54 protein-coding genes (1 of these 54 only partly in view) are annotated in these 56,592 nt (G+C 72.2%); 35 read left to right on the top strand and 19 right to left on the bottom strand.

Annotated features, from left to right (window positions below):
• On the top strand, positions 1-768 hold the end of the coding sequence (locus tag AB0K10_RS23070; RefSeq protein ID WP_363686575.1) for a hypothetical protein. 1,173 nt of this gene lie to the left of the window's left edge; the window shows 768 of its 1,941 coding nt (coding positions 1,174-1,941); its start codon lies off the left edge, out of view; the stop codon is at positions 766-768.
• A gap of 18 nt (positions 769-786) precedes the next feature.
• Here the strand turns inward: AB0K10_RS23070 and AB0K10_RS23065 are convergent, their stop codons facing one another.
• The 3 genes from AB0K10_RS23065 to AB0K10_RS23055 form a co-directional block, all read right to left on the bottom strand.
• The gene (locus AB0K10_RS23065; protein ID WP_363686573.1) at positions 787-1,974 is read right to left on the bottom strand and encodes an NADH-quinone oxidoreductase subunit D; all 1,188 of its coding nucleotides are present in this window, start codon (positions 1,972-1,974) and stop codon (positions 787-789) included.
• The gene (locus AB0K10_RS23060) at positions 1,971-3,317 is read right to left on the bottom strand and encodes an SAM-dependent methyltransferase (protein ID WP_363686572.1); all 1,347 of its coding nucleotides are present in this window, start codon (positions 3,315-3,317) and stop codon (positions 1,971-1,973) included. The genes AB0K10_RS23065 and AB0K10_RS23060 overlap by 4 nt, the downstream gene beginning before the upstream one ends.
• A 62-nt stretch (positions 3,318-3,379) precedes the next feature.
• The gene (locus AB0K10_RS23055; RefSeq protein ID WP_363686570.1) at positions 3,380-4,291 is read right to left on the bottom strand and encodes an SDR family oxidoreductase; all 912 of its coding nucleotides are present in this window, start codon (positions 4,289-4,291) and stop codon (positions 3,380-3,382) included.
• A gap of 120 nt (positions 4,292-4,411) precedes the next feature.
• Here AB0K10_RS23055 and AB0K10_RS23050 point away from each other — a divergent pair, with 120 nt between their 5' ends.
• The 8 genes from AB0K10_RS23050 (at position 4,412) to AB0K10_RS23015 (ending at position 11,837) form a co-directional block, all read left to right on the top strand.
• Complete coding sequence (locus AB0K10_RS23050; protein WP_363686568.1) at positions 4,412-4,978, top strand: TetR family transcriptional regulator; 567 nt, start codon at positions 4,412-4,414, stop codon at positions 4,976-4,978.
• Between the two features lie 106 nt (positions 4,979-5,084).
• Positions 5,085-6,056, top strand: coding sequence for a Rossmann-like and DUF2520 domain-containing protein (locus AB0K10_RS23045; protein WP_363686566.1), 972 nt, complete (start codon positions 5,085-5,087; stop codon positions 6,054-6,056).
• The gene (gene panC, locus AB0K10_RS23040; protein ID WP_363686564.1) at positions 6,053-6,901 is read left to right on the top strand and encodes a pantoate--beta-alanine ligase; all 849 of its coding nucleotides are present in this window, start codon (positions 6,053-6,055) and stop codon (positions 6,899-6,901) included. The genes AB0K10_RS23045 and panC overlap by 4 nt, the downstream gene beginning before the upstream one ends.
• A gap of 39 nt (positions 6,902-6,940) precedes the next feature.
• Entirely contained in the window at positions 6,941-7,369 is a 429-nt protein-coding gene (gene panD / locus AB0K10_RS23035) for an aspartate 1-decarboxylase (RefSeq protein WP_363686562.1), read from the top strand.
• A gap of 96 nt (positions 7,370-7,465) precedes the next feature.
• On the top strand, positions 7,466-8,362 hold the full coding sequence (locus tag AB0K10_RS23030; RefSeq protein WP_363686560.1) for a septum formation family protein: 897 nt from the start codon (positions 7,466-7,468) through the stop codon (positions 8,360-8,362).
• A 108-nt stretch (positions 8,363-8,470) separates the two neighbouring features.
• Complete coding sequence (locus AB0K10_RS23025) at positions 8,471-10,168, top strand: L-aspartate oxidase (protein WP_363686558.1); 1,698 nt, start codon at positions 8,471-8,473, stop codon at positions 10,166-10,168.
• Positions 10,165-11,061, top strand: coding sequence for a carboxylating nicotinate-nucleotide diphosphorylase (gene nadC, locus AB0K10_RS23020; RefSeq protein ID WP_363686556.1), 897 nt, complete (start codon positions 10,165-10,167; stop codon positions 11,059-11,061). The genes AB0K10_RS23025 and nadC overlap by 4 nt, the downstream gene beginning before the upstream one ends.
• A gap of 17 nt (positions 11,062-11,078) precedes the next feature.
• On the top strand, positions 11,079-11,837 hold the full coding sequence (locus tag AB0K10_RS23015) for a type III pantothenate kinase (protein ID WP_363686554.1): 759 nt from the start codon (positions 11,079-11,081) through the stop codon (positions 11,835-11,837).
• A 10-nt stretch (positions 11,838-11,847) separates the two neighbouring features.
• Here the strand turns inward: AB0K10_RS23015 and AB0K10_RS23010 are convergent, their stop codons facing one another.
• Positions 11,848-12,588, bottom strand: a complete 741-nt coding sequence (locus tag AB0K10_RS23010) for a class I SAM-dependent methyltransferase (RefSeq protein ID WP_363686552.1) — start codon at positions 12,586-12,588, stop codon at positions 11,848-11,850.
• An 89-nt stretch (positions 12,589-12,677) separates the two neighbouring features.
• Here AB0K10_RS23010 and lysS point away from each other — a divergent pair, with 89 nt between their 5' ends.
• The 3 genes from lysS (at position 12,678) to AB0K10_RS22995 (ending at position 17,749) form a co-directional block, all read left to right on the top strand.
• Positions 12,678-14,186: a lysine--tRNA ligase gene (lysS, locus tag AB0K10_RS23005; RefSeq protein WP_363686550.1), complete on the top strand. Its 1,509-nt coding sequence runs from the start codon at positions 12,678-12,680 to the stop codon at positions 14,184-14,186.
• Between the two features lie 112 nt (positions 14,187-14,298).
• Positions 14,299-14,643 carry an Lsr2 family protein gene (locus tag AB0K10_RS23000; RefSeq protein ID WP_357498213.1) on the top strand — a complete coding sequence of 115 codons (345 nt, stop codon included), beginning with the start codon at positions 14,299-14,301 and terminating at the stop codon, positions 14,641-14,643.
• Positions 14,644-15,199: 556 nt separating this feature from the next.
• On the top strand, positions 15,200-17,749 hold the full coding sequence (locus AB0K10_RS22995; protein ID WP_363686548.1) for an ATP-dependent Clp protease ATP-binding subunit: 2,550 nt from the start codon (positions 15,200-15,202) through the stop codon (positions 17,747-17,749).
• A gap of 274 nt (positions 17,750-18,023) precedes the next feature.
• Here the strand turns inward: AB0K10_RS22995 and AB0K10_RS22990 are convergent, their stop codons facing one another.
• A complete protein-coding gene (locus AB0K10_RS22990; RefSeq protein ID WP_363686546.1) occupies positions 18,024-18,935 on the bottom strand; it encodes an A/G-specific adenine glycosylase in 912 nt (303 codons plus the stop codon).
• A gap of 96 nt (positions 18,936-19,031) precedes the next feature.
• Between AB0K10_RS22990 and AB0K10_RS22985 the strand changes: the two genes are divergently transcribed.
• From AB0K10_RS22985 to AB0K10_RS22975, 3 genes are all read left to right on the top strand, one after another.
• Positions 19,032-19,544, top strand: coding sequence for an ACT domain-containing protein (locus tag AB0K10_RS22985; RefSeq protein ID WP_363686544.1), 513 nt, complete (start codon positions 19,032-19,034; stop codon positions 19,542-19,544).
• On the top strand, positions 19,541-20,137 hold the full coding sequence (locus AB0K10_RS22980) for a peptide deformylase (protein ID WP_363686542.1): 597 nt from the start codon (positions 19,541-19,543) through the stop codon (positions 20,135-20,137). Before AB0K10_RS22985 ends, AB0K10_RS22980 begins: the two co-directional genes overlap by 4 nt.
• 118 nt (positions 20,138-20,255) lie before the next feature.
• Positions 20,256-21,014, top strand: coding sequence for a hypothetical protein (locus tag AB0K10_RS22975; protein ID WP_363686540.1), 759 nt, complete (start codon positions 20,256-20,258; stop codon positions 21,012-21,014).
• A 6-nt stretch (positions 21,015-21,020) separates the two neighbouring features.
• Here the strand turns inward: AB0K10_RS22975 and disA are convergent, their stop codons facing one another.
• The 4 genes from disA to AB0K10_RS22955 form a co-directional block, all read right to left on the bottom strand.
• Complete coding sequence (gene disA, locus AB0K10_RS22970) at positions 21,021-22,202, bottom strand: DNA integrity scanning diadenylate cyclase DisA (RefSeq protein WP_007466050.1); 1,182 nt, start codon at positions 22,200-22,202, stop codon at positions 21,021-21,023.
• Positions 22,203-22,333: 131 nt separating this feature from the next.
• Positions 22,334-23,791: a DNA repair protein RadA gene (gene radA / locus AB0K10_RS22965; protein ID WP_363686538.1), complete on the bottom strand. Its 1,458-nt coding sequence runs from the start codon at positions 23,789-23,791 to the stop codon at positions 22,334-22,336.
• An 84-nt stretch (positions 23,792-23,875) separates the two neighbouring features.
• On the bottom strand, positions 23,876-24,664 hold the full coding sequence (locus AB0K10_RS22960) for a hypothetical protein (RefSeq protein ID WP_363686536.1): 789 nt from the start codon (positions 24,662-24,664) through the stop codon (positions 23,876-23,878).
• A 139-nt stretch (positions 24,665-24,803) separates the two neighbouring features.
• Positions 24,804-25,691, bottom strand: coding sequence for a UbiA family prenyltransferase (locus tag AB0K10_RS22955; RefSeq protein WP_363686534.1), 888 nt, complete (start codon positions 25,689-25,691; stop codon positions 24,804-24,806).
• Between AB0K10_RS22955 and AB0K10_RS22950 the strand changes: the two genes are divergently transcribed.
• From AB0K10_RS22950 to AB0K10_RS22935, 4 genes are all read left to right on the top strand, one after another.
• Positions 25,690-26,463 carry a methyltransferase domain-containing protein gene (locus AB0K10_RS22950; protein WP_363686532.1) on the top strand — a complete coding sequence of 258 codons (774 nt, stop codon included), beginning with the start codon at positions 25,690-25,692 and terminating at the stop codon, positions 26,461-26,463. The two genes, AB0K10_RS22955 and AB0K10_RS22950, sit on opposite strands and share 2 nt — an antisense overlap.
• 42 nt (positions 26,464-26,505) lie before the next feature.
• Positions 26,506-27,672 (top strand): acyl-CoA dehydrogenase family protein, encoded by a 1,167-nt coding sequence (locus tag AB0K10_RS22945; RefSeq protein WP_363686530.1) that lies wholly within the window; start codon positions 26,506-26,508, stop codon positions 27,670-27,672.
• Positions 27,673-27,757: 85 nt separating this feature from the next.
• Complete coding sequence (locus AB0K10_RS22940; RefSeq protein WP_363686528.1) at positions 27,758-28,816, top strand: type III polyketide synthase; 1,059 nt, start codon at positions 27,758-27,760, stop codon at positions 28,814-28,816.
• Between the two features lie 24 nt (positions 28,817-28,840).
• Positions 28,841-29,455, top strand: coding sequence for a hypothetical protein (locus AB0K10_RS22935; RefSeq protein WP_363686526.1), 615 nt, complete (start codon positions 28,841-28,843; stop codon positions 29,453-29,455).
• 12 nt (positions 29,456-29,467) lie between these two features.
• Here AB0K10_RS22935 and AB0K10_RS22930 read toward each other — a convergent pair whose 3' ends face one another.
• Entirely contained in the window at positions 29,468-30,157 is a 690-nt protein-coding gene (locus AB0K10_RS22930) for a hypothetical protein (protein ID WP_363686524.1), read from the bottom strand.
• A gap of 328 nt (positions 30,158-30,485) precedes the next feature.
• Here AB0K10_RS22930 and AB0K10_RS22925 point away from each other — a divergent pair, with 328 nt between their 5' ends.
• Genes AB0K10_RS22925 through AB0K10_RS22910 form a run of 4 tightly spaced genes read left to right on the top strand, consistent with a single transcriptional unit; the run spans position 30,486 to position 33,261 of the window.
• Positions 30,486-30,971: a CarD family transcriptional regulator gene (locus tag AB0K10_RS22925; protein WP_007073334.1), complete on the top strand. Its 486-nt coding sequence runs from the start codon at positions 30,486-30,488 to the stop codon at positions 30,969-30,971.
• Between the two features lie 56 nt (positions 30,972-31,027).
• On the top strand, positions 31,028-31,723 hold the full coding sequence (ispD, locus tag AB0K10_RS22920) for a 2-C-methyl-D-erythritol 4-phosphate cytidylyltransferase (RefSeq protein WP_363686523.1): 696 nt from the start codon (positions 31,028-31,030) through the stop codon (positions 31,721-31,723).
• A 16-nt stretch (positions 31,724-31,739) separates the two neighbouring features.
• A complete protein-coding gene (ispF, locus tag AB0K10_RS22915; protein WP_363686521.1) occupies positions 31,740-32,222 on the top strand; it encodes a 2-C-methyl-D-erythritol 2,4-cyclodiphosphate synthase in 483 nt (160 codons plus the stop codon).
• Between the two features lie 10 nt (positions 32,223-32,232).
• Positions 32,233-33,261 (top strand): tetratricopeptide repeat protein, encoded by a 1,029-nt coding sequence (locus AB0K10_RS22910; RefSeq protein WP_363686519.1) that lies wholly within the window; start codon positions 32,233-32,235, stop codon positions 33,259-33,261.
• A gap of 158 nt (positions 33,262-33,419) precedes the next feature.
• On the opposite strand, the gene AB0K10_RS22905 is transcribed toward AB0K10_RS22910, so the two are convergent.
• Entirely contained in the window at positions 33,420-34,586 is a 1,167-nt protein-coding gene (locus AB0K10_RS22905) for a homogentisate 1,2-dioxygenase domain-containing protein (protein ID WP_363686517.1), read from the bottom strand.
• A gap of 94 nt (positions 34,587-34,680) precedes the next feature.
• Between AB0K10_RS22905 and AB0K10_RS22900 the strand changes: the two genes are divergently transcribed.
• The 6 genes from AB0K10_RS22900 (at position 34,681) to AB0K10_RS22875 (ending at position 39,588) form a co-directional block, all read left to right on the top strand.
• Entirely contained in the window at positions 34,681-35,550 is an 870-nt protein-coding gene (locus AB0K10_RS22900; protein ID WP_363686515.1) for a hypothetical protein, read from the top strand.
• Entirely contained in the window at positions 35,547-36,743 is a 1,197-nt protein-coding gene (gene fahA / locus AB0K10_RS22895) for a fumarylacetoacetase (RefSeq protein WP_363686513.1), read from the top strand. The genes AB0K10_RS22900 and fahA overlap by 4 nt, the downstream gene beginning before the upstream one ends.
• 204 nt (positions 36,744-36,947) lie before the next feature.
• Entirely contained in the window at positions 36,948-37,157 is a 210-nt protein-coding gene (locus tag AB0K10_RS22890; protein ID WP_007466013.1) for a DUF397 domain-containing protein, read from the top strand.
• Positions 37,158-37,297: 140 nt separating this feature from the next.
• A complete protein-coding gene (locus AB0K10_RS22885; protein ID WP_363686511.1) occupies positions 37,298-37,780 on the top strand; it encodes an SRPBCC family protein in 483 nt (160 codons plus the stop codon).
• 85 nt (positions 37,781-37,865) lie between these two features.
• The gene (locus AB0K10_RS22880; RefSeq protein WP_363686509.1) at positions 37,866-39,122 is read left to right on the top strand and encodes a PQQ-binding-like beta-propeller repeat protein; all 1,257 of its coding nucleotides are present in this window, start codon (positions 37,866-37,868) and stop codon (positions 39,120-39,122) included.
• A gap of 88 nt (positions 39,123-39,210) precedes the next feature.
• Positions 39,211-39,588: an LPXTG cell wall anchor domain-containing protein gene (locus tag AB0K10_RS22875; protein ID WP_363686507.1), complete on the top strand. Its 378-nt coding sequence runs from the start codon at positions 39,211-39,213 to the stop codon at positions 39,586-39,588.
• Positions 39,589-39,642: 54 nt separating this feature from the next.
• Here the strand turns inward: AB0K10_RS22875 and AB0K10_RS22870 are convergent, their stop codons facing one another.
• From AB0K10_RS22870 to hppD, 6 genes are all read right to left on the bottom strand, one after another.
• Positions 39,643-40,524, bottom strand: coding sequence for a hypothetical protein (locus AB0K10_RS22870; RefSeq protein WP_363686505.1), 882 nt, complete (start codon positions 40,522-40,524; stop codon positions 39,643-39,645).
• A gap of 160 nt (positions 40,525-40,684) precedes the next feature.
• The gene (locus AB0K10_RS22865) at positions 40,685-41,239 is read right to left on the bottom strand and encodes a hypothetical protein (RefSeq protein ID WP_363686503.1); all 555 of its coding nucleotides are present in this window, start codon (positions 41,237-41,239) and stop codon (positions 40,685-40,687) included.
• 133 nt (positions 41,240-41,372) lie between these two features.
• Positions 41,373-42,476, bottom strand: a complete 1,104-nt coding sequence (hisC, locus tag AB0K10_RS22860) for a histidinol-phosphate transaminase (protein WP_363686502.1) — start codon at positions 42,474-42,476, stop codon at positions 41,373-41,375.
• Positions 42,473-43,498 (bottom strand): RDD family protein, encoded by a 1,026-nt coding sequence (locus AB0K10_RS22855; RefSeq protein ID WP_363686500.1) that lies wholly within the window; start codon positions 43,496-43,498, stop codon positions 42,473-42,475. The genes hisC and AB0K10_RS22855 overlap by 4 nt, the downstream gene beginning before the upstream one ends.
• Complete coding sequence (locus AB0K10_RS22850) at positions 43,495-44,241, bottom strand: RDD family protein (RefSeq protein WP_363686498.1); 747 nt, start codon at positions 44,239-44,241, stop codon at positions 43,495-43,497. The genes AB0K10_RS22855 and AB0K10_RS22850 overlap by 4 nt, the downstream gene beginning before the upstream one ends.
• A gap of 11 nt (positions 44,242-44,252) precedes the next feature.
• Positions 44,253-45,458 (bottom strand): 4-hydroxyphenylpyruvate dioxygenase, encoded by a 1,206-nt coding sequence (gene hppD / locus AB0K10_RS22845; RefSeq protein WP_007465990.1) that lies wholly within the window; start codon positions 45,456-45,458, stop codon positions 44,253-44,255.
• Between the two features lie 130 nt (positions 45,459-45,588).
• Between hppD and AB0K10_RS22840 the strand changes: the two genes are divergently transcribed.
• The 5 genes from AB0K10_RS22840 (at position 45,589) to AB0K10_RS22820 (ending at position 54,087) form a co-directional block, all read left to right on the top strand.
• The gene (locus tag AB0K10_RS22840) at positions 45,589-46,095 is read left to right on the top strand and encodes an Lrp/AsnC family transcriptional regulator (RefSeq protein ID WP_363686496.1); all 507 of its coding nucleotides are present in this window, start codon (positions 45,589-45,591) and stop codon (positions 46,093-46,095) included.
• 49 nt (positions 46,096-46,144) lie between these two features.
• The gene (locus tag AB0K10_RS22835) at positions 46,145-47,629 is read left to right on the top strand and encodes a PQQ-binding-like beta-propeller repeat protein (RefSeq protein ID WP_363686494.1); all 1,485 of its coding nucleotides are present in this window, start codon (positions 46,145-46,147) and stop codon (positions 47,627-47,629) included.
• Between the two features lie 105 nt (positions 47,630-47,734).
• The gene (locus tag AB0K10_RS22830) at positions 47,735-49,402 is read left to right on the top strand and encodes a fumarate hydratase (RefSeq protein WP_363686492.1); all 1,668 of its coding nucleotides are present in this window, start codon (positions 47,735-47,737) and stop codon (positions 49,400-49,402) included.
• Positions 49,403-49,660: 258 nt separating this feature from the next.
• Complete coding sequence (locus AB0K10_RS22825) at positions 49,661-52,642, top strand: BTAD domain-containing putative transcriptional regulator (protein WP_363686490.1); 2,982 nt, start codon at positions 49,661-49,663, stop codon at positions 52,640-52,642.
• A gap of 35 nt (positions 52,643-52,677) precedes the next feature.
• Positions 52,678-54,087 (top strand): class II fumarate hydratase, encoded by a 1,410-nt coding sequence (locus tag AB0K10_RS22820; RefSeq protein ID WP_363686488.1) that lies wholly within the window; start codon positions 52,678-52,680, stop codon positions 54,085-54,087.
• Positions 54,088-54,105: 18 nt separating this feature from the next.
• Here the strand turns inward: AB0K10_RS22820 and eno are convergent, their stop codons facing one another.
• Complete coding sequence (gene eno / locus AB0K10_RS22815; protein ID WP_363686486.1) at positions 54,106-55,425, bottom strand: phosphopyruvate hydratase; 1,320 nt, start codon at positions 55,423-55,425, stop codon at positions 54,106-54,108.
• 177 nt (positions 55,426-55,602) lie between these two features.
• On the opposite strand from eno, the gene AB0K10_RS22810 reads away from it, so the two are divergent.
• A complete protein-coding gene (locus tag AB0K10_RS22810) occupies positions 55,603-56,025 on the top strand; it encodes a MarR family transcriptional regulator (protein ID WP_363686484.1) in 423 nt (140 codons plus the stop codon).
• A 31-nt stretch (positions 56,026-56,056) separates the two neighbouring features.
• Here AB0K10_RS22810 and AB0K10_RS22805 read toward each other — a convergent pair whose 3' ends face one another.
• Positions 56,057-56,344 (bottom strand): hypothetical protein, encoded by a 288-nt coding sequence (locus AB0K10_RS22805; protein WP_363686482.1) that lies wholly within the window; start codon positions 56,342-56,344, stop codon positions 56,057-56,059.
• Positions 56,345-56,592 lie beyond the last annotated feature (248 nt).

The following is a 56,592-nucleotide window of genomic DNA, read 5'->3' as shown; positions in this document are numbered from 1 at the left end:
CGGCCCGCCGACGACCGGTCCTGGGGCGCGCAGCCGGCTGCCCGAGGTGAGGCCGCCCAGAGGGGTGGACGGGACGGTTCGGACCGGAACAGGCCCGCCGAGCAGCCGGGCTGGACGCCTCCCCGCGACGAGCCGGAGTGGACCGGTCAGCGCGACGCGTACGCCCGGGCCGACGAGCCCGCCCGGCGCGGCCGACCGCAGCGCGACGACCGTGGCTGGTCGGAGCGGGCCGAGCCAGACCACGCCGGGGCGCCGCAACCCGGTCCGGCTCTGCGGGCGGACGACACCGGCGAGTACTGGTCGCAGCTACGGGCCGGCGACCGGTGGGCGGCCGTCCGGGACGACGAGAACGGCCGCGAGCTGCACGTCGGGGAGCGCCGGGCCGAGGTGCACGCCGACGCAACGGGCACCGAGTACCGGATGGCGGACCGCTGGGCGTCCGTCCGCCACGAGGACCCACGTCGGCACGAGGACCCACGTCGGCACGAGGACCCACGTCGGCACGAGGACCCACGTCGGCACGAGGACCCACGCCGGCCGGAGGACCGCGAGTCCTATCACCGGTCCGAGCCGGACGGACGGCCGGCGTTGCCGGTCGGCGGAGTGCCCGTGCCGGACCAGTGGCGCCCGCCGCGTCAGCGCGGCCACGAGCCGGAGCCCGCCCCCGAGCGGGCCGGCCGCCGCCGTGTCGAGGAACGGTACGGCTACCCGCCGCAGGACGACGCGCCGCGTGCCGGCGGCGCCCCGGTCACCGACCGCTGGCGCTGACCCGCACAACTGCCCCGGTCACTTGTCGATGTCGCCGACCACGAAGAACATCGAGCCGAGGATGGCGATCAGGTCCGGTACGAGGCAGCCGGGGAGCAGGGTGGCCAGGGCCTGCACGTTGGCGTACGAGGCCGTGCGCAGCTTCAACCGCCAGGGCGTCTTCTCGCCCCGCGACACCAGGTAGTAACCGTTGATGCCCAGCGGGTTCTCCGTCCAGGCGTACGTGTGCCCCTCCGGCGCCTTGAGCACCTTCGGCAGGCGGGTGTTGATCGGCCCGGTCAGCCGGTCCACCCGGTCCAGGCACTGCTCGGCGAGATCCAGCGAGACGTACACCTGGTCGAGCAGCACCTCGAAGCGGGCGTGGCAGTCCCCGGCGGTCTTCGTGACCACCGGCACGTCCAGCTCGTCGTACGCCAGGTAGGGGTCGTCGCGGCGGAGGTCCAGGTCGAGCCCGGAGGCCCGGGCCACCGGGCCGGACGCGCCGAACGCGGCGGCGTCGGCCGGGGACAGCACGCCCACGCCCACCGTGCGGGCCAGGAAGATCTCGTTGCGCCGGATCAGGTGGTCCAGGTCGGGTAGCCGCCGGCGTACCTCGCCGATCGCCGCCCGGGCCCGCCCGGTCCAGCCGTACGGCACCTCCTCCTTCAGCCCGCCCACCCGGTTGAACATGTAGTGGATCCGGCCACCGGAGACCTCCTCCATCACCGCCTGGATGGTTTCCCGTTCCCGGAAGGCGTAGAAGACCGGCGTGATCGCGCCGATCTCCAGCGGGTAGGAGCCGAGGAACATCAGGTGGTTGAGCACCCGGTTCAGCTCGGCGAGGGCCATCCGCAGCCAGGTGGCCCGCTCCGGCACCTCCATGCCCATCAGGCGTTCGACGGCGAGCACCACACCCAGCTCGTTCGAGAACGCCGACAGCCAGTCGTGCCTGTTGGCCAGCACGATGATCTGCCGGTAGTCGCGTACCTCGAAGAGCTTCTCCGCGCCCCGGTGCATGTAGCCGACGATCGGTTCGCAGGCGATGACCCGCTCGCCGTCGAGCACCAGCTTCAGGCGCAGCACGCCGTGCGTCGAGGGGTGCTGCGGGCCGATGTTCAGCACCATGTCGGTGCCGAGCTGCTGATCGCCGGTGCCGGCGACCAGACCGGCCCCGGTGCCGACGGTCAGTTCACGAAGGGCGCCGGCGTCGGTGGTCATGCCCGTCATCGTGCCACGGCCGGCGGGAACGGGATGCCGACCGGTTGGCGCAGCCACAGGTGTCCGCCGAGTCCGGCCGGGTCCGTCAGCTCGGCCACCGCCGACGCGGCGGCCAGCGCCCGCACGTAGCCGGCCGGGTCAACCCCGGCCAGGCTCAGCGGCGGTCGCCGTCCGTCGGCCCCGAGCGTCCGCAGCGCCTCGGCCTGCGAGATCAGGGAGTACGCACACCTGGCGACCGCCGCGCCGGCGGAGGCGACCGAGTCCATTGCGACGTGCGCTGTCACATCATTCGACCCGTCCGGCACCGGAGGCACCTGCCGTCCACCCCGATACCCGGTCAACGTCCCGTCCACCGGCCTGCTGTCCCGCAGGTGCCCGTAGTCGACTGCCACCGCGAGCCCTCGCTCGATCTTCCGCACCGCGTTGGCCCAGGCTTCGTCCCTGGTCCGTCCGATCTCGGCCCGTCTGTGGTTGCCGTGGGAGGTTTCCGGCTGGCCGCTGTGGGGGGTTTCGGGGCAGCCCGGCCGGCTCCGGGCGGTCAGGCTTGATCCCTGCGCCGGCCGGGCTGCCCCGAAACCCGACTCGCTTCCGCTTGTCGTGGCCGTCTCGGTCAACCCCGAGGTCGAGTCGTAGTCGCCGATGAGAGGGCTCGTGGTGCCCGAGTTCGGGTCACCGTCGGCGGTGGCAGGGCTCGTGGTGCTGGGCCACCAGGTGGTCAGCCAGTCGAGGTCGGCAGCGTCGACCGGCTCACCAACAGACTCGACGCCGCTCTCCATGTCGACCAACAGGTATCGCCAGCCGTCCTCGGTCTGCACCGCCACGTCCAGCGGGACGTTGTCCAGCCACTCGGTGGCCAGCAGCACCCCGTTGATCTCACCGGGAATCTCGGACGTCCAGGTGATCTCTTCGGGCAGGTTCGCGGGGCGGGGCGCGTACTCCACTGCTGTGAAGCGCACACGGTCCGCGAGGGACGGTCGGGCCGTGCCGGACGACGGCTCCTCGCCCAACGGACGGACGGAGGCCGTGGGAGTCGGGGTTTCCGGGGAGCCCGCCCGCGCAGGGATCAAGCCTGACCGCCCGGAGCGGGTGGGCTCCCCGGAAACCCCAGCCGCAAGCCCGACGAGAGCCCGCAGCAGCTCCCCCCGCCCCGCCCCCACGTCGACGACATCGAGGCGGGCAGGGTGGCCGAGGGCTGCGTCGACCTGCGTGAGGAGCCGTAGCAGCGCCGTGGCGAAGGCCGGGGAGGCGTGCACGCTGGTCCGGAAGTGGTCGGCCGGCCCGGCGCCGGTGACGAAGAAGCCGCCCGGCCCGTAAAGCGCGTGACCCATCGCGTCCCGCCACCGGATCGACATCAGTTCACTCCGCGTTGGTGCGTCACCGTGCCGACCCTACGGTCCGTGCTGCCGTTCGTGGGTCATGCCTGGAAGTAGTGCCCTTCGTTCAGGTCGGCGATCAGGTTGGGGTGGGCGGGGGTCCAGCCCAGCAGCTCGCGCGTGACGGCGGACGACGTCGGGTTGTCCAGTTGCGCGAACGTCCCGAGGAATCCGAAGTACCCGTTCGCCTCGTCGGGGCTGATGCTGCGTACCGGGATGTCGAGGTTGCGGCCGATGGTCTCGGCGATCTGCCGGAAGGGAACTCCTTCGTCGGCGGCGCCGTGCAGGCGCGTACCGGCCGGGGCCTTTTCGAGGGCCAGTCGGTAGAGCTCGGCCGCGTCGAGCGTGTGCACGGCCGGCCACCGGTTCGTCCCCTCGCCGACGTACGCGGCGTACCCGTGCTGCCGGGCGCTCGCGATGATGGTGGGGATGAAGCCGAAGCGGTCCAGCGAGCTGTGCACCGTGGGCGCGAGCCGGATGACGGAGGAGCGCACGCCGCGGGAGGCGAGCTCGGCCACGAAGTTCTCCGCGTCGATCCGGTAGCCGCCGCCGGGGAAGGTGTCGCCTTCGGTGCCGGGGCGGCCGACGATACCGCCCAGCACGAGCATTGCCGTCCCGCCCGTGCCGACCAGGGGCTTCCCGGAGTCGGCCAGGGCGTCGGCGAGTGCCGTGAGAGCCGCCAGGTCGGCCTGGGCGGCGCCGGCCAGGTCGCCGTTGACCATGAGGTCGTGGCGGAACGCCAGGTGGACCACCCCGTCGGAGGCGGCCGCCTCCTCCCGAAGGACGTCGAGGTCGGACAGGTCGCCGCGGCGTACCTCGGCACCGAGCTTCTCGATCGCGGCGGCGGACGTGTCGGAGCGGGCCAGACCGACGACGTCGTGTCCGGCGGAGAGCAGGTTCGGCACGACCGCGGAGCCGAGGTGGCCGGAGGCGCCGGTGACGAATACGCGCATTGCGGTTCCTTTGTGAGATGGGCATGTCGCCTTGTGACATCACCGTACCTCGCCATGTCGCGTTGTGACATGGCTCGGCCGGAAAGAATGTCGCAACGTGACATCGGATACCATCGCCGCATGGCCCGCTGGCAACCGGACGCGCGCGGCCGCCTTGCGGCGGCCGCCTTCGAGCTGTTCCGCGAGCGCGGCTTCGAACAGACCACCGTCACCGACATCGCGGCCCGTGCGGGCCTCGACAAGCGCACCTTCTACCGGCTCTTCGGCGACAAGCGCGAGGCGCTCTTCAGTGGCGGCGAGCAGCTGGAGGAGGTGCTGGTCGAGGCGGTGACCGAGACGGCCGCCGGGCCGTTCGAGGCGGTCGTCGCCGCCTTCCGCCGGGTGGCGGACGAGATCTTCACCGACCGCCTCGAGCTGGTCCGGATGCGTCAGTCGATCATTGCCAGCAGCGCCGAGTTGCAGGAGCGTGAGCTGCGCAAGATGAGCTCGTTGACGGCTGCGGTCGCCGCCGCCCTGCGTGCCAAGGGCCTCAGCGAGACGACCGCCGCCCTGGCGACCGAGTCCGGCGTCACGGTCTTCCGGGTCGCGTACGCCCGCTGGATCGCACCCGACAGCGATGCCTCGCTCGCCGACCTGATCACCGACGTGGCCACCGAACTACGCGCGATCACCTCGGCCCCGAACTGAGCCTTTCCGCGGTGGTGAACGTTTTCACACCTCCTGTTTCGGCCCCGTGACGCGGGCGCATACTTGCGATCGACCGGTACCCCTTCTCGAGGACTGGATCGTCGTCATGAGCGCACCGCTGCGCCCGCGCCCGGCCGCCCAGTGTGGGCCTGCCGCACCGCGGGACCACGCCGTCACCGGCGCCTCTCCTTCCCGTCTGCTCACCGTCGGCGTCGTCGGCGCTGGTCGGGTCGGTGCCGTCCTGGGCGCCGCGCTCACCGCCGCCGGGCATCGGGTGGTGGCCGTCGCGGGCGACTCCGGGGCCAGCCGCGCCCGTCTCGCCCTGCTGCTGCCCGAGGTGCCGCGCAGCACAGCCGCCTCCGTCGCACGCGTCGCCACCGACCTGCTGCTGATCGCGGTGCCGGACGACGCGCTGGCCGGAGTTGTCGCCGACCTCGCCGGGCAGGGAGCCCTGCACCCGGGTCAGGTCGTCGCGCACACCTCCGGCGCGCACGGTCTCGCCGTGCTGACGCCGGCCGCCGCGGTCGGCGCCCGGCCGCTGGCCCTGCACCCCGCCATGACCTTCACCGGTACGCCTGACGACCTGCCCCGGCTGGCCGGCATCTCGTACGGGGTGACCGCCCCGGCGGACCTGCGCCCGCTGGCCGCCCGGCTGGTCACCGACCTCGGTGGCGTGCCGGAGTGGGTGGCCGAGGCGGACCGCCCGCTCTACCACGCCGCGCTCGCGCACGGCGCGAACCACCTGGTGACCCTGGTGAACGAGGCAACCGACCGGCTGCGGGACGCCGGGGTGGCCCGTCCGGAGAAGGTGCTCGCCCCGCTGCTGCGGGCCGCCCTGGAGAACGCGCTGCGCCTCGGCGACGACGCGCTGACCGGTCCGGTGTCCCGGGGCGACGCGGGCACTGTCGAGCGACACCTGGCCCGGCTGGCCGCCACCGCGCCGGAGTCGGTCCCCGCGTACCTGGCGCTGGCCCGGCGTACCGCCGACCGGGCGATCGCCGCGGGCCGGCTGCGCCCGGTGGACGCGCAGTCGCTGCTCGGTGTGCTCGCCGAGACGAGCCGGGAGGTGGCGGCATGACGCAGGTGGTGCACACGCGCGCCGAGCTGGCCGAGGCCCGTGCGGCGCTGAAGGGCACCGTCGGCGTGGTGATGACCATGGGCGCGCTGCACTCCGGGCACGAGACGCTGCTGCGCGCGGCCCGGGCGCAGGCCGACCACGTGCTGGTGACGATCTTCGTGAACCCGCTGCAGTTCGGGCCGAACGAGGACTTCGACAGGTATCCGCGCACCCTCGACGCCGACCTGGAGGTGTGTCGGCGAGCCGGCGCCGACCTCGTCTTCGCGCCGTCGGTCGCCGACATGTACCCCGACGGCCAGCCCCGGGTACGCCTCGACCCGGGTCCGCTCGGCGGGGAGCTGGAGGGCGCGAGCCGCCCCGGCTTCTTCCACGGCGTGCTCACAGTCGTCCTGAAGTTGCTTCAACTCACCCGTCCTGACCTGGCGTTCTTTGGTGAGAAGGACTACCAGCAGCTCACCCTGGTGCGGCGGATGGCCCGCGACCTGGACGTCCCGGTCGAGGTGATCGGGGTGCCGACCGTCCGGGAGCCGGACGGGTTGGCGCTGTCCAGCCGCAACCGCTATCTCAGCGAGCCCGAGCGGGCGGCGGCGCTGAGCCTGTCCGCCGCGCTGCGGGCCGGGGCACGGGCCGCCGACGGCGGCCTGGACGCGGGGGATGTGCTGTCCGCCGCGCACGCCGCGTTCGGCGCCGGTACGCCCGGCGCTCAGCTCGACTACCTGGTGCTCACCGACCCTGAGCTGGAGCCGGGGCCGGTGTCCGGGCCGGCCCGGCTGGTGATCGCCGCCTGGGTCGGCACCACCCGGTTGATCGACAACGCGGCGATCGACCTCGCGCCTCGTCCCTGACCCGGCCCCACCACCATTCTTTTTCGAAAGGCCAGCCTGATGCTGCGGACCATGCTCAAGTCGAAGATCCACCGAGCCACGGTGACCCAGGCCGACCTGCACTACGTCGGTTCGGTGACTGTGGACGAGGACCTGCTCGACGCCGCCGACCTGATCCCCGGCGAGCAGGTCGCGATCGTGGACATCACCAACGGCGCCCGACTGGAGACGTACGTCATCCCGGGCGAGCGGGGCAGCGGCGTGATCGGCATCAACGGCGCCGCCGCGCACCTCGTGCACCCCGGTGACCTGGTCATCCTCATCTCGTACGGGCAGATGGACGACGCCGAGGCCCGGTCGTACCGGCCACGGGTGGTGCACGTGGACACCGACAACCGGGTCGTCGAGCTGGGGGCGAACCCGGCGGTGGCGGCCCCGGGCACGGCCGGCGATCCGATGCCCAACCCGTTCGCCGTGTCCGGAGTCTGATCCCGCGCGAAGCGATTCCGGTCTGTCACCGGAAGGTCATGTGCGGTTACCCTGGGCACGCTGGCGGAAGCCGGTAGGTGGCTGGGGGAGGCCGCGATGCGCCGTGCCAGAACGACCCTGTTCGCCACTGCCGTCACGGCAGTGTTGCTGACTGGCTGCGCCGGGTCCGGTGGCCTGGACGGTGACCTGACCGACGACTGGGCGGCGCTGCCACCGGCCACGGCGTTCACGCCGGCCGCCGGGGTGTGTCAGGCCGCCGACTTCGCCGAGGTGGTCACGCTGGCCGCGTACCAACCGGTGGACTGCGCCGGCCCGCACCGGGTGGAGACCGTGCACGTGGGGGCGTTTCCGGCCGAGCGGGCCGCCGCCCCGGCCAACGGCTCGGTGGAGCTGCGCGGCGCGTTCCTCGAGTGCGACACCCGGGCCTCCGCGTACGTGGGCGACGACTGGCGGGCCGGGCGACTGCGGCTGTCGGTGGCGCTGCCCTCGGGGCCGGGCTGGGCGGCCGGTTCCCGCTGGTACCGGTGCGACCTGACCGAGCTGACCACTGTCGAGGCGGCGGCCAGGGTGGTGGTCCGGTCGGGCAGCCTGCGGGGCGCGCTGAAGGGGACTTCCGGGCTGCGGTTGGGCTGTCAGCAGACCCGTGCCGGGGCGGGGCGGGGCGTGCAGACGCTGGTCCCGGTGGAGTGCGGCGGTCGGCACGACGCCGAGTTCGTCGGCGTGTGGCGTGCGCCGGATCGGCCGTACCCGGCAAGGGACGCCGACTGGGCCCCGCTCTACACCGGCTGCCGCAGCGTCCTCGGCCGTTACGTGGGTGTGCCGGACGACGACGATCTGCTATTCCGCAGCGGAGTGGTGGTGCGGCCGCCCGGTGCGGGGCGTTGGCGCGTCGGTGACCGGGGGGTCCGCTGCTACCTGTGGCTGAGCGACCGTACGGTGACCGCGTCGTTGAAGGGCGCGGGCCCGGCCGGCCTGCCGGTACGGACGAAATGAGCGCGACCGTCCGGTCGACGTGGCGCGGTCCGCGCCGGACGGCGTAGCCCAAACCACTCGTCCCGCCCCCGCCGCCCCCAGCGAGGATCGTTCGGGTTGACTGGTGGGATGGACCAACCGACCGTGGAACTGCCGGCCCTGCCCAGACTGCTGGCCGCGCCCGAGCCCGGCTGGGTGGAGACCACCGACGTGATCGTGGTGGGGTCCGGAGTGGCGGGGTTGACCGCGGCGCTGCACCTGCGTGAGGCGGGCCTGCACGTCACCGTCGTCACCAAGGTCAACATTGACGACGGCTCGACCCGGTGGGCGCAGGGCGGCATCGCCGCGGTGCTCGACCCGGCGGACACGCCGGCGGCGCACGCCCGGGACACCGAGATCGCCGGGGTGGGACTCTGCGACCCGGCGGCGGTCCGGGTGCTCGTCGAGGAGGGGCCGACCCGGCTGCGGGAGCTGATGCGGATCGGTGCCGAGTTCGACCGCCACCCCGACGGTTCGTTGATGCTGACCCGGGAGGGTGGGCACCGCGCGGACCGGATCGTGCACGCGGGCGGGGACGCGACAGGCGCCGAGGTGCAGCGGGCCCTGCACGCCGCCGTGCAGCGCGACCCGTGGATCCGGCTGGTCGAGCACGCCCTGGTGCTGGACCTGCTGCGGGCACCCGGTGACGGCCCGGACGGGCTCGGACCGGCCTGCGGGATCACCCTGCACGTGCTCGGTGAGGGCAGCGAGGACGGCGTCGGCGCGTTGCTGGCCCGGGCGGTGGTGCTGGCCACCGGCGGGATGGGTCAGATCTTCGCGGCCACCACCAACCCGGCGGTCTCCACCGGCGACGGGGTGGCGCTGGCGATGCGGGCCGGCGCGGCGGTGACCGACGTGGAGTTCGTCCAGTTCCACCCGACCGCCCTGATCACCCCGCCCGGCGCGGGGGTGCCCGGCGCCGGCCACGCGCAGCAGCCCCTGGTCTCCGAGGCGCTGCGCGGCGAGGGCGCGTACCTGGTGGACTCCGACGGCAAGCGGTTCATGGTGGGCCAGCACGAGCTGGCCGAGCTGGCCCCCCGGGACGTGGTGGCCAAGGGCATCCACCGGGTGCTGCTGGCCACCGGCGGGGACCACGTCTTCCTCGACGCGCGGCACCTCGGCGGGGACTTCCTGGCCGGACGGTTCCCCACCATCGTGGCGTCCTGCCTGGCGATCGGCGTGGACCCGGCGACCGACCTGATCCCGGTGGCACCGGCCGCGCACTACGCCTCCGGCGGCGTCCGCACCGACCTGCGCGGCCGCACGTCGATCCCCGGCCTGTACGCGTGCGGCGAAGTGGCCTGCACGGGTGTGCACGGCGCGAACCGGCTGGCCAGCAACTCGCTGCTGGAGGGTCTGGTCTTCTCCCGACGGATCGCCGAGGACATCGCGGCCGGCCTGCCCGAGCAGGTTCAGCCGGCGGACACCGGCGCCTGGCGTGGCGGTGCGGGCTGGGTGCTGCCCGCCGAGGTGACGCCGACCCTGCAACGGGCGATGACCCGGGGGGCCGGCGTGCTCCGGTCCGCGGCGACGCTGGCGGAGACGGCCGGGACGCTCACCGAGCTGGGCGCCGTCCGGGGCCGACCGCGGACCGCCGACTGGGAGGCGACAAACCTGCTCACGGTGGCGTCGACGCTTGTCGGCGCCGCGTACGCGCGGGGGGAGACCCGCGGCTGCCACTGGCGGGAGGACTTCCCGACGGCCGACGAACGGTGGCTGGGCCACCTGGTCGGGTCGATCGGGGCGCAGGGCCGGGTGACGCAACAGTGGGAGGGGACATCGTCATGACGGGGTCGACGGAGACGGCGTTGCGGGCGGCCGGGTTGGATCCGGCGCACGTACGGCAGGTGATCGAGGGCGCGCTGGTCGAGGATCTCGGGCCGGACTTCCTCGACGTCACAAGTGTGGCCACCATTCCGGCGGAGCAGACCGACACCGCCGACCTGGTGGCCCGCGCCGACGGGGTGCTGGCCGGGCTGGCCGTGGCCGCCGCGGTGTTCGAGCTGGTGGGCGAGGTGACCGGCTTCGGTCGTACCGTCGAGGTGTCGCAGCTGGCCCGCGACGGTGAGCGGGTGGCCCGCGGGGACGTGCTGGCGACGGTGACCGGCCCGACCCGGCTGCTGCTGACCGCCGAGCGGACGGCGCTCAACCTGCTCTGCCGGATGTCCGGAGTGGCCACCCACACGCGCGCCTGGGCGGACGCCCTGGCCGGCACGAAGGCGATGGTGCTGGACACCCGCAAGACGACGCCGGGCCTGCGGGCGCTGGAGAAGTACGCGGTGCGGGCCGGCGGGGGCACCAACAAGCGGATGGGCCTCTACGACGTGGCCATGATCAAGGACAACCACAAGCTGGCGGCCGGAGGCATCACGGCTGCCTACCGGCGGGTCCGGGAGGCGTTCCCGGAGGTGCCGGTGCAGGTCGAGGTGACCACTGTCGCCGAGGCGGTGGAGGCGGTCGAGGCCGGGGCGGACTTCCTGCTCTGCGACAACATGACCCCGGAGGTGCTGGCCGAGGCGGTGGCCGCCGTGAGCGACCGGGCGGAGCTGGAGGCGACCGGCGGGCTGACCCTGGAGGTGGCGGGCCGGTACGCGGCCACCGGCGTGGACTTCCTCTCGGTGGGCGCGTTGACCCACTCGTCGCCGATCCTGGACATCGCGCTGGACCTGCGCAGCGAGTAGTTGTCTAGGCTGCGTGCGTGCTGCTCTGCATCGACATCGGAAACACCAACACCGTGCTGGCGACCTTCGACGGCGACAAGCTGGTGCACAACTGGCGGATCAAGACCGATGCCCGTTCGACGGCGGACGAGCTGGGTCTGATGTTCCGGGGTCTGCTCGCGGGGGACAACGTCGAGATCACCGGCGTGGCCGCCTGCTCCACCGTGCCGGCCGCGTTGCGGTCGCTGCGGACGATGCTCGGCCGGTACTACGCCGACCTGCCGAGCGTGATCGTCGAGCCGGGCGTGCGGACCGGGGTGCAGTTGGCGATCGACAACCCGAAGGAGGTGGGCGCCGACCGGGTGGTGAACACGCTTGCCGCGTACACCCTCTACGGCGGGCCGTCGATCGTTGTCGACTTCGGCACCACCACCAACTTCGACGTGATCAGCGGCCGGGGTGAGTTCCTCGGTGGCGCGTTCGCCCCGGGCATCGAGATCTCGTTCGACGCGCTGGCCGCCCGCGCGGCCCAGCTGCGCAAGGTCGAGGCGACCAAGCCCCGCTCGGTGATCGGCAAGAACACCGTGGAGTGCCTCCAGGCCGGCCTGTACTTCGGTTTCGCCGGGCAGGTGGACCGGATCGTCGAGCGGATGACCGAGGAGCTGGGCGAGGTGAAGGCGGTGATCGCCACCGGTGGCCTCGCCTCCCTGGTGATCAACGAGTGCCGCAGCATCACCCACCACGAGCCGATGATCACGCTGATCGGCCTGCGGATGGTCTACGAACGCAACCTCTGACCCGGCGGGTTCAGTGTCGGCGGGAGCGCAGCACCAACGTCCGGTACGGCAGCTCGACGGTCTCCCGGCCGGCCAGGGCGGGGTGCGTGGCCAGCAGTTCGGTCAGTTCCTCCTCGACCCGCCGCCGATCCGCGTCGGAGGCGGTGAGCCAGTAGGAACGGGTGCGGATCATGCCGTGGATCTCGTCCGGGGTGAGGGTCGTGCGGTGCGGGAACTCGCGCGTCTCAATGGCGCCGAACGAGGGGCCGAAGTCGGCGTACTTCACGATGACGGTGTTTCCCGACTTGTCGTCGAGGTGGGCGATCCGGCCCAGTTCCGCCACCCAGTCGACGTTGTCGTCCCGGATGTTCCAGATGGGGGCGAACGTGCCGCCGGGACGCAGCACCCGGGCGATCTCGGCGTGCGCCGGCTCCCGGTCGAACCAGTGGTACGCCGTGCCGACCAGCACCGCGTCCGCCGCCGCGTCGGGCAGCGGCACGGCCTCGGCGCTGCCCGCCAGCGCCGTCGTGCCCGGGGTGCTGTGGGCGAGTTGCGCCCGCATCCCCGGGTCGGGCTCGACGGGTACGACCTGGTGGCCCAGGGCCTGGACGTCACGGGTCAGGATGCCGGTGCCCGCGCCGAGGTCGACGATCCGGGCGTCGTGCAGCCCGTCGAGTGCCCAACGAATGGCGGCCTCGGGATAGCGGGGGCGGAACCGGTCGTAATCGCTCGCTGCGGCACCGAAGGACAGGGCATGAGTGTGATCGACCATGACGGGCAGGTTATCCGGTAACAGCCCCCCGAACGCTTGAGTACGCTCGGGCCTGACCCCCTGTATCTCCCGTGACGAGGAAGCGTGCCGTGAGCGAGCAGAACGCCGTGCCAGTGGACCCCGCCGATGACCTTCCCGAGCAGATGAAGGTCCGCCGGGAGAAGCGGGACCGGATGCTCGCCGAGGGCGTCGAGCCCTACCCGGTGGGCTTCCCCCGCACCACCACCCTGGCCGAGATCCGGACCCGCTACGCGGATCTGCCCACCGACACCGCCACCGGCGACGAGGTCTCGGTCACCGGCCGGGTGATCTTCGTACGCAACACCGGCAAGCTCTGCTTCGCGACCCTTCGGGACGGTGACGGCACCGAGTTGCAGGCCATGCTCTCCCTGGACCGGGTCGGTCCGGAGCGCCTGGAGGCCTGGAAGCGCCTGGTCGACCTGGGCGACCACGTCGGCGTGACCGGTGAGGTGATCACCAGCCGCCGGGGCGAGCTGTCCGTGCTCGCGCAGCGGTGGGAGATGACCGCCAAGGCCCTGCGGCCGCTGCCGGTCGCCCACAAGCCGCTCTCCGAGGAGGCTCGGGTCCGGCAGCGCTACGTCGACCTGATCGTGCGGCCGCAGGCCCGGCAGATGGTCCGCACCCGGGCGACGGCGGTGCGTAGCCTGCGCGACTCACTGCACGGCCAGGGCTTCATCGAGGTGGAAACTCCGATGCTGCAACTCCTGCACGGCGGCGCGGCGGCCCGACCCTTCGTGACCCACAGCAATGCGTTGAGCACCGATCTGTATCTGCGAATCGCTCCGGAACTGTTTCTGAAGCGCGCGGTCGTCGGCGGCGTGGACCGCGTCTTCGAGATCAACCGCAACTTCCGTAATGAGGGTGTCGACTCCTCGCACTCGCCCGAGTTCGCGATGCTGGAGACGTACCAGGCGTACGGCGACTACGACACGATCGGCGAGCTGACCCGTAATCTCGTGCAACAGGCGGCGATCGCGGTCAGCGGTTCGACGGTGGTGACCCACGCCGACGGGCGGGAGTTCGACCTGGGCGGCGAGTGGCGATCGGTGACCCTGTTCGGCGTCCTTTCCGAGGCGCTCGGCGAGGAGGTCACCGTCCGCACCGAACGTTCCCGGCTGGTGGAGTACGCGGACAAGGTGGGATTGGCCGTGGACCCGAAGTGGGGCCCTGGCAAGCTCGCCGAGGAACTGTTCGAGGAACTGGTCGTCCCCGGCCTGCAGGCACCCACCTTCGTGCGGGACTACCCGGAGGAGACCAGCCCGCTCACCCGGGGGCACCGCAGCGAGCCGGGGCTGGCCGAGAAGTGGGACCTCTACGTGCTCGGTTTCGAGCTGGGCACCGGGTACTCCGAGCTGGTCGACCCCGTGGTGCAGCGGGAACGGCTGGTGGCCCAGGCGCAGCTCGCGGCCCGTGGCGACGACGAGGCGATGCGTCTCGACGAGGACTTTCTTCGGGCCATGGAGTACGGAATGCCTCCGGCCGGGGGTATGGGAATGGGAATCGACCGGCTCTTGATGGCCCTGACCGGCCTCGGAATTCGGGAAACGATCCTCTTCCCGTTGGTCCGCCCGGAGTAGTCGTCCGCCAACTCCCCGCGAGTCGTAACGGCATCCTATTGACGGGGCGAGCAGCACGGGGGTTATTGTGCTCTCGTTAGCAGGAGCGCCCTGCTCGAAAGGAATGTGGGACGTGGCCAAGCAGATCATTCACAAGCTGGTCGATGACCTGGACGGTGGGGACGCTGACGAGACCGTCAAGTTCGCGCTCGACGGCGTTCAGTACGAGATCGACCTGTCCGGTGCCAACGCCGCGAAATTGCGTGACGTATTTGCCCCGTACATCGGTGCCGGCACCAAGGTGGGTCGCGGTGGCGTGGTGATCGGTGGGCGGGCTGCCCGCGGTCGCGGTGGCGCCACCGCCGACCGGGAGCAGAACAAGGCGATCCGGGAGTGGGCCAAGAAGTCCGGCAAGGACATCTCGGACCGGGGTCGTATCCCGCAGGAGATCGTCGACGAGTACCACGCCAAGCGCTGACCCCGTTCAGCTGACCGGTGGCAGCCGCCACCGCAGGGCGACACCGACGCCGGCCCGGACCTCCTCCGGGCCGGCGTCGCCGTATCCGCGTCCGGACGGGCTCGATTCCCGGGCCGGTTCAGGCGGGGTTCGCGGGCCGGGGATGTTTTCTGGCCCGGCCGGCGTTGTCCACAGGCAGTGGAGTAACTATCCACAACCTGTGGACAACTTCCCGAAAGGGTCGAGGCGCGGCTTCCCGCACGGGTCGGGGGCGCCGATCGGCCCTCCCGGAGGCGTCGGAGGCCCTTCCCGGCCCCCGTGGAGCCGGCAGAGGGCTTCCGTCGAGTCGGTCGGATTTCGCTCTGCGCGTAGCGCCAGGGGTACCGGAACACCTCCTGAGCGCGGACGGTTGTGCAAAACGACGTGGAACTGACCCAGACCGGAGAGACACGACCTCAGCTGAGTCGGTAAGCGACGATAGAGTAAGGAGGCACGGACGCCCGTCCTGGACGTTCGTGCACCGGCCCCGCCAAGATCTTGACCATCAAGGCGCACGGCACGTGAGGAGCACGAGGGCATGTTCGAGCGGTTCACCGACCGAGCGCGACGGGTTGTCGTCCTGGCCCAAGAAGAGGCCCGGATGCTCAACCACAACTACATCGGTACGGAACACATCCTGCTGGGCCTGATCCACGAAGGTGAAGGCGTCGCGGCAAAGGCCCTGGAGAGCCTCGGCATCTCCCTGGAGGGCGTCCGCCAGCAGGTCGAGGAGATCATCGGCCAGGGCCAGCAGGCGCCGAGCGGGCACATCCCGTTCACGCCGCGGGCCAAGAAGGTGCTGGAGCTGTCGCTGCGCGAGGCGCTGCAGCTCGGCCACAACTACATCGGCACGGAGCACATCCTGCTCGGGCTGATCCGTGAGGGCGAGGGCGTCGCCGCCCAGGTGCTGGTCAAGCTCGGCGCCGACCTCAACCGGGTCCGCCAGCAGGTGATCCAGCTGCTCTCCGGCTACCAGGGCAAGGAGCCCGCCGCCGCGGGCGCCGCGCCGGGTGAGGCCGCGCCGTCGACCAGCCTCGTGCTGGACCAGTTCGGCCGCAACCTGACCCAGGCCGCCCGCGAGGGCAAGCTCGACCCGGTCATCGGGCGCGAGAAGGAAATCGAGCGGGTCATGCAGGTGCTCTCCCGCCGTACCAAGAACAACCCGGTCCTGATCGGTGAGCCCGGTGTCGGTAAGACCGCCGTGGTGGAGGGGCTTTCCCAGAAGATCATCAAGGGCGAGGTGCCCGAGACTCTCAAGGACAAGCAGCTCTACACGCTCGACCTCGGTGCGCTGGTCGCCGGTTCCCGCTACCGCGGTGACTTCGAGGAGCGCCTCAAGAAGGTTCTCAAGGAGATCCGCACCCGCGGCGACATCATCCTGTTCATCGACGAGATCCACACCCTGGTGGGTGCGGGTGCCGCCGAGGGCGCGATCGACGCGGCGAGCATCCTCAAGCCGATGCTGGCCCGTGGTGAGCTGCAGACCATCGGCGCCACCACCTTGGATGAATACCGCAAGCACCTGGAGAAGGACGCCGCTCTCGAGCGCCGGTTCCAGCCGATCCAGGTGGGTGAGCCGTCGCTGGCGCACACCATCGAGATCCTCAAGGGGCTGCGCGACCGGTACGAGGCTCACCACCGCGTGAGCATCACGGACGCGGCCCTGGTGGCTGCCGCGACTCTGGCCGACCGGTACATCTCCGACCGCTTCCTGCCGGACAAGGCGATCGACCTGATCGACGAGGCCGGCGCCCGGATGCGGATCCGTCGGATGACCGCGCCGCCAGACCTGCGTGACTTCGACGAGCGCATCGCCCAGGTGCGTCGCGACAAGGAGTCCGCGATCGACGCGCAGGACTTCGAGCGCGCCGCCCAGCTGCGCGACAAGGAGAAGCAGCTCCTCGGCCAGAAGGCTCAGCGGGAGAAGGAGTGGAAGGCCGGTGACCTGGACGTCGTCAGCGAGGTCGACGACGAGCAGATCGCCGAGGTGCTCGGCAACTGGACGGGCATCCCGGTCTACAAGCTGACCGAGGAGGAGACCTCGCGCCTGCTGCGCATGGAGGACGAGCTGCACAAGCGCGTCATCGGCCAGGAGGACGCGGTCAAGGCGGTCTCGAAGGCGATCCGGCGTACCCGGGCCGGCCTGAAGGACCCGAAGCGCCCGTCGGGCTCGTTCATCTTCGCCGGCCCGTCCGGCGTCGGTAAGACCGAGCTGTCCAAGGCGCTCGCCGAGTTCCTCTTCGGCAGCGAGGACGCCCTCATCCAGCTGGACATGTCCGAGTTCCACGACCGGTACACGGTGTCCCGCCTCGTGGGTGCCCCTCCCGGCTACGTCGGCTACGACGAGGGCGGGCAGCTGACCGAGAAGGTGCGGCGTCGGCCGTTCTCGGTGGTCCTCTTCGACGAGATCGAGAAGGCCCACCCGGACGTGTTCAACACGCTCCTGCAGATCCTGGAGGACGGTCGGCTCACCGACGGTCAGGGCCGGATCGTGGACTTCAAGAACACGGTCATCATCCTGACCACCAACCTGGGCACCCGTGACGTGGCCAAGGCCGTGTCGCTGGGCTTCCAGCAGTCGGAGGACTCCGAGTCCAACTACGACCGGATGAAGCAGAAGGTCAACGACGAGCTCAAGCAGCACTTCCGGCCTGAGTTCCTCAACCGGATCGACGACACCATCGTCTTCCACCAGCTGCGCCAGAACGAGATCCTCTCGATCGTGGACATCATGATCCGGCGGATCGAGACGCAGCTGCACAACAAGGACATGGGTCTCGAGCTGACCGACAACGCGAAGAAGTACCTGTCCAAGAAGGGCTTCGACCCGGTTCTCGGTGCCCGTCCGCTTCGTCGCACGATCCAGCGCGACATCGAGGACAACCTCTCCGAGCGGATCCTCTTCAACGAGCTGACCCCTGGTCAGATCGTCGTGGTGGACTGCGAGGGCGACCCGGAGGACATCGACAAGTCCAAGCTCGTCTTCCGGGGCGCGGACAAGCCGGTCGAGGTTCCGGACGCCGTGCCCGCCGACCTCGGTGGCACCGCCGCCGGCAGCGCGGCAGCGGCCACGGACGAGGTGGCATAACCAGCAGCAAGGGGGCGGGGCCCCGGTGGCGCAAGCCACCGGGGCCCCGCCTTTTTGTGCTACCCCCACAGGTCACAGACATCCGCCGTGCCTGTTTGCGCCCGCCGCCACACAAGATCTGCGCAACATCAGGGAAAGTGCTGCCTCACGGCGTCCGGAGGCAGCACTTTCCCTGATGTTGTGGGCCGAGCACGATCGTGCGGCGAGGCGGCAGGGCGCTGCCCGCGCGGCGGGCGGGGGCAAGGCAAGGCAAGGCAGGTCGGGGCGCGGTGGGTCAGGTGGTCAGGTCGGCTGTCGGGTGGGAGGGGCCGTCGCCGACGAGGCGGAAGCTGTCGGCGCCGGCCGGTTCGACAAGCCCGTCCTGCACCAGGCCGGCCAGGGCTCGGGCACGCTGGACGTCATCGGTCCAGACCTGGTCCAACCGCTGGTGCGGAACCGGCCCGGTCGTCTCCCGGAGCACCCCGAGCAGGAGCCCACGTACCTGCCGGTCGGTGCCCGCGTACCGCTGGGGTCGCCGGGTTGGCCCCGCCGGCGCCTCCTGGCCGGAGGCCCGCCACGCGCAGACCGACTCGACCGGGCAGGCCGTGCAGCGTGGTGACCGGGCTGTGCAGATCACCGCGCCCAGTTCCATGAACGCGGCGCTTGCGAGTGCCGCCGCGGCCGGTTCGACCGGGAGCAGCTCCTCGGTGGCGACCAGGTCGGCGGGTCGGGTGACCGGTCCGGCGTCCGGTTCCCCTGCCACGGCTCGGCAGACCACCCGTCGTACGTTCGTGTCGACCACCGGGTGCCGTTGCCCGTAGGCGAACGCTGCCACCGCACGCGCTGTGTAGGTGCCCACACCGGGCAGGGCCAGCAGTTGCTCCAGCCGGTCCGGCACCTGACCGCCGTGCCGCTCCACGATCGCTACAGCGCACTCCCGCAGCCGTACCGCCCGGCGGGGATAGCCGAGGCGCCCCCACATGCGGATCGCCTCGGCCGGAGTGTCGGCCGCCAGGGCGGCAGGGTCGGGCCAGCGGGCCAGCCAGGCGTGCCAGGCCGGCACCACCCGGACGACAGGGGTCTGCTGGAGCATGACCTCGCTGACCAGGATGGCCCACGGGGTGACCCCGGGTTCCCGCCATGGCAGGTCACGGGCGTGCTGCTGGAACCACCGGCTGACCAGGGTGGCGAAGTCGGGTTGAGTCATGGCGTCGTCGATGATGTCACGCGGTCGGGTCCCGCTGGATGGGCGGCTCGGGCGGGGTGTCGCGGTGACGATGGGCGGATCGGACAGAATGCGCTGATGAACGAGCTCGCGATCACCGTCATCGGTCGGGACCGGCCGGGCATCGTGGCCGATGTCGCCGAGGTGCTGGCCCGACTGGGCGCGAACCTCACCGACAGCACGATGACCCGGCTGCGGGGGCATTTCGCGATGACCCTCATCTGCACCGGGCCGGACGCCGCCGAGGTGGAGGCCGCGCTGGTGCCGCTGGCCGCCGAGGGCCAGCTGCTGGCGACCGTACGCGCGGTCACGCCGGACGGTGTGGTGGCCCCGGCCGGTGAGCCGTACGTGCTGGCGGTGCACGGTTCGGACCGGATGGGCATCGTCGCGGCGATGACCCGGGTGCTTGTGGACGCCGGCGGCAACGTGACCGACCTGAGCACCCGGTTGGCGGGTTCGCTCTATGTGGTGTTGGCCGAGGTGGAGTTGCCGGCGGGGGTCGCCGAGACGGTGACCGGACGGTTGCACCGGACGGCCGCCGACTTGGGGGTCGAGGTCACCCTTCGGCCGGCAGACCCGGACCTGTTGTGAGTGACGGGCGGAGCGGGCCGGACGCCGGCCGGGACGTCGAGGCGTACGCCGGTCTGGGGGACTGGACGCCGGAATCGCTGGGCGTGGCCGGCGAGGTGCGGGGCGTCGTTTCGGCCCCGCATCCGGTGTTGAGCCGGGCCGGGGACGAGGTCGATCCGATGGCCGAGGAGACGGTCCGGCTGGCAGCCGACCTGGTCGCCACGATGCGGGTCTCGCCGGGCTGCGTGGGGTTGGCGGCGCCGCAGGTCGGTGTGGCTGCCCGGGTCTTCGCCGTCGACGTGACAGGGCATCCGAAGGCGGTCACCGTGCACGGCACCTTCGTGCTCTGCAACGCCCGGGTGGTCGAGGCGACCCGCTGGAAGCCGGGTCGGGAGGGGTGCATGTCGGTGCCGGATCTGACCGGCGACGTGAAGCGGGCCAGTCGGTTGGTGGTGGAGGGTGACCTGCCGGGCAGTGGCGCGGCGGTCCGCCTGGTGACGGACGGCTTCGAGGCGCGGGCGTTGCAGCACGAGATCGACCACTGCGCCGGGCTGCTCTTCCTGGATCGGGTGGCCGGCGCGCACGCCGTCTACCAGCGCAAGGTCTACCTCTGAGCGGGCACTCGGAGGTCGGTACGTCCGTCCTCAGTGGAGGCTCACCGCGCTGCTCCGGTGGCGCTCCGGCGCGTCGTGACGGGCTGGTGGGCGCCGCGCGGCTACGGTGGGGGGCATCATGCGTCTGACGGTCGGCCCCCTGCCACCCGCCGTGTACTGGCGGCGTCGCGCCGTCGTACTCGGAGCGGGGCTTCTTTTCCTGATTGTCCTGCTCTACTCGTGCACCGGTTCGGGTCGCTCCGGCGGTCGACCGAATGCGGGGGCGACCCCGACGTCGACTTCGACTTCGACGTCCACGGCGAGTCCCGGCCCGGGTGGTCTTGTGTTGACCCCGGCGACGGGGGCGCCACCGGCGTCCGGGTCAGCCGATCCGAACGCTCCGGACCGGTCGGCCGATCCGAATGCCACGGACCCGAGCCCCGAGACCACAAGCAACAATCCGCCGCCCGGCTCGGCCGCCGGGTCGGGCGACGACGACGGCACCTGCACCGACGCGGAGATCAGCGTGACCTCGGTGGCACGGCCCACGTCGGTGCAGCGCGGCGCGGTGGTCGATCTGCAACTGAAGATCAAGAACACGTCGCAGCGGACGTGCAGCCGCAACGTCGGGGCCGACCTCCAGGAGATCTTCATCAAGGCCGGTGCCGAGAAGGTGTGGTCCTCGGACACCTGCGGCAAGGTCCAGGGTTCGGATGTGCAGTCCTTCACGCCCGGGTTCGAGCGCTCCTACGAGGTGGGCTGGAACGGGCGGGACACCACCCGGTGCGACGGTGCCGGGCTGGCTGCGGGCCCGTTGGCGCCGGCCGGGACGTACCAGGTGTTCGCGCGGGTGGGCACCAAGTACAGCGCAGCCGCGAAGATCACCATCACCGGCTGAACCGGGTCAGACGTACCGCTCCAGGATGGATGCCTCGGCGAGCCGGGACAGGCCCTCGCGGACACCCCGGGCTCGGGCGTCGCCCACGCCCTCCACGGCCTGCAGATCCTCCACGGTGGCGCCCAGCAGCCGCTGGAGGCTGCCGAAGTGCAGCACCAGGCGGTCGACCACTGCCACCGGCAGACGCGGCACCTTGGCCAGCAGCCGGAAGCCACGCGGGCTGACGGCGGCGTCCAGCGCGTCCGATGCGGCCGGGTAGCCGATGGCCTTCGCGACCGACACCAGGTCGATCAACTCGGTGGCGCCGAGCAGATCCAGCTCGACGAGCGCCTCGTCCAGCGTGCGGGACTTGCGGCCGACCGGGAGGTAGTCCCGGATGACAAGCGTGCGGTCGGCGTCGACGCCGGCCATCAACTCGTCGAGCTGAAGAGCGAGCAGCCGACCGTCGGTGCCCAGCTCCACGACGTAGCCGGCGATCTCGTCGGCGATCCGGCGAACCATCTCCAGCCGCTGCACCACGGCCACCGCGTCGCGGACGGTGACCAGATCCTCGATCTCGAGTGCGGAGAGCGTGCCGGAGACCTCGTCCAGCCGGAGCTTGTATCGCTCGAGGGTGGCCAGCGCCTGGTTGGCGCGGGAGAGGATCGCCGCCGAGTCGTCGAGGACGTGTCGCTGACCGTTGACGTAGAGGCTGATGATCCGCATGGACTGGCTGACCGAGATCACCGGGTAACCGGTCTGCCGGGCGACCCGCTCGGCGGTGCGGTGCCGAGTGCCCGACTCCTCCGTCGGGATGGACGGGTCGGGCATGAGGTGCACGGCCGCCCGGACGATGCGGGTGCCGTCGCTGGACAGCACCACAGCGCCGTCCATCTTGCACAGCTCCCGGACCCGGGTCGCGGAGAACTCGACGTCCAGCGGGAAGCCGCCGGTGCAGAGACCCTCGACGACCTTGTCGTAGCCGAGCACGATGAGCGCGCCGGTGCGCCCCCGCAGGATGCGTTCCAACCCGTCCCGCAGCGCGGTGCCGGGTGCCATCAGGGCGAGGTTCGCCCGCAACGGATCGCCGGCGCTCCCGGCAGCGGCGGTCACGCTCACGCTGATCGGGCGGGCTGGCGAGCCCACGGCGCCGGTGCGGGCCTGGGGCGGCGCGCCGGCAGGCTTGGTGGTATCGCGGTCGATCGGCACGGGCACAGTCTACGGACTGCCGTGCGGTGGGTGCTGTCGTGGTTACTGTGATGTGTCACGATGCGGCCCTTCGAACCGTTTCCACTTGCGCCGATGCTGTCCGGTATCGCCGTCCGCGTCGACACGCTGGGTCACTCGGCGGACGCGCGAGCCGCATGATGCAGTGCCGAGCGCACATCAGTGACCTCGGTCACCCGCATCTGCTCGGGCCCGGCGCCGGTGCTGGCCGGGCCGCAACCCGGGGGGACCAGCGCCACCTTGAACCCCAGACGGGCCGCCTCGGCCAGCCGGCGCGGCACCGCCCCGACGCGGCGCACCTCGCCGGTCAGGCCCACCTCGCCGATCGCCACGAGGTGCGGGGCGATCGCCAGGTTGAGCCCGCCGGAGGCGACCGCCAGCGCGACGGCCAGGTCGGCCGCCGGCTCCACCACCCGGATGCCGCCCACGGTGGCCGCGAAGACCTCGCGGTCGTGCAGGGTCAACCGCTCGGTGCGCCGTTGCAGGACCGCGAGCACCATCGCCAGGCGGGCGGAGTCGAGGCCGGAGACCGTACGACGTGGCGAGCCGGCCACCGTCGCGCCGATCAGGGCCTGCACCTCGGTGACGAGGGCTCGCCGCCCCTCCATGGCCACCGTCACACAGGTGCCGGGCACGGGTTCCGAGTAGCGGGTGAGGAACAGCCCGGACGGGTCGGCAAGGCTGCTGATGCCGCCCTCGTGCATCTCGAAGCAGCCGACCTCGTCGGCCGCGCCGAACCGGTTCTTGACGCCGCGTACCAGCCGCAGCGAGGAGTGCTTGTCGCCCTCGAAGTGCAGCACCACGTCGACCAGGTGCTCCAGCACCCGGGGCCCGGCCACCTGGCCGTCCTTGGTGACGTGCCCGACCAGCACCGTCGCGATGCCCCGCTCCTTGGCGACCGAGACCAGCGCGGCGGTGACCGCGCGCACCTGCGTCACCCCGCCCGGCACGCCCTCGGTCCCGGTGGTCGAGATGGTCTGCACCGAGTCGAGCACCAGCAGGCCGGGCTTGACCGCGTCGAGGTGCCCGAGCACCGAGGCCAGGTCGCTCTCGGCCGCCAGATAGAGCTTGTCGTGCAGGGTGCCCATCCGCTCGGCACGCAACCGGACCTGGCTGACCGACTCTTCCCCGCTGACCACGAGGGAGGGGCTGCCGGCGCCCACCGCCCAGTGCTGCGCCACGTCGAGCAGGAGGGTGGACTTGCCCACGCCGGGCTCGCCGGCGAGCAGCACCACGGCCCCGGGCACCAGCCCACCGCCGAGCACCCGGTCGAGCTCGCTCACGCCGGTGGGAACGGCGCGGGCCGGGGCTGCGCTGATGGTGGCGATGGGCCGGGCCGGCTCGGACGGCAGCCGGGAGCTGACCACTCGACCGGCCACCGTCGGGCCGTTGACAGTGCTCTCGACCACCGCGCCCCACTCGCCGCACTCCGGGCAGCGGCCCACCCACTTGGGCGGCTGGTGCCCGCAGGCGTCGCACTCGTACGCCGGACGCGGCTCGCGGGTGGCGGCCCGGCCGCGGGCGGCACCGGCCGTGCCGGCACGCGGAGAGGTCGATCGGGAGGTGGTCACACCAGGACGCTAGCCCCCTCGTGCGACGAAAACACCCCGGCGTGGTGGTTCCCACGCCGGGGCGTTCGTCGATGTCGGGTCGGGTCAGTCGTGGGTGGTGCCGCCCTCGTCGCCCTCGTGGCCGCCCTCACGCTCGATGATCGGCGAGACGGGCGCGGCCGGGGTGAGCGGCACCGCGATCGGCGCCTGACCGGTGACCGTGTTGCCGTTGCCGAAGTCGAAGGTCACGACGACGCTCTGGCCGGAGCGCAGCGCCTCGGTGAGGCCCACCAGCCGCAGCTGGGTGGTGGCCTCCGAGTTGAGCTGGAGGTAGCTCAGCGGGGCCAGCTCGATCCGGGCGGGCTGGCCGGGCGCGGCGGCGCTCGCCGAACCCGACGCCCGCGCCGACTCCGGGGCGGACGGGGTCGCCGAGGACGAACCGGTCTCGGACGGGGTCGCCGACGGGCTGGCCGAGCCGGACTCGGGGGCCGACGGGGTGGCTGAGCCGGACGCGGAGGTCGACGGGGTGGCGGAGGCCGACTCCGAGGCGGACGGCGTCGGGCTCGCCGAGCCGTCCGAGATCACCACGTCGCGGGCGCCCTGGGTGGTGACGGTGACCGTCACGGTGTTCTTCGAGTCGTTGTAGATCACGGCGTTGAGCGGAGCGTCCTGGCCGGCCCGGTAGCCCTCGGTGCCCGGGTAGGTGACCAGCAGGCCACGAACCGAGTAGACGCCGTTGGGGGCCGTGAGGTTGACGCCCTGGACCGACGGCTCCTTCTCGGCCGTCTCGGCGATCTGGCCGGCGCCGCATCCGGACGCGAGCAGGCTGGTAGCAGCCGCCATCCCGGACAGCAGCAGGGCCGCCCGCCGGGATCCCCTGATCGAGCGCGTCACGTCGGTCCTCCTCGTTACGATCCCCACCCGGCCGCACGCCGGGCACGGTGGCCATACCCGCGCAGACCGCGCTCCAGGGTAGTTGGAGCTGATCGAGGCCCGCACGCGGACCCGGCAATGCCACCTCTCCGGGTGCCCCTCACACCACCCGACCGCTCGCGACCAGCAGAACGACGTCGATCAGGGCCACCAGCATCACCGCCCGGAAGGCGGACACCGGCCGCCGGCCCGCCCGGGCCGCCGAGCGCCCGGCGTACCAGCTCAGTGGCGGCACGACGGCGGCCGTGCCGACGGCCGCCAGCCCGAGGGCCGACGGGGGCCCGGGCGGTCCGAGGACCAGGACGGCGGTCGCGGCGAGAAGCAGTCCGGCCGCCGCCGCCCGGCTGCCCGCCGCACCGAGGCGGTGCGGCAGCCCCCGCACCCCCGTGCGGGCGTCGTCGGCCAGGTCGGGCAGCACGTTCGCGAAGTGCGCGCCGGCGCCCAGGCAGGCCGCCGCCGCCGGCAGCCAGGCCGGCGGGGTCGGCTCGCCGGGGAGCGCCAGCACCACGAAGGCGGGCAGCGCGCCGAACGACACCGCGTAGGGCAGCACCGAGAAGACGGTGGCCTTGAGCGGCCAGTCGTAGAGCAGCGCGGAGACCAGGGCGATCGTGAGCCAGAGCGCCGCCACGGGGTTCGTGGTCAGCGCCAGCAGCGGGCAGGCCAGCGCGGCCACCGCCGCGGCCCAGGCCGTGACGCGCCGGCCCACCGCGCCGGCGGCGACCGGTTTGTCGGTACGCCCCACAGTGGCGTCCCGCTCGGCGTCCAACGCGTCGTTGGTCCAGCCGACGGCGAGCTGGCTGGCGAGTACGGCGAGCACCACCGAGACAATTCCCGACGGTTGGTGCCCCACTCCCCAGGCCAGCAGACCGGACACCGTGGTCACTGCGGCGGCCGGTTCCGGATGGCTCGCTCTGACCAGCCCTAACACCCTCGACGACATAAGGGAAGTCTGGTCGTTACCGAGCAGTCGTGCCACGCTCGGTGCCATGCGAGACGTGGCTGCGGCCGCGGCGTCCACCGGTCCCCGGGTGCTGCCGCGCAACGACCCGCGCCAGTACGACGACCTGGCCGGTGAGTGGTGGCGGCCCGATGGCGCGTTCGCGATGCTGCACTGGCTGGCCGCGGCCCGTGCGGCGCTCGTGCCACCGGCGACGCGTCCGGGTGCGGTCCTGGTCGACCTGGGCTGCGGCGCCGGGCTGCTCGCGCCGCATCTCGCCGGTAGGGGATACCGGCATGTCGGTGTCGACCTGACCCGCTCGGCGCTGGTCCAGGCCGCCCGGCACGGGGTGCGCGTGGTCCAGGGTGATGTCACAGCGGTGCCGCTGCCGGACGGCTGTGCCGACGTGGTCTCCGCCGGTGAGCTGCTGGAACATGTGCCCGACTGGCGGCGCGCGGTGGCCGAGGCGTGCCGGCTGCTACGCCCGGGTGGCCTCCTGGTGCTGGACACCCTGAACGACACGGCGCTGGCCCGGCTGGTCGCGGTGCGGATCGCCGAGCGGCTGCCGACGGTGCCACGGGGCATCCACGATCCACGGTTGTTCGTGGACGCCCGTGCCCTCGTGGCGGAGTGTGCCCGGCACGGTGTCGAGCTGCGCCTGCGCGGCATCCGACCGCAGGTCGGTGGCCTGGTCGCCTGGCTGGTGCGGCGGGCTCGCGCGGCGCGGGCGCCGGGCGCGACGTCCACAGGGCCTGCTCCGCGCATCGTGCCGACCCGGTCCACCGCCGTGCTCTACCAGGGCCAGGGGGTCCGCAGAGGATAGTCCGCTCGTGGCGGGGTATGGGGACGCCGAGAAGGGAGCGATATGACGGTGCACGCGCTTGAGGCGGCCCGCCGGTTGGCGCCGCGATTCGCCGCGCGGGCGGCGGAGCACGACCGGGACGGCTCCTTTCCGGTCGACGACTTCCGTGACCTGCGGGAGGCGGGCCTGTTCGGGTTGATGGTGCCCCGCGCGCTGGGCGGCCTGGGTGCCAGCTTCGCCGAGTACGCCGCGGTGGCCACCGAACTTGCCCGGGGCAACGGCGCGACGGCGCTGGTGTTCAACATGCACGCCTCGGTGACCGGTGCGCTCGGCGCGGTCACCGAGGAGTTGGCCGAGGCACTGGGCGTACCGGACGAGGCGCTGGCCGCCCGGGACCGGCTGCTCACCGCCGCCGCCCAGGGCTCCTGGTACGCGGTCGCGATGAGCGAGCGCGGCGCCGGCGCCCGACTCTCCCAGCTGAACACGGTCTACGAGCCCACCGACGGTGGGTGGCACCTCAAGGGCAGCAAGACCTTCTGCTCCGGGGCGGGGCACGCCGACGGTTACCTGGTGGCCGCGCGCAGCTCCGCCGACCAGTCGGTGGTGTCGCAGTTCCTGGTGCCGGCCGGTGCCGGGCTGACCGTCGAGCCGACCTGGGACGCCCTCGGCATGCGTGCCACCTCGTCGCACGACCTGCACCTGGACGTCACGGTGCCGGCCGATCGGCTGCTCGGTGGCGTGGAGGGGCTGGCGCTGGTGGTCGCCCAGCTGATGCCGCACTGGTTGGTGGCCAGTTACGCGGCCGTCTACGTGGGGGTGGCCCGGGCGGCGATCGACGCGGCGGCCGAGCATCTCAACGCCCGTAACCTCGCCGGCCTGCCGGCGGTGCGGGCCCGGCTGGGTCGGGCGGACGCGGCGACGGCGGCGGCCCAACTGGTGGTGGCCGAGGCCGCCCGTCGGGTGGACGACGCCCCGGGCGACGCGGAGACCAACCGCTGGGTGTGGCGGGCGAAGCTGCTCGCGGGCACCACGGCAGCCGAGGTGGCGGCTTCGGTGCTGGAGGCGGCCGGCACGTCGGCGACCCGGCGCGGTCATCCGCTGGAGCGGCTCTACCGGGACGCCCGCTGCGGCTCACTGCACCCGGCCACCTCGGACGTCTGCGCCGACTGGCTGGGCATCGCCGCGCTGGGCGGAGACCCGGACCGCGACGGATCGGCACCGCGTTGGTGAGCCGGCGCCGCGGGACACGTACGGAGGAGAGGCCGGCCGGGGAGGCCGGTGGGACGACCAGGGGGAGGACAGCGTTTGACGAGAGGTGGGGATCGTGTCCGTACCAGTGATCGCGGGGCTCGGGACGGCGCAGCCGCCGTCCGCTTCGCAGGACGAGTTGTGGGAGGGCTTCTTCTCCCGGCACTTCTCCGGCACCACCCGGTCGTTGGCCCAACGCATCTTCGCGAATTCGGGGGTGACCCGACGTCAGGCCGCGGTCAACCCGTTGCTGGAGGACGTCTCGGACTGGCCGACCGAGCGCCGGATGCGGCGCTACCAGGTGGAGGCGTTGCCGCTGGGTAAGGAGGCGGTGGGGCGTGCGCTGACGGCGGCCGGGCTGGACGCCGGCGACGTGGGTCTGTTCATCGTCTGCTCCTGCACCGGGTACGCCACCCCGGGGCTGGACATCCTGCTCGCCCGTGACCTGGGCATGGCGCCGGACACCCAGCGGATGTTCGTCGGCCACATGGGCTGCTACGCGGCGCTTCCAGGGCTGGGCGCCGCGAGTGACTTCGTCACCGCCAGGGGTCGTCCGGCGCTGCTGCTGTGCGCGGAGCTGACCAGCCTGCACATCCAGCCGTCCACCGCACGGGTGGACACCCAGCAGATCGTGTCGCACGCGCTCTTCTCGGACGCCGCGGTCGCCGCCGTGGTGGTGCCGGGCGGCCGGGGGTACGCGCTGCGCGAGGTCACGTCGGTCACCGACACCTCGACCGCCGACCACATGACCTGGGACGTCACCGACGCGGGATTCCGGATGGGGTTGTCGCCGAAGGTGCCGCAGGTCCTCTCCCGGCACGTTCGCGCCCTGGTGGACGGCCTGTTGGCCCGGCACGACGGCGTCAGCTCCGACGTGGACGGCTGGGCGGTGCATCCCGGGGGGCCGCGCATCCTCAACGTGGTCGAGCGGGAGTTGGCCCTGCCGCCGGAGGCGTTGGCCGCGTCCCGGGCGACGCTCGACGAGCACGGCAACTGCTCCTCGCCGACTGTCCTGTTGATCCTGGACCGGTTGATGCGTTCGACGCCGTCGCCCCGACGGGTCCTGATGCTGGCGTTCGGCCCGGGCCTCACCCTGTACGCCGCTCTGCTCGATCGACAGGACTGAGCGTCCGACCGGTACGCTCAGCACATGGATGCGGCGGACGACCGGCTGCGGTCGGCGGTGCTGGCCGGGGTGGCAGTGGCCGCCCTGGCGGTGGGCGGCTGGTGGTGGCGGGCCGCCGCTCCGGAGACGACGGCCGGTTCGGCCCGTCCGGCGGCCACGCCGAGCATCGGGCCGTCGGTCAGCACCGCCCTGGAGCGACTCGTGGCCTCGGGGGTGCCCGAGGGGCGGGTGACGTTTCGGGTGGATCCTCAGACCGGCGAGGCCGTCGAGGTCGAGCGCCGCCCGGCGATCGACCCGCAGTCGTCGCGCACCCTCGGCTCCGAGGAGGCCCCGGGCGATCTTGCCGTGTTCCTGTCGACGATCTGGCGGGAGCAGCGGGAACTCGCCCCGGGCGAGGATGTGACCAGGCAGGCCAACAACGACGGCACCCACTATGTGCTGCAGTACCGGTGCACCCGGCCCGGCACGCTGGCCGTGGCCGGCGCCGGGGCCGAGATCGCCGGTCCGGCGCGCATCGACTGCGACGGTGCGGTGGCCACCGCCGACGTGCTGCCCGGCAGCGGGCCGTTCCGGGTCTCCCTGTCGGCCGTGGGCGACCAACCCATCGACGTCGAGGCGCAACTCGTCGCCATTCCCTGAGCGGGGGGCCGGTCAGGCGGCGAGGGCGGCCAGGTCCTGCCGGTACGCCTCGACCGGCCCCACCTCGGGCAGCACCCGGGTCACGACGCCCGAGCGGTCGACAAGCAGTGCGGTGAGTGTGCCGGGGCGGGCCGGTTGACCCAGGAACGAGCGCAGCCCGCCGGCGGGGTCGGCAAGTGCCCGCACGCCGTTCGCTGGCGGCGGGCTCTCGACCGTCCGTCCGCCGGCCACGGTGATCACGGCGACGCCGGCCGGTGCGGCCGCGGCCGCCTCGACGACGCGTTCCGGGCAGGGGCAGCCGTCCACCAGAATGATCATGGCGGGCAGCAGGCCGCGCAGCGGCACCGGCGCCTGGGAGGCGTCGACCAGGTCGAGCGCGGGCAGCGGCCGGCCGGTGAGCGCGACGGGTGGCGTGGCGGGTGCCGGGGTGGGGCGGTCGGTGCCCCGGCCGGCGCGGGGCCAGGTCACGGCGAGCAGGCCGGCCAGGGTGGTGAGCAGCGCCACCAGCAGGACCACCAACGGCAGGGTGAGGGCCTGGTGCCCGGTGTGGCGGCCGGCCGCCCGGCGCAGCTCGCGGCGCACCTGCGCGGCCTCGCCGGCCAGGGCCGAGGCATCGTCGGGAACGACGACGCGACCCCACTCGGGTGGCAGGTCGGGCAGGCCCTCGGGCGGCCCGTGGCCCTCTGCGTCCGGCTTGCCCATCGGACCCCCAGGAAGCGTCTCGAGAGCGGCGTGTGACTCGGCCTCCAGCGTCCCGCACCGGGGGCACCTCCCGCTACACCTGGGCGCACTTCCGCCGGGCGGGATACCATGGGAGTAGCGCATAGCCCTTGATCTCGACGTTCTGTTCACCCGTATCGGGAAGTCATCCGTGCGTTACAGAGCGTGTTCGAACCATCGGTTTGACCGCCTGTCAAGCTGAAGAAAGACCTCTCACAGGGCCCCTGAGCTGCGCCAATGGTCAGGACATCGGTGAGACATCGTTGCCTGACCGTGTTACCCTAGACACAGCGAAAGGGGTTTCGAACCTATGGTTTTCAGTGTCGGCGAGACCGTTGTTTACCCCCACCACGGGGCCGCACTCATCGAGGCAATCGAGACTCGGGTCATCAAGGGCGAGCCTAAGCAATATCTCGTCCTGAGGGTCGCGCAGGGTGACCTGACGGTCCGGGTGCCGGCCGAGAATGCCGAGATCGTGGGCGTCCGTGAGGTGGTCGGCGAAGAGGGCCTCGGTAAGGTCTTCGACGTTCTCCGGGCTCCGCACACCGAGGAGCCGACCAACTGGTCGCGGCGTTACAAGGCAAACCTGGAAAAGCTGGCCTCCGGCAATCCGCTGAAGGTCGCCGAGGTCGTCCGCGACCTGTGGCGCCGGGAGCGGGAGCGGGGCCTCTCCGCAGGCGAGAAGCGGATGCTGGCCAAGGCCCGTGACATTCTCGTCGGCGAGGTCGCGCTGGCTGAGAAGAGCACCAAGGACGAGGCGGAGACGCTGCTCGACAAGGTCCTCACCGAGGCCTAGTCCGCACAGCATCGTCGTACCCACTTCGTAGTGAAGAAACCACCGAGGACCGCGACGTGACCGCGCAGCTCAATCCGCGCGGTGACGTCGCGGTCCTCGTGCCTGCGGCGGGTGCTGGCGTACGGCTCGGTCCCGGCCGCCCGAAGGCGCTGCGCCTGCTCGCGGGCGAGCCGCTGCTGGTGCACGCCGTGCGCCGGCTCGCCGCCGCCGCGTCGGTGCACACGATCGTGGTGGCCGCACCCGCGGCCGAGGTGGCCGGCGTACGTGAGCTGTTGGCCCCGGTGGCGCCGGTCATCGTGGTGCCCGGTGGCGCCGAGCGGCAGGCGTCGGTCGCTGCCGCGCTGGCAGCGGTGCCGGCAGGCCCGTCGATCATCCTGGTACACGACGCCGCCCGCGCGTTGACCCCACCCGAGCTCGTCGAATCGGTCGCTGCCGCGGTCCGGCGCGGCCGAGCCGCGGTGATCCCCGTCCTGCCGGTCGTCGATACGATCAAAGAGGTCGACGTCGACGAGGTGGTGCTGGGCACCGTCGACCGGGCCGCACTGCGGGCGGTGCAGACCCCGCAGGGCTTCCGCCGGTCCGTTCTGACCGCCGCGCACGCCGCGGCCGGCGACCCGCTCACCGACGACGCCGGCCTGGTCGAGAAGCAGGGCGTCGCGGTGAGTTGCGTGCCCGGCTCGGAGTACGCCCTGAAGATCACCCGTCCGTTCGACCTGGCGCTGGCGGAGCACCTGCTCGCCGCCGGCGGCTGACGCGTAACCTCTGCTCATGATCGTTCCTCGGGTGGCCATCGGCACCGACGTGCACGCGTTCGAGCCGGGCCGGCCCTGCTGGGTGGCGGGCCTGCTCTGGCCCGACCAGGACGGTCTCGCCGGGCACTCGGACGCCGACGTCGCCGCCCATGCCGCCTGCAACGCGCTGCTCTCCGCCGCCGGTCTCGGTGACCTCGGCGCCGCGTTCGGCGTGGGCCAGCCGGAGTGGGCCGGGGCGTCCGGCGTGGCCCTGCTGACCGAGACGGCCCGCCGGGTGCGGGCCGCCGGCATGGAGATCGGCAACGTGTCCGTGCAGATCGTCGGCAACCGCCCCAAGATCGGCCGCCGTCGGGACGAGGCCCAACAGGTGCTCTCCGGCGCCGTCGGCGCCCCGGTCACCGTCTCCGCCGCGACCACCGACGGGCTCGGTTTCACCGGCCGTGAGGAAGGTCTGGCGGGCATCGCGGTCGCCCTGGTGTACGACGCGCCGTCCGCCTAGGCTCGCCGCGATGTCCACCGAACCCGCCCCCGACCGGTTCGCCGGCGACGGCTATCTCGAACGGGCCCAGCTCCTCGCCGAGCTGGGACGCCACGACGAGGCGGCCGGCGAGCTGACCGAGGGGCTCGCACTGAAGCCCGCGGATTCGCAAGCCCTCACCATGCTGGCCCGGGTGCATCTCGCCGCGGACCGGCCGGTCGATGCGCTCGCCGCGGCCGACGCGGCAGTGGCGGCCACGCCGGAGACCCTGCCGGCGCTCGTCGTCCGGGCGATGGCGCTTGTCGACCTGGGGCGCTACGCCGACGCGGCGACCACCGCCGATCGGCTCCTGGCGCTCGGGCCGACCGACGCGTACGCCCAGCGCAGCGCGGCGGCGATCCTGGCCGACTCGCGCAACGGGCAGCCGGCGCTGAACGCGGCCTGGCGTGGGGTGGAGCTGGCCCCGCAGGAGCCGCAGGCGCACCTGGTGCTCAGCCTGGTCGCGGCCCGGTTGGGGCTGTTCGACCTGGCCGAGCGGGCCTACCGGGAGGCCCTGCGGCTCGATCCGCGCCTCAGCGACGCCGGGCACGACGTGGGCGTCCTGCGCCTGGAGCAGCGCCGCTGGGCGGAGGCGTTGGAGCAGGTGGCGGAGACGGTGACGCTCGGGCCGAGCCGGATCGACTCCCCGCGAACCCTCGCGTACGGGCTGTACCGCCTGGTGCTCTACGGCGCGGGCTGGTCGCTGGTCGCCGCTGTGGTGGTGGCGTTCGCGGCCTCGACGAGCGACGGGTTCTCCCGCGTCCTGGCGGTGCTCGCAGCCGTCACCGGCGGCGTCGTGGTCTGGCAGCTCGCGGCTCGGCTGCCGGGGCTCACCCGGACCGTCCTGCCCGCCATGCTGCGCGTGGACCGCACGATGGCCCTGGCGATCTACGCGGTGGCCGCCGCGCCGCTGCTGCTGCTGGTGTACGCGGTGGTCGGCTCCCCGTGGCCGCTGGTGCTGGCGATCGTCGCCACCGCGATAGCCGAGTTCGCCATCTTCACCAGAACAACCTTCCGCTAACCCCCACCAGGGCAACCCAACTCAAGGCAAAACCCCAACAGCTCAACAAGCGTCTGTCAGCTAGCCCACGTCAGGGTTTTCGCCGGAGCCCGCCCGCGTCGGGATCAAGCCTGACCGCCCAGAGCGGGCGGGCTCCGGCGAAAACCCCCACAAAGCGACTAGGAACGACGCGCCCAAGTCCAGGCGTAACCCTCGTCCTCGCAGGCGCGCGCCGCGTCGCACAGGTCGAGGGGACGGAAGGTGTCCACCATGACCGCCAGCTCGTCGAAGTAGTCCGCGCCGATGGAACGCTCGGCGGCGCCCGGCTGCGGCCCGTGGGTGAAGCCGGACGGGTGCAGCGAGATCGAGCCCTGCTCGATGCCGGAGCCGCGCCGGGCCTCGTAGTTGCCGCCGGTGTAGAAGAGCATCTCGTCGGAGTCCACGTTGTGGTGGTTGTACGGAACCGGGATCGACTGCGGGTGGTAGTCGACCTTGCGGGGCACGAACGAGCAGATGACGAAGTTGGGGCCCTGGAAGGTCTGGTGCACGGGCGGGGGCTGGTGGATGCGACCGGTGATCGGCTCGAAGTCGTGGATGGAGAACGCCCACGGGTACAGGTGCCCGTCCCAGCCGACCACGTCGAACGGGTGGTTGGCGTACACGTAGCGGGTCCAACCACGGCGGTGGCGGACCAGCACCTCGACCTCCTCGCCGTCGACGAGCAGCGGCGCGTCCGGGCCGCGGACGTCGCGCTCGCAGTACGGCGAGTGCTCCAGGAACTGGCCGCGGACGGAGAGGTAGCGCTTGGGTGGGCCGATGTGCCCGGCCGCCTCGACGGTGAGCAGCCGGACGGGCTGGTCGCCGGTGGGCACCAGCCGGTGGATGGTCGAGGTGGGGATGACGACGTAGTCGCCGGCTACCGCTTCCAGGGCCCCGAAGGGGGACTCGACCCGCAGGGTGCCCGCCTCGACGTAGAGGCAGTGGTCGCCGGTGGCGTCGCGGAACAGCGGCGAGGGTCGGTCGGCGAGCACGTACCCGATGCGGACGTCGTCGTTGGCGAGCAGGTACTGGCGGCCGAGGATCGGGTCGGCGCCGCCCGCGTCGAGCTTGTGGGTGCGCAGGTGACGCGGCTTGAGCGGCAGGTTCGGCGTACGGGTGAACGTGGGCGGGCTGAACTCGTCGGCGGCCAGGATCGCGGTGGGCGCGTACCGGTGGTAGAGCAGGGACGAGTCGGAGGAGAAGCCCTCCTGACCCATCAGCTCCTCGGCGTAGAGGCTGCCGTCGGGCTGGCGGAACTGGGTGTGGCGCTTGCGCGGCACCTCGCCGACGCTGCGGTAGTACGGCATCTCGCCTCCCGATATATCCCGCGCACCGGCCGAAGGCGTCCGATAATCGGACGCTGTTGTCCGTTCCTCGTAGCGTCCCGTACATTCTTGTTCCGTGTCAACGCAGGTGCCCGCGCTCCTCGACGGCCTGGTGGACGACGCCGCCGTCTTCCCACCGGGCAGCGCCGCGCTGCCCGACGCCCTTGCCGCCCACCGCCGGCACCGCACCTCCTGGTACGCCGACCTCGTCGGCCCGCTGCTCGTCCCCGCCTCGACCGTCGCGGCCGGTGAGCTGAGCGGTCTCGTCGACCCGGCCGAGGGCCTGGTGGTCGGGCTGATCGGCGACACCGGGATCGCTCGGCTGTCCTTCGCGCTGTCGTTCCTCGCGCCGGACGGCGTGACCGCACGGCAGGTCGAGGTGGCGGTCGCCAAGCGCGGCGAGGATCCGCTGCCCGGCATCGCCGAGCTGCTGCGGCTGACCGACGCCATGCCGGGCGTCGAAGCCGTGTACGCCGAGCTTCCGCTGACCTTCGGGCTGCTCGGCGCGCTGGACGCGCTCGCCGCCGCCCGCGCCGACGGCGTGCCGATCGCCGCCAAGTTCCGCACCGGCGGGCTGGCCGCCGAGCTGTTCCCCACCCCCGCCGAGCTGGCCGCCGTCCTCTGCGCCTGCCGTGACCGCGACCTACCGTTCAAGCTCACCGCCGGGCTGCACCAGGCCGTGCGCCACCTCGACCCGGAGACCGGGTTCACCCACCACGGCTACGCCAACGTGCTGGCCGCGACGCTCGCCGCCGCCGACGGGGACAGCGTGCGGGTGGTCGCCGAGCTGCTGACCGCGCTCGACCCGCGCCCGCTGCTCGAACGCGCCAACGAACGGCTGGACGCGCCGCGCCCACTCTGGGTCGGCTTCGGCTCGTGCAGCATCCTGGAACCACTTACCGATCTGATCCGGCTGGGGCTGGTGAACGGGGGGCACGACGCATGACCTGGGTGAGCGGCGTTGACGGTTCGCCGTACGGGGTGACGAACCTGCCGTACGGAGTGTTCTCCTCGGGCGGGGACCGGCCACGGATCGGCGTACGGATCGGGTCGTGGGTGTTCGACCTGGCGGGTGCGGAGACCGCCGAGCTGGTGCTCGCCGCCGGCGCGCTGTGCCGACCCACCCTCAACGACTTCATGGCGCTGGGCCGCCCACAGTGGACCGCGGTGCGTCAGCGGATCGTCGAGCTGTTGACCGACGTGACGCACCGTCCGGCGGTGGAGCCGCTGCTGGTGCCCCTGGCCGACGTGGAGTTGCTGCTCCCGTTCGAGGTGGCCGACTACGTCGACTTCTACTCCTCCGAGCACCACGCGTCGAACGTCGGGCAGATCTTCCGCCCCGGTCAGCCGCCGCTGCTGCCCAACTGGAAGCACCTGCCGATCGGCTACCACGGCAGGGCCGGCACTGTCGTCGTCTCCGGCACACCGGTGATCCGGCCCACCGGCCAGCGGGCGTCCGCCGAGGGCCCGGTCACCGGCCCGTCGGTACGCCTCGACATCGAGGCCGAGGTCGGGTTCGTGGTCGGTGTGCCCAGCGAGCTGGGCACCCGGGTGTCCGTCGACGACTTCGCCGACCATGTCTTCGGGGTGGTGCTGGTGAACGACTGGTCGGCCCGCGACATCCAGGCGTGGGAGTACCAGCCGCTCGGCCCGTTCCTCGGCAAGTCCTTCGCCACCTCGGTCTCGGCCTGGGTGACGCCGCTGGACGCGCTGGCCGACGCCTTCGTGCCGGCTCCGGACCAGGACCCGCCGGTCGTCGACTACCTGCGCGACGTGCCGCACCTGGGGCTGGACCTGCGGCTCGCGGTCGAGTGGAACGGCGAGCGGGTCAGCGAACCGCCGTTCGCCGGCATGTACTGGACCCCGGCTCAGCAGTTGGCGCACCTCACCGTCAACGGCGCGTCCCTGCGCACCGGCGACCTGTACGCCTCGGGCACCGTCTCCGGCCCGGACCGTTCCCAGGTCGGCTCGTTCCTGGAGCTGACGTGGGGCGGGGCCGAGCCCGCGAAGGTCGGCACCGAGAGCCGTACCTTCCTCGCCGACGGCGACACCGTTACCCTCACCGCCACCGCGCCCGGCCCGGACGGCACCACCATCGCCCTCGGCGAGGTCACCGGAACGGTCCGGCCGGCCCGCTGAGCCGGCTGGCCGGAGCGCGCGCCTCCGCTCACGTTTGAGCGCCTCCATCTCATCGATGAGACTCGCGCTCGCACCGTCTGTGCGATCACCGAGCCTGGTTACCCCGTTGGTCATCCGGACCACGTCGCCCCGCCATCCGTACGGCCGGATCTCGCCCGGCTGCGGGTGGTGGGGGGCATCCCGACGCACACGGAGGTAACGACGATGCACGATCTCACCGGAGCGCTCTGGCGCACCAGCAGTCGCTCGAACGACCAGGGACTCTGCGTGGAGGTGGCGGACAACCTGGTCGACGTCCTCGGTCTGGTCGCCCTCCGCGACTCCAAGGACCAGGCCGGCCCCACGCTGGCTGTCAGCCCTCCGGGGTGGACGGCGTTCATCGGCGCGATCAGGGGTGGCCGCTTCGACCGCTGACCGGCGAGTCGGGCACCTGTCAACGACAGGTGCCGGACGATCGCCGGAACGGACAACGGGGCCTCCGGGTGGTGGAAATTTCGCCCGGGGGCCTCGTCCGGCCCTCACCGCGCGTACCGTCGACGACACGGGAGGGCGGCATGTCGACGGTGGCGGTTACCGGTTTTATCGACGCGAGCGCTGGCGATGTCTGGCGTCTGCTGACCGACCTGCCCGGCCGGGCAGGTCGGCTGACCGCGGCCGGCCCGATCGAGGTGTTGACCCCGGGCCCGTTCGGGCCGGGCACCGCCTGGCGTGAGGACCGCCTCCAGCCGGGCGGCGGCACACTCACCGAGGAGTTCCTGGTGGTGGAGGCCCTCGCGCCGCAGCGGCTGGTGCTCTGTTCCTCCGGTGCGGGTGCGGACTACCGGATCACCTGGAACCTGCGGCCGGTGCGGCGTCGCCGCCGGGCTCGCACGGCGATCACCGTCGCCCAGGAAGCCGTGCCGACCGATCCGTACGGCCGGGTGGTGGCACTGCTGCTCGGCGGCCTCGCCGCGCGGGCGGTCGAGGTGGCGCTCCGTCGTGATCTCGCCGACCTGGCCGTCGCGGCCGGCGTCCTCGGCTCGGTCGAGGCGGCCTGACCCGCCCGTCGACACCTCGCGGCCCGTACGACCTGGCCGGGGTCCGGCCGATTGCGCTGGGTAGGGTGCCGTGCGGAGGTGCGGCATGGGGTTCCCGAGGGGCCGGCGACGGCTCGTGCTGGCGGTGGCGGTGCTGCTCGCCGTGGCGGCCGTCGCGGTCATCGTCCACCGGGTGCTCGCGCCGGCCGAGGTGAGCACGCCGGCGCGTGGTGCGTATCCGGCCGCGCCCCGACCGGCCGCCGGTGTGGTCGGTCGGCTGCCCGTCGCCCCGTTGATCGTGGACGGGAGGCTGCGGGTGTACGCCGCACACCGTCAGGTCTACGCCGACCTGCCTGTCGACGGGCGGCATCGGACCACTCCCTACTGGTCGTACCGGCGCTGGCCGGCGGAGCTGACCGGGGTGGTGGCGAGCGGCAGCACCGTGATCAGTCGCTGGTCCGACGGCCGGCTCGTCGCGCTCGACGCGTCCACCGGGCGGGTGCGGTGGCGGGCGGACGGCCCGGTGCCGGCCCGGAGTGCGGCTGTGGTCCGGCGGACCGGGGCCGCCACGGTCTGGGACCCGCGCGGGCTCCTCCTCGCCGACCTCGCCGACGGCCGGACGGTGCTGACGGTCACCGGGGACACGCAGGCGCGCGGAGTGGACGTGGCCGGCGGCCGGGAGCTGTGGCGAGCCGACCTGCCCGGCGACTGCCGCAGCGACCTCGGCACCACGGCGACCGGGCAGTTGATCGGGCTGGACACCTGCGCCGGGCCCGCCACTGTCGAGTTCCGGGACGCCGCGACCGGAGTGGTGGGTGAGCGTTGGCGGCCGCCGGGCGCTCCGGATCGGCTGGTGGTCACCCCGCTCGGCTGTCGTACCGATCGGTCGGGTTGCCTGGCCCTGCGGACGGCCGGCCCCGGGGACGCCGGTGGTCGCGGTTGGCTGCTGGGCAGTGGCGAGCCGCTGGCCGCGCCCGCGCTGGACCCGGCCGGGGCGACCCTGGCCGGTGACCAGGCCGTCGCCGTCGTCGACGGGGTGGCGGTGGGACGCTCGGCGCGAACGGGCGCGGAGCTGTGGCGGTTCCCCGGCCTGGGCCCGGGGCGGGTGCTCGCGGTGCAGCCCGGCCGGGTGCACCTGCTGACCGAGGCGAACGAGCTGGTGACGCTCGACCCGGCGACCGGCGCGCTGCTCTCCCGCTACACGCTCAACGTCGGCTCGGACGGCACGGGCTGGGCACCCGGGGCGGTAGCCGCCGAAGACGGCTACGTAGCTGTGGAACGGTTGCGCGAGCCGGTCGACCCGAACGGCGATGACCAGCGCTACTACCTGACCTCGGAGGCGGTGATCCTGGCCGCCACCTGATCGGGGCACTGGACCGTGAAACTTTCACCGCATCTGACCAGAAAAGGTACTTTTCTCACGGTTCAGGTTTCCGGTGGAGGGGGTCGGCATGGGCAACAGGGCAGCCAGATGGTGGGTCGGTGGCGTGCTCGCGGCCACCACGGGTCTCGTGATCACGGTGCCTCCGACGCTGGCGTCGGACTGGCCGTCGGCGACCGCGTTCGCCGCCGTACGGGCCGCGCCGTCGGACGACACGAGTGTCACCTTCGAGGTGGTGCCGGCCTCGCCGACAGTCACCCCGCCCACCCCCACCCCCACTGCCACGCCAACGCAACCGCCGACCCGGCACCCGATCACCCCGACGCCCAGCCACGGCGGAGAGTTGCCTGTCACCGGCTCGGGTGGGTCGGTTCTGCTCCTCGTCGCGCTGGGCCTGACTCTGCTGGCCGTCGGTTGGCTGGCTGCCCGCCGCCGCCGACCCAGCTGACGCACGCCGCCGACCGGCCGCCAATGGGCTTCAGCGGCCGGTCGGCGGCGAGTCTCAGCGTCCGGCCGGGACCCGCTCGCGGGGTGCGGCGGCAGGGGTGCGACGGGAGCGACGGGACCGCCGCAGGAGCACCGCGAGACCGGTGATCAGCAGCAGTGCCGCCACCGTCGCCCCCAGCGTCCAGGGCGACAGCATGCGGGAGACGACAGTGCCCTTGCGGCCGGCCTGGCCCGGGTCGGGGAACCTGATCTGCGCGGTCACGCTCCGCTTCACCAGCCCGCTCTCCAGGTGCACCTCGGCCTTCCAGGGGCCATTCGACAAATCGGCGGGAAGCCGGGCGACGACCTGCCCGGCGCCGCCCGGGGGCAGGGTGACGCCCTGCCCGACCGGGAACGGGCCGGCCCGGCTGCCGGCCGGTCCGTCGCTCAGGGTGACCGTGCCGGTCAGGTCGATGGCACGGCCGCCGGTGTTGGTGACCTGGACGGTCACCGACGGCACGCCCTCGGGGCTGCGGGCCGGCCGCACGTCGCCGATGGCGAAGTCGGAGGCCGGTTCACCGCCGGGGCCGATGTCGAGATACATCCGGACGCCGACCCGGTGGATCTGCGTGACCTCGCCGCCGGTCCGGGGCGCGGAGGTGGCGGACGCCCAGACGACCCCGTACCGCTCGCCACGGGAGGCCTCCGGCGGCACCGTGATGGTCGCCCGGACCCGGGCCTCGCCCCACGGCTCCACCTCCACAGCCGTCTGGTCGAGGGTGATCCACGAGGTCAGCTCGTTCTCGGCGTGACCCTCGCCGAACTTGAAGGCCGAACCCTCCAGGGTCGCCGCCGCCGGGTACACGTCGATGCGGCGGGCGTCGTCGGTGCGGTTGGTGATCAACAGTTGCCGCTTGATGGTGGTGCCGGGCGGCAGGTGGTCGACGATGTACCGCAACGCCCGGGGGTCGTCGCGACGATTGCTCGGCGCCTCCAGCAGTCGGATGCCGAGACGGTCGTCGTCGCCCGGCTCGGCCGCGCCGGCCCGGGTCGACAGACCCGGACCGGCGAGGCAGAACAGGGCGAGCGCGACCGCGATGGTCGACCGCCCCCGGCGGCTACGCGACCGAATGTGTCACCGTGCCGGTGTAGATGCCCGCGATGCTGTCCAGCGGGACGTTGACGATCAGGGTCGGGTTCCAGGTCGCCGTGTTGCCGCCGGTGCCACCGGTGTGGGTGAACGCCGTGAGTGGCGTGACGCTGTCCAGTGGCGCCGCGGCGGCCGCGTTGGCCTGGCCCGGCGTGAAGGTGCCGGTGCCGGTGGTCGCGGTGGCCGGGCCCGACCAGTAGTCGATCTCCCCGGGCAGGACGGTTTCGGCCGGAGTGCCGCCGCCGGTCTGGAAGACGGTGGCCGTTACCGAGGCCACCCAGGAGGCGTCCGCCGCACCCCGGGAGTCGGTGACCGTTACCGGGCCGAGTTGGCCGGTGATGGTGCTGCCGGGCGCGCCGCTGCCCAGGTCGGCGGTGGCCGGCGCGTCGATGTCGAGGGTGCCGGCGAGCACCTCGAAGGTGACAGTCGTGGTGTCGGTTGGCGCGGCGGCGGCCGGCGCCGCGAGGAAGCCCACCATCGCGGCGGCAGCCGCTCCGGCGAGGCAGATCTTGGCAGTACGCACTGTTCGTTACCCCGTTTTCTCGAAGTGAGCCGGCGCGGGTCCGCGCCGCACCAGCTACTTCGGAAGATAGGGCAAATAACACGCATAACTAGACAAACGGGCCTTATGGCCCCGATGGGTGACGTGCGGACACTCAGGTGAGCGCCGCCTCCGCCGCCGCGAGGAACGCGTCGTTCTCGGTAGGAGTGCCGATGGTGACCCGCACACCGTCCCCGGCGAACGGCCGGACGATCACCCCGCGCGCCTCGCACGCCTTGCCGAACGCCACGGCCCGGTCGCCCAGCGGCAGCCAGACGAAGTTGGCCTGGCTGGTCGGCACGTCGGGCACGAACTTGCGCAGCGCCTCGGTGACCCGATCCCGCTCGGCGACGACAAGCGCGCAGCGGCGCTCCATCTCGCCGGCCTGGGTCAGTGCGGCGAGCGCGCCGGCCTGGGCCGCCGTACTCGTGGAGAACGGCGTCACCACCTTGCGGATGGCCGCCGCCACCACCGGCTGGGCGACCAGCCAGCCGATCCGCAGCCCGGCGAGGCCCCACGCCTTGGACAGAGTGCGCAGCACCGCCACGTTCGGCCGGTTCAGGTAGTCGAGACCGTCGGGCACCTCGGTGTCCGTGACGAACTCCCGGTACGCCTCGTCGATGACCACCAGCACGTCGTCCGGCACCGCGTCGAGGAACCGGTCCAGCTCGGCCCGGCGTACGGCCGTGCCCGTGGGGTTGTTCGGGTTGCAGACCAGGATCATCCGCGTCCGGTCGGTCACCGCCGCCGTCATGGCCGCCAGGTCGTGCCCGTGCCCGGCGTCGTTGGGCACCCGCACGCTCGTCGCGCCGCTGGTCGCCGCGATGATCGGGTACGCCTCGAACGACCGCCACGAGTAGAGCACCTCGTCACCGGGCAGGCAGGTGGCCCGGACGAGGTGCTCGGCGAGCGCCACCGACCCGCATCCGGTGGCGATCCGGTCCGCGTCCACGCCGTAGCGCTGTGCCAACGCGTCGCGCAGCGCCACCACGCCCATGTCCGGGTAGCGGTGCGAGGTGGTGACCGCCTCGGTGACCGCCTCGACAACACCCGGCAGCGGCCCGTACGGCACCTCGTTGCTGGCCAGCTTGATGGCCTCCGGCAGGCCCAGCTCGCGCGCCAGGTCGGCGGGGCTGCGCCCCGGCACGTAGTTGGGCAGCGCGTCCAGGTCGGCGCGGGTCAGTCGCAGCGCCGGCTGGTGACGTCCGGAGTCGGTCATGGGGTGTCTCCCGAGGGCTGGGGGTGGTCGTCCGGGGCGGGGGAAGCGGTAGTGGCGGGGACCTCGACGACCACCGTCTGCGCGCGCTTGTCGTGGAATGCCCGGCGCAGCGGATGATCGAAGAGCGGGGACAGGGAGTCGACAAGTTGCAGCAGCAGGCCGAGCCCGGCGCAGTACCAGAGCAGGGTGGGCAGGCCCAGCGTCGTCCAGCGGTTCAGCGCCCGACCGAAGCCCAACGGCTGGTCGGCGGAGAGCGGGACCGCGCGGATCCGCATCAGTCGCTTGCCGATGGTCTGCCCGCTGGCGGCCATGGCGGGCACCTCGTACGCCAGCCACAGCGCGGTGGCGATCAGCACGATCACCACCTGGAGGAGCCCGGTCTGCTCGCTGATCGGCGGCATCCCCTCGCTGGAGGTGTTGCCCTCCATGCCGCGCCGGAACGCCTCACGCCAGTACGGCATCAGCTCGTCCAGCCACCGCCAGACGAACCAGCCGTTGACCAGCACGTTCAGCGCGAACACGAGGCCGAAGTCGATCAGCCGGGCCACGAGCCGGCGGCCGTAACCGGCCAACCTGAGCCCGTGCGGCCGAGGCTCGGGCGGTCGGCTGAGCCAGCCGGGAGGACCGCCGGGCGGGGCCCAGCCGGGTGGTACACCCTGCGGTGGCCAGCCGCTGGGACCGGCCTGCGGTGGCCAGCCGGGCGGCGTGCCCTGCGGCGTGCCCGGTGATGCCCAGCCGGGCTGGCCGGCTTGCGGGCCGTACCCCGGGTACGGGTTGTCCTGCGGGTTTCCCGGCTGCGGGGCCGGCCCGGAGTGCGGCGGCCAACCAGGCGGGGTGCTCACCGGGTGAGCGGTGGCGGGCTCGGGCGGGGTGACCGGCGTGGGCGGCGGCTCGGGCGGCGGCGGCCCGTCCGGCGGGATGGCGTCGACGGAAATGGGCGCGCCGAGCCAACCCTCGCCGTCCCAGTACCGTCGGGTCTCGGTGTCGGCGGGGTCGACATACCAGCCGGGTTGCACGCTCACGAAGCCACCTTAACGACAATCGTTTCGGCGGCCTTGTCGTGGAGGCACTGCTGCCAGGGCTTGTCCCAGAGCTGCCACAGCCCGTCGGCGTAACTCAGACCCGGAAGGAACGAGGACGCCAGGAACTGCACCAGCCACCGCCGGCCGGCCATCCGCCGGTCGAGCGTGCGGGTCGGGTCGAGGGGCACCACGCGGACCTTCATGATCTTCTTGCCGAGCGTCTGACCGTCACGCTTGAGGTACTCCACGTGGTAGAGCCAGTAGAGCCCGAGCAGCACGACCAGCAGCGCGGCCTCGGCCAGCAGCATCGGCAGGAAGAAGGTGGTGAAGAAGGTGGCCGGGTCGGGTTCCACGAAGGTTCCGTCCGCGTTGGTCCGGGTCATCTCGCTGAACATCCGCCACCACAGGATCAGGAAGACCGGCATGAACAGCACCAGCGAGACGGCGGTGGCGAGTCCCGTGTCGATGAGCCAGGCCAGCAGTCGGTCGGTGAAGCTGGCGAGTGGCTGCCCACCCGGGCTCAGCGTCGGCGGCGGGACCATCGGCCGGGGCGGCCCCGGATACCACGGTGGCCCGGCGTACCCGGGCGGGGCGTACTGCGGCGGGACGGCGTACCCGGGTGGGGCGTGGTGCGGCGGCGCGGCGTACCCCTGAGGGTGTGGGCCGGGCGGCGGCGCGAGGCCGCCGGCGGCGGGCGGAGGCCCACCGACCGGCGGCGTCGGGTACGGCGGAGGCTGCGTCACGCTCGACAGTGTTACAGGTTGCCGCGGGCTTCCTGCTCCCGCTCGATGGCCTGGAAGAGGGCCTTGAAGTTGCCCTTGCCGAAGCCCAGCGAGCCGTGCCGCTCGATCAGCTCGAAGAAGACGGTCGGGCGGTCCTGGACCGGCTTGGTGAAGATCTGCAGCAGGTAGCCGTCCTCGTCCCGGTCGACCAGGATCTTGCGGGCCTTGAGCTGCTCGATCGGCACCCGGACGTTGCCGATCCGAGCGCGCAGCTCCGGGTCCTCGTAGTACGAGTCCGGGGTGTCCAGGAACTCCACACCGGCGGCGCGCATCGCGTCGACGCTTGCCACGATGTCGTTGGTGGCGACGGCGATGTGCTGGGCGCCCGGGCCCTGGTAGAACTCCAGGTACTCGTCGATCTGCGACTTCTTGCGGGCGATGGCAGGCTCGTTCAGCGGGAACTTCACCTTCCGGGTGCCGTTCGCGACGACCTTGCTCATCAGCGCCGAGTAGTCGGTGGCGATGTCGTCGCCGACGAACTCCGCCATGTTGGAGAAGCCCATCACCCGCTTGTAGAACTCGACCCACTCGTCCATCCGGCCCAGCTCCACGTTGCCGACCACGTGGTCGACGGCCTGGAAGAAGCGCTTCGGCTGGATGCCGGCGTCGATCATCGGCTGCCGGTCCACGATCGGGCCGCGGGCCACGAAGCCGGGCAGGAACGGGCCGCGGTAGCGGGACCTGTCGACCAGGGTGTGCCGGGTGTCGCCGTACGCGGCGATGGCGGCCATCCGGACGGTGCCGTTCTCGTCGCTCACCTCGTGGGGCTCGACGACGCCTGTGGCGCCCTGGGCGACGGCGTGGGCGTACGCGGCGTCGACGTCCGGCACCTCGAGCGCGATGTCGCTGATCCCGTCGCTGTGCTTCGCCACGTGCTCGGCGCCGTCGGCGTCCGGGCGGACCGCGCCGGTCAGTACGAACCGGGCCGAGCCGCTGGTCAGCACGTACTGGGCGTGGTCCCGGTAGCCCTGCTCCGGGCCCCGGTACGCCACGCAGGTCATGCCGAAGGCGGTGGAGTAGTAGTGCGCGGCCTGCTTGGCGTTGCCGACCAGGAAGTGCACGTGGTCGAGCCCACGGACGGGGAACGGGTCGTGGCTGATGTCGTGGTCGACAGCGCCGACGAGCCGGTCGACGTCGACGTCCTCGGTCGACTGGGGTCGGTCGATCGCCTGGGTCATGGTGGTCTCCCTCGCGTACCGGCCGGCCTCGTGGGCCGGTTCCTGACCGAAGGATCCCGGGGCGGGCATCGAGTGGGCAACTGTCGGTGTAAATGCTGGTCAGGTTGTGCATTCGGTATGGTGTGAACCCGTGAATGGTGAGCAGGCTGTACAGCTCGACGCGCTCGACGTGCGCTTGATCGAACTGCTCGCCGAGGAGCCGCGGATCGGGGTGCTGGAGTGCTCCCGGCGGCTCGGGGTGGCCCGGGGCACCGTGCAGGCCCGGCTGGACAAGCTCGTCGACAGGGGTGTCGTCGGTGGCTTCGGCCCGGAGATCTCGCCGGCCGCGATCGGGTTCGGGGTGACCAGCTTCGTCACCCTGGAGATCAGTCAGCGGCACGGCCACGACCCGGTCACCGCCCACCTCGCGGCGATCCCCGAGGTGCTGGAGGCGCACACCATCACCGGCTCCAGCGACCTGCTCTGCCGGATCGTGGCCCGCTCCAACACCGACCTGCAACGGGTCATCGACCAGATCGTCTCGTCGGCCGGCATCACCCGCGCGTCGACGATCATCGCGCTGGCGGAGCAAATTCCCTACCGCACGCTCCCGCTCGTCCGCAGCGCCGTCCGGGCAGAGGGACGAACACCCACGTAACACCTCCGGGCCCAGAAAGCGCGGCGACACGGCGGCGCGGGGCGTACGGATGATCCGTGAACGTGGCTACGGTGTGCGGGTGGCGAAGGGGAGCGTGCGCGGTGGGCTGCTGCTCGGCCTCGCCGTGGTCGTCGCTCTCGCCGCCACCGGCGTGTGGAATCCGTTCCCCGGCCTGTGGGAGTGGGTGGACCGCAGCGAACCCATCTCCGAGCCGGACGTGGTCTGGCAGCAGCGGGTCGGCGGCACCCCGCGCAGCGTGACCATCGCCGGCGACGCCGTCGTGGTCGAGCAGCGCACCCGCGTGGAGGCCCGCAGCCTGGCCACCGGCACCCAGCTCTGGGAACGCAAGGCGGACTGGTCGGCGGTGGCGGGCGGCGACCGCGACGCGGTCGTCGCCGTGGGCAAACTCCTGGTCAAGGGGTACGAGCTGCTCGACCCGACCACCGGGGCGACCCGTCGGCGCGACGACGACGCCGTGGCCGTGTGGACGTACCGCAATCTGCTGCTGGACGCCCGCTGCTCGGACGCCACCGACTGCACCCTGAGCGCGTGGGACCCGCGCGGCACCGCCCCACTGTGGACGGCCTTTCTGCCCGGTGTGCACAGCGGCCTGCTCGCCGACAACCCGGGCCTGCGCGGCACCCGCCGGCTCACCTCCACCCGCATCGACGACGGGGTGGCCGGGCCCGAGCCGGTGCCCCCGCTGCTCGGCTTCCCGGTCGACGGCCGGGTGCACGTCGTCGACACCGCTACCGGCCGGGTGCTGCAGAACGTCGAGCCGGGCCGGGACGAGCGGCTCTCCGTGGTGGGCGGTCGGATGCTGCGGATCGCCGCCCGCTCCCAGGACGGCACCTGCTACTTCGCCATCTCGGCGCGGGACCCGGCGACCGGGCAGGAGGCGTGGCAGCGGGCCGGGGTCAACCTGCGTACCGCCGACACCGCCGGCTGCGTCCAGCGCGAGGACCCGCAGGGAGCGCGCAACGTGCTGATCGGCGTCGGCCCGGACGGCCGCGAGGCCGTCATCGACGGGTACGACGGGCGGCTGCTCTGGGTCGGGGAGGCCAGCACCAAGCTCGTCGCGGTCGACGACCGCTACGCGGTGTTCCGCTCCGCGGACAAGCGTTCGGTGGTGTCGCGTGAACTCGGCGCGGACCGGGTGCGGTGGACCCGCCCGGCCAGTGCCAAGGCCGGCGCCGCCCTCACCCCGTACGCGGCGGTGCTCGCCGACGAGAAGCCGTCCCGGTTGGTGGCCGTCGAACCGCGTACCGGCCGGGAACTGGCCGTCCTGCGAACCTCCGCGAACGCCCTCGCGGTCGGGTCGCATGGCATGATCATCGGCGAGGGCCGGGAGATCGGGTACGTCCGCTTCGGCGCCACCGGAGGCGCCCCCGTCCCGCCGCCCGGCGACGGTGGCAACCCCGGCCCCGGCGGCACCGGCCCCGGATCGGGCAACGACGGCAACGACGACGGCGACGACGGCTGCGGGCCGAAGAGAGAACTCTGCCCCGATCCCGACGGCGGCAAGGACGGCTGAGCAGGCGGCCACCGGAGCGCTGCGGGGCGGGCGGATGAGAGCGGCGTCCCAGACCCAGCCCGGCGGGTGGGAATGATCGACCGGTCTGCCCTAGGCTTGCCGCTCATGAGCAGTGCCGCCCCATTCTCGTACGCCCCCCTACTGCCGACCGGTCCCGACCAGACGGACTATCGCCTGGTCACCGACGAGGGCGTGGACGTCGTACACGGCCCGGGGGGCCGTCGTTTCCTCACCGTGGAGCCGGCCGCGCTCACCGCGCTGACCGCCGAGGCGATGCACGACATCGCGCACTTCCTGCGCCCGGCGCACCTTGCCCAGCTCCGGGCGATCATCGACGATCCGGCCGCGTCGCCGAACGACCGGTTCGTCGCGCTGGACCTGCTGCGCAACGCCAACATCGCGGCCGGCGGGGTGCTGCCGATGTGCCAGGACACCGGCACCGCGATCGTGATGGGCAAGCGCGGCCGGCACGTGCTGACCGACGGCGCCGACGCCGAGGCCATCTCCCGGGGCGTCTACCAGGCGTACACCAGGCTCAACCTGCGCTACTCCCAGCTCGCCCCGCTGACCATGTGGGACGAGCGGAACACCGGCAGCAACCTGCCGGCCCAGGTGGAGCTGTACGCCGAGGACCCGGACGGGCACCCGGACGCGTACAAGTTCCTGTTCATGGCCAAGGGTGGCGGCTCGGCCAACAAGTCCTACCTCTACCAGGAGACGAAGGCACTGCTCAACCCGACGCGGATGATGCAGTTCCTGGAGGAGAAGCTGCGGCTGATCGGCACGGCCGCGTGCCCGCCGTACCACCTGGCCATCGTCATCGGCGGCACCTCCGCCGAGTACGCGCTGAAGACCGCGAAGTACGCAAGCGCCAAGTACCTCGACGCGCTGCCCACCTCCGGGTCGATGAGCGCGCACGGCTTCCGGGACCTGGAGCTGGAGGCGGAGGTGCTGGAGCTGACCCGCAACTTCGGCATCGGGGCGCAGTTCGGCGGCCGGTACTTCTGCCACGACGTGCGGGTGGTCCGGCTGCCTCGGCACGGCGCCTCGTGCCCGGTGGCGATCGCCGTCTCCTGCTCGGCCGACCGGCAGGCCGTCGCCAAGATCACCCCGTCGGGCGTCTGGCTGGAGCGACTGGAGACCGACCCGGCGCGGTTCCTGCCCGACGTCACCGACGACGCGCTCGACGCCGAGATGGTCGTCCGGGTCGATCTGAACCGGCCGATGGACGAGATCCGCGCCGAGCTGTCCAAGTACCCGGTGAAGACCCGCCTGTCGCTGTCCGGCCCGCTGGTGGTGGCCCGCGACATCGCCCACGCCAAGATCGCCGAGCGGTTGGACGCGGGCGAGCCGATGCCGCAGTACCTGCGTGACCACGCCGTCTACTACGCCGGCCCGGCGAAGACCCCCGAGGGGTACGCGTCCGGCTCGTTCGGCCCGACCACTGCCGGCCGGATGGACGCGTACGTGGAGAAGTTCCAGGCCGCCGGTGGTTCGCAGGTGATGCTGGCCAAGGGCAACCGGTCGGGTCAGGTGACCCGCTCCTGCCAGCAGCATGGCGGCTTCTACCTCGGCTCGATCGGCGGCCCCGCGGCCCGCCTCGCCCAGGACTGCATCAAGCACGTCGAGGTGCTCGAATATCCCGAGCTGGGCATGGAAGCGGTCTGGAAGATCGAGGTGGAGGATTTCCCCGCCTTCATCGTCGTCGACGACAAGGGCAACGACTTCTTCGCCGAGGTCACCAAGCCGGTGCTCACCGTCGGTCGGCGCTGACTCCACAGCAACGGAAAAAGGGTGCCGGGCGGACTCGCCCGGCACCCTTTCGTCGCCCGTGCTCACCGACATCGGTGCGCCCGCCCCGCTGGGGTGGGCCGGGCGCACCGCCCCCGTCGGATGCCGTCACCGACAACCCGGACTGAGTCTCCGGTGGACCACCCTCGATCCGCTCTCAGATCACTATCACCGCAATGCCGCGATCCGTGACCGCCGGGCTACGCTGCTGGACGTTGTGGCATCGACACGGGGGAGCAGATGCGGTTCGGGATCCTGGGGCCTCTGCGCGTCGGCGGTGGCGAGTCCACCGTCACCGCCGGTCGCGATCGGATCGTGCTCGCCATGCTGCTGCTGCGCTCCGGCCGGCTGGTGCCGGTCGACGAGCTGGTGGACGCGGTGTGGGAGGAACAGCCGCCCGCCACCGCCCGGGCGCAGTTGCACACCTGCGTGTCACGGCTGCGTCGCCGGTTCGCCGAGCTGGGGCTCGCCTCGGACATCATCGTCACCGACCCGGCCGGGTACGGCGTCCGCATCGCCCCGACCGACCTGGACGCCGAGGTCTTCGCCCGTACGGTGGAGACGGCCCGCGCCGCCTTCACGGCCGGGCGACTGGCCGAGGCGGATGAGCGATTCCGCGCTGCCCTGGCACTGTGGCGGGGGCCCGCGCTCGGTGGTATCCCGAGCCGCAGCGTCCGCCGACGGGCACAGACGCTCGACGAGCAGCGCCTCAGCGCTCTGGAGGAGTGCGTCGACGTCGAGCTGCGCCTCGGGCGGGCCGCGGAGCTGATCGAGGAGCTGACCGAGAGCGTCGACCAGCATCCGTTGCGGGAGCGTCTGCGCGGCCAACTGATGCTGGCGTTGTCCTCGGTCGGTCGACAGGCCGACGCCCTCGCGGTCTACCGTGAGGGCCGGCGGTTGCACGCCGACGAGCTGGGCATCGAACCAGGCGCCGAGTTGCAGGCGCTGCACCAGCGCGTACTCGCCGGCGACCTGGCCCTGGCCGGCCGGGAGCCGCGGCCGATCGCGCCGGTCCGCTCACTGCCCCGGGCGATCGGCGACTTCACCGGTCGGCAGGACACGGTGGCCCGACTGGTCAAGGAGATCGAGGAGGACGGCACCCGGATCCAGGTCATCGACGGCATGGCCGGCAGCGGCAAGACGACGCTCGCGGTGCACGTCGCCACCGCTCTCGCCGACCGCTACCCGGACGCCCAGCTCTTCATCGACCTGCACGGCCACAGTGAGCGCCGGCCCCTGATGCCGACCACGGCAGTGGCGACCCTGCTGCGCCAGTTGGGCGTGCCGGCCGAGCGGATACCGGAGGACACGGACGACCGGCTGGCGCTCTGGCGCACCGAGCTGGCCGGCCGACGTGCCCTGCTGGTGCTGGACAACGCGGCCACCGCCGATCAGGTGACACCGCTGCTACCCAACGGCTCGCACTGTCTGGTGTTGATCACCAGTCGTCGCCGACTGGTCGGGCTCGACGAGGGCCGCCCTTCGTCGCTGCCCGTGTTGGACGCCGACGAGGCGATCGAGCTGCTCGGCCGGGTGGCCGGCGCGGAGCGGATCGCCGCCGAACCGGAGGCGGCAGCCGAGGTGGCGCGGCGCTGTGGTCACCTGCCGCTCGCGATCCGGCTGGCCGGCGCCCGTCTGGCGCACCGGCCCCGCTGGCGGGTCGCCGACCTCGCCGAGCGGCTGCTCGCCGGGGCGGGCGCGTTGGCCGAGCTGACCGCCGGTCAGCGCTCGGTGGGGCAGGCGTTCGCGCTGTCGTACGCGCAGGTCTCGCCGCAGGCGCAGCGGCTGTTTCCGCTCCTGGGTCTGCACCCCGGCGGACGGCTGGACAGTCGGGTGGCCGCCGCCTTCGCGGAACTGCCCCTGGCCGACACCCAGGACGTGCTGGACGAGCTGGTCGACGCGCATCTGGTGGAGGAGGCGCAGCCCGGCCGGTACCGGTTGCACGATCTGCTGCGCGAGTACGCTCGGCTGCTGCTCGCCGCCCCGGAGCGTCAGGCTGAGCGTCAGGCCGCGCTGGAGCGGCTGCTCGATTACCACCTCTCCGCCACGTTGGAGATCGCCCGGACGACCGAGGCGGCGGGCAGCCGCCGCAACCTCCCCGCGCATACAGCCGGCCGGCCCGACCTGCTGGCCGTCCCGGTCGCCGAGGGGCGGGCGTGGTTCGAGGAGAACCTCCCCGGGCTCACCGCTCTGGTCCGGGTCGCCGAGGAGGAGGGCTTCCCGACTCAGTGCTGGCAGCTGGCCCGGGCCTGTTGGCGGCTCAACTTCGACGGCGGGCACCTCGACGAGCTGGTCGAGACCCACACGATCGGCCTCCGAGCGGCCGAACGGCTGGGCGACGAGGCGGCCGTGGCCGCGATGCTCAACTACCTCGCCTCGGCGTACTTCCGGCTGGCCCGCTTCCCGGAGGCGATCAGGGCGATGGAGGTGGCGCTCGACCTGCGCCGCCGGCACGGGCTGCGTGGCGACGTGCTCAGCACGCTGTGGAATCTGGGTCTCTCGTACTCCGCGAACGGCGACTATCGCCAGGGCAAGGCGAAGTTCGACGAGGCTCTCGACATGATCAATGGCCAGGGTGACGGTGACGAACTGACAAACCTGCTGAACAACCTGTGTTGTGGGCTGATCGGGTGGGGCCGGTACACCGATGCGCTGCCCATCGCCCGGCAGCACCTCGTACTTGCCCGACAGGCCGGGGACATGGCGCAGACCGCGCACGCGTTCGGGCACCTCGGCATGATTCGTCACCGGCTCGGGGATGTGGGCCCGGCTCGTCGAATTCTGCGGCTTGCGCTGTACCTGAGGCGCAAGGCGCGCCATCGATTCGGCGAGGGTGAGGTGCTCAACGAGATCGGTGTGATGGAGCGCAACGCCGGGAAGCCGGAACGTGCCGCGGCTCTGCACCGGGACGCCCTGGTGGCGATGACGGAGGCCGGCGACCGGATCGCTCAGTGCGCTTCCCGTAACCTGCTGGCCCTGGCCGTGCTGGAGCAGGGAGACGCCGCCAGCGCGCTCGACCTGCATCGCCGGGTGCTCGTCGACGCCGGCCGGCTGGGTGCGCGCTACGAGCAGGCGATGGCGCTTCAGGGCATCGCCCGCTGTGTACGAAAGACCGACCCCGCCTCCGCCCGGCTGCACCTGACCCGGGCGTTGTCTCTGCTCCGGCAGCTCGACGTCCCGGATTGGCACGAGGCGGAACGGCTGCTCACCGAGTTGGGCTGACGGATCATCTGCGAGTCGGCCACGGGCGCGGCAGGATGGTACGCGTGACGACTCCAGAGGCGACCGGTTACCGGATCGAACGTGACTCGATGGGCGAGGTGGAGGTGCCCGCCGAGGCGCTGTGGCGGGCGCAGACCCAGCGCGCGGTGCAGAACTTCCCGATCTCCGGCCGAGGCATCGAGCCGGCCCAGATCAAGGCGCTCGCGCAGATCAAGGGCGCGGCAGCCGAGGTCAACGGCGAGCTGGGCGTGATCGACGCCAATGTGGCCGCGGCGATCGCCGCTGCCGCAGCGCACGTGGCCGACGGCGGCTACGACGACCAGTTCCCGGTCGACGTGTTCCAGACCGGTTCCGGTACGTCGTCCAACATGAACGCCAACGAGGTGATCGCGACCCTGGCGAGCCGGGAACTGGGTTCGCCGGTCCACCCGAACGACCACGTCAACGCCTCCCAGTCCAGCAACGACGTCTTCCCGTCCTCGATCCACCTGGCGGCCACCCAGTTCATCGCGGAGGATCTGCTGCCGTCGCTGACCCACCTCGCCGAGGCGCTGGAGGGCAAGGCCGCCGAGTTCGAGACGGTGGTGAAGGCGGGGCGTACCCACCTGATGGACGCCACCCCGGTCACCCTCGGGCAGGAGTTCGGTGGGTACGCCGCCCAGGTCCGCTACGGTATCGAGCGGTTGGAGGGGGCGCTGCCCCGGCTGGCCGAGCTGCCGTTGGGCGGCACGGCCGTGGGCACCGGGATCAACACGCCGCTCGGCTTCGCCGCCGCGGTGATCGGCAGGCTCCGCGAGTCGACCGGGCTGCCGCTGTCCGAGGCGCGCAACCACTTCGAGGCGCAGGGCGCCCGCGACGCGCTGGTGGAGACCTCGGGGCAGCTACGCACCATCGCAGTGGGTCTCTACAAGGTCGCCAACGACATCCGCTGGATGGGCTCCGGCCCCCGTGCCGGCCTGCGGGAGCTGCGCATCCCCGACCTCCAGCCCGGGTCGTCGATCATGCCGGGCAAGGTCAACCCGGTGGTGGCCGAGGCCATGCGGCAGGTCTGCGCGCAGGTGATCGGCAACGACGCGACGGTCGGGTTCGCCGGCTCGCAGGGCGACTTCGAGCTGAACGTCATGCTGCCGGTGATGGGTCGCAACCTGCTGGAGTCGATCCGGCTGCTGGCCGCGGCGAGTCGGCTGTTCGCCGACCGCCTGGTGGCCGGCCTGGTCGCGGACGCCGAGGTCTGCCTGGCGTACGCCGAGGGCTCGCCGTCGATCGTCACTCCGCTGAACCGCTACCTCGGGTACGACGAGGCCGCCTCGATCGCCAAGGAGGCGCTGGCCAAGCAGGCGTCCATCCGGGAGGTCGTGATCTCCCGAGGTCACGTCGACTCGGGCAAGCTCACCGAGACCCAGCTCGACGAGGTGCTCGACCTGCTCCGGATGACCCACCCCTGACCGGGTGCCGGGCGCTGCTCACGCCCGGCGCAGTGCGGAGCGGCCCGCGAAGCGCGCCGAATCGCCCAGCTCCTCCTCGATCCGGATCAGTTGGTTGTACTTCGCCGTCCGGTCGGAGCGCGACAGCGAGCCGGTCTTGAGTTGACCGCAGCCGGTGGCCACCGCCAGATCCGCGATTGTGGTGTCCTCCGTCTCGCCGGAGCGGTGTGACATGACGACGGTCCAGCCCGCCCGGTGGGCCGTGGCCACCGTGGCCAGCGCCTCGGTCAGGGTGCCGATTTGGTTGACCTTGACCAGGACCGAGTTGCCGACGCCGGTGCGGATGCCCTCGCGCAGCAGCGTCTCGTTGGTGCAGAACACGTCGTCACCGGTGAGCTGGCAGCGGTCACCGACGCGAGCGGTCAGCTCGCGCCAGCCGTCCAGGTCGTTCTCCGCCATCGGGTCCTCGATGGAGACGATCGGGTAGGCGTCGATGAGCGTGGCCAGGTAGTCGGCGTGCTCGGCGGGGGTGCGGCGCACTCCCTCGCCCGCGTAGTCGTACACGCCGTCGCGGAAGAACTCCGATGACGCCGGGTCCATGACCAGGCCGATGTCCGTGCCGGGGCGGTAGCCGGCGCCCTCGATGGCCCTCAGCACGAAGTCGAGCGCCTCCTCGGCGGTACGCAGCTCGGGCGCGAACCCACCCTCGTCGCCCACGCCTGTGGAGTGCCCGGCGGCCAGCAGGTCGCGGCGCAGGGTGTGGAAGACCTCGCTGCCCATCCGGACGGCTTCGGCGAAGGTGTCCGCGCCCACCGGAACGATCATGAACTCCTGGAAGTCGAGCGGGTTGTCGGCGTGGGCGCCGCCGTTGACGATGTTCATCATCGGCAGCGGCAGCAGGTGGGCGTCGGCACCGCCGAGGTAGCGGTACAGGGGCTGGCCGTGGGCCGCCGCAGCGGCCTTGGCGACGGCGAGGGAGACGCCGAGGATCGCGTTGGCGCCGAGCCGAGACTTCGTGGCGGTGCCGTCGAGGGCGATCAGCGCGGCGTCCAGACCCGCCTGGTCTGCCGCGTCCCGGCCGCGCACGGCCGCCGCGATCTCCCCGTTGACGTTTGCCACCGCGCGGTCGACGCCCTTGCCGTGCCAGCGCGTGGGGTCTCCGTCGCGCAGTTCGACGGCCTCCCGGGCCCCGGTGGAGGCGCCCGAGGGGACTGCGGCCCGACCCAGCGAACCGTCCACCAACCTGACGTCGACCTCGACAGTGGGGTTGCCCCGGCTGTCGAGGATGCGGCGGGCGGTGACGGCGTCGATGGCGGCGGTGACGGTTGTGGCTGCGTGTGCGGCTGTCTGTGCGGACATGGGAGGTCCTTTTCCGTTGCCGTGTGCCGTGGCCCCAGCTGCGACAACGCTGGCGCTGAGCCCGACAGCACCGAACCCTACAGCAAGGCTTAACAGCTAGGCTGAACAGCCCCGCTGAGCAGCATTGCTGTGCAGGTCAGGTGGCCAGTGGTGCTGACGAACGGGGTAAAGTGCCGTGTGCCCACCTCGGAAGCCGCCGCCATCGCCGCCGAACTGCGGACCGCGATGGGCAAGCTCACCCGCCGGGTCAAGCACGAGGACCGCATCCCGCTCGGTCAGATCGCCGTGCTCGGCGCACTCGACCGCGACGGCGCCATGACCACCAGTGACCTCGCCGCCGACCAGCGCGTACGCCCCCAGTCGATGGCCCGGGCGGTGGGCCTGCTCCTGGAACAGGCCCTGGTCACGCGCCGGGCGCACCCCACCGACGGCCGCAAGTCGCTTGTCGAGCTGTCGGACGCGGGTCGGGCCGCGCTGGAAGCGGAGCGCAATCGCCGGGCCGGTTGGCTCGCCCAGGCCATCGAGGCCGAACTCACCGACGAGGAGCGGGCGTTGCTGGCCCGCAGCGCCGCCCTGCTGGAACGGCTCGCCATGCGCTGAGCGCCGCCCGCCGGGCCACTGGCGGCGAGGGTCAGGGTTCGGGCAGTGCCGCCCAGCCGAGGAAGCGGACGTAGAGCGCCGCGGGATCCGGGCCGTCGTGCGGGTTGAGCCGGTACAGGTCCGCCGCCGCGTCGTGCAGGACGGTGCACAGGTAGATGTTCAATGCGATCCGGTCGTGGGCGTACTCCTGCCGAAGGGTGAGCCGCGCGACTGCGCACGGCCAGGGCCCGGCGCAGACCCGGCAGAGCCAGAGTGGACGCAGCGGCAGGTGCGGTCGACGAGGCATCGTCGCGCGGTCGTCCGGGGCGGTCCGGGACATGGTGTGGGGTTCCTTTCGAGCTGAGTCCTCTGGCGTCATCACCCCGCGAACCGCCTCGCGTCGGCTGCCACGTCGCCGAGATCGTGGCCGATCGCGCCAGAACCGGCCGCAATCCGCCTAGACCTTCGAGATCTTGGACAGTTTCCGTCAGCCGGGCGGGCTCAACCGGTGGTTGCAACACCCTTCCGTTTTCTTCGTTGGGGTGGTTATGGCGTCGAGGTTGAGCCCGCTGGAGCGGGAACAGATCG

Source organism: Micromonospora sp. NPDC049274 (assembly GCF_040678875.1).
Taxonomy (GTDB): Bacteria; Actinomycetota; Actinomycetes; order Mycobacteriales; family Micromonosporaceae; genus Micromonospora.
This window is presented reverse-complemented; position numbering and strand designations above follow the sequence as displayed.

Coding starts and splice junctions, on each gene's coding strand:
- AB0K10_RS22835 (WP_363686494.1), top strand. CDS start 46,145: ATGATCCGTGAACGTGGCTACGGTGTGCGGGTGGCGAAGGGGAGCGTG.
- AB0K10_RS22885 (WP_363686511.1), top strand. CDS start 37,298: ATGTCGACGGTGGCGGTTACCGGTTTTATCGACGCGAGCGCTGGCGAT.
- AB0K10_RS22905 (WP_363686517.1), bottom strand. CDS start 34,586: ATGCCGTACTACCGCAGCGTCGGCGAGGTGCCGCGCAAGCGCCACACC.
- AB0K10_RS22945 (WP_363686530.1), top strand. CDS start 26,506: ATGACGGTGCACGCGCTTGAGGCGGCCCGCCGGTTGGCGCCGCGATTC.
- AB0K10_RS22935 (WP_363686526.1), top strand. CDS start 28,841: ATGGATGCGGCGGACGACCGGCTGCGGTCGGCGGTGCTGGCCGGGGTG.
- AB0K10_RS22880 (WP_363686509.1), top strand. CDS start 37,866: ATGGGGTTCCCGAGGGGCCGGCGACGGCTCGTGCTGGCGGTGGCGGTG.
- AB0K10_RS23050 (WP_363686568.1), top strand. CDS start 4,412: ATGGCCCGCTGGCAACCGGACGCGCGCGGCCGCCTTGCGGCGGCCGCC.
- hppD (WP_007465990.1), bottom strand. CDS start 45,458: ATGACCCAGGCGATCGACCGACCCCAGTCGACCGAGGACGTCGACGTC.
- AB0K10_RS22890 (WP_007466013.1), top strand. CDS start 36,948: ATGCACGATCTCACCGGAGCGCTCTGGCGCACCAGCAGTCGCTCGAAC.
- AB0K10_RS22955 (WP_363686534.1), bottom strand. CDS start 25,691: ATGGCACCGAGCGTGGCACGACTGCTCGGTAACGACCAGACTTCCCTT.
- AB0K10_RS22950 (WP_363686532.1), top strand. CDS start 25,690: ATGCGAGACGTGGCTGCGGCCGCGGCGTCCACCGGTCCCCGGGTGCTG.
- nadC (WP_363686556.1), top strand. CDS start 10,165: ATGACGGGGTCGACGGAGACGGCGTTGCGGGCGGCCGGGTTGGATCCG.
- panD (WP_363686562.1), top strand. CDS start 6,941: ATGCTGCGGACCATGCTCAAGTCGAAGATCCACCGAGCCACGGTGACC.
- fahA (WP_363686513.1), top strand. CDS start 35,547: ATGACCTGGGTGAGCGGCGTTGACGGTTCGCCGTACGGGGTGACGAAC.
- AB0K10_RS22930 (WP_363686524.1), bottom strand. CDS start 30,157: ATGGGCAAGCCGGACGCAGAGGGCCACGGGCCGCCCGAGGGCCTGCCC.
- AB0K10_RS23045 (WP_363686566.1), top strand. CDS start 5,085: ATGAGCGCACCGCTGCGCCCGCGCCCGGCCGCCCAGTGTGGGCCTGCC.
- AB0K10_RS22910 (WP_363686519.1), top strand. CDS start 32,233: ATGTCCACCGAACCCGCCCCCGACCGGTTCGCCGGCGACGGCTATCTC.
- AB0K10_RS23025 (WP_363686558.1), top strand. CDS start 8,471: ATGGACCAACCGACCGTGGAACTGCCGGCCCTGCCCAGACTGCTGGCC.
- hisC (WP_363686502.1), bottom strand. CDS start 42,476: ATGACCGACTCCGGACGTCACCAGCCGGCGCTGCGACTGACCCGCGCC.
- AB0K10_RS22825 (WP_363686490.1), top strand. CDS start 49,661: ATGCGGTTCGGGATCCTGGGGCCTCTGCGCGTCGGCGGTGGCGAGTCC.
- AB0K10_RS23060 (WP_363686572.1), bottom strand. CDS start 3,317: ATGTCGATCCGGTGGCGGGACGCGATGGGTCACGCGCTTTACGGGCCG.
- AB0K10_RS22925 (WP_007073334.1), top strand. CDS start 30,486: ATGGTTTTCAGTGTCGGCGAGACCGTTGTTTACCCCCACCACGGGGCC.
- AB0K10_RS22805 (WP_363686482.1), bottom strand. CDS start 56,344: ATGTCCCGGACCGCCCCGGACGACCGCGCGACGATGCCTCGTCGACCG.
- AB0K10_RS23030 (WP_363686560.1), top strand. CDS start 7,466: ATGCGCCGTGCCAGAACGACCCTGTTCGCCACTGCCGTCACGGCAGTG.
- AB0K10_RS23055 (WP_363686570.1), bottom strand. CDS start 4,291: ATGCGCGTATTCGTCACCGGCGCCTCCGGCCACCTCGGCTCCGCGGTC.
- AB0K10_RS22995 (WP_363686548.1), top strand. CDS start 15,200: ATGTTCGAGCGGTTCACCGACCGAGCGCGACGGGTTGTCGTCCTGGCC.
- AB0K10_RS22985 (WP_363686544.1), top strand. CDS start 19,032: ATGAACGAGCTCGCGATCACCGTCATCGGTCGGGACCGGCCGGGCATC.
- AB0K10_RS22875 (WP_363686507.1), top strand. CDS start 39,211: ATGGGCAACAGGGCAGCCAGATGGTGGGTCGGTGGCGTGCTCGCGGCC.
- AB0K10_RS22830 (WP_363686492.1), top strand. CDS start 47,735: ATGAGCAGTGCCGCCCCATTCTCGTACGCCCCCCTACTGCCGACCGGT.
- AB0K10_RS22990 (WP_363686546.1), bottom strand. CDS start 18,935: ATGACTCAACCCGACTTCGCCACCCTGGTCAGCCGGTGGTTCCAGCAG.
- eno (WP_363686486.1), bottom strand. CDS start 55,425: ATGTCCGCACAGACAGCCGCACACGCAGCCACAACCGTCACCGCCGCC.
- AB0K10_RS23010 (WP_363686552.1), bottom strand. CDS start 12,588: ATGGTCGATCACACTCATGCCCTGTCCTTCGGTGCCGCAGCGAGCGAT.
- panC (WP_363686564.1), top strand. CDS start 6,053: ATGACGCAGGTGGTGCACACGCGCGCCGAGCTGGCCGAGGCCCGTGCG.
- ispF (WP_363686521.1), top strand. CDS start 31,740: ATGATCGTTCCTCGGGTGGCCATCGGCACCGACGTGCACGCGTTCGAG.
- AB0K10_RS23065 (WP_363686573.1), bottom strand. CDS start 1,974: ATGACGGGCATGACCACCGACGCCGGCGCCCTTCGTGAACTGACCGTC.
- AB0K10_RS22820 (WP_363686488.1), top strand. CDS start 52,678: ATGGTACGCGTGACGACTCCAGAGGCGACCGGTTACCGGATCGAACGT.
- AB0K10_RS22975 (WP_363686540.1), top strand. CDS start 20,256: ATGCGTCTGACGGTCGGCCCCCTGCCACCCGCCGTGTACTGGCGGCGT.